A 57,671-nucleotide genomic window follows, 5' to 3' on the forward strand; every position below is an offset into this window, starting at 1 on the left:
GCCGGTATGGCTTGTCTGGGTGAGCCGGGAGTCGGCCAGCAGGACGTGATCTTCACGCCTCATGCGCTGATGCACACCCTTGCGTATCGCAGCACTCTGCTGTCGCTGTGGAGCGGGGCGTGCAGGGTGCTGCTCGACTCCTGGTCCGGCGAGCGGGGTGCAGCGGTACTCGCCGAGACCGGCACCACGATCATGCTCGCGGCGCCGACGTTCATCCAGGACGTGATCGCGGCCCGGGACGGCGAGCCGCAGCTCCTGCCCGCGCTTCACGCGCTCGTCTGCTCCGGCACCACCATCCCGCGACCGCTGGTCCCGCAGGCCCGACGGGTGTTCGGGGTGCCGTTGCTGGCCGGGTGGGGCATGACCGAGACCGGGCTCATCACGCGGACCCGTGAGGACGATCCGCCGGGGTGGGCCGCACACAGTGACGGACGCGGGTGCAAGGGCGTGGAGATCGACCTGCGGTCGGACACCGAGATCACCCGCGACAATCCCGGCCGTGGCTTCGTCCGCGGCGGCGGCGTGTGCCTGGCGACCGTGGGCCGTGACACCGGCAAGGTCGTCATCATCGCCGAGCAGAACGACGGCTGGTACGACACCGGAGACCTCGCCGTGCCCGACGGATGCGGCGGAATCCAATTGATGGGCCGCGCTGCCGACCGGATCAGCGGGGTGTTCATGATCCCGGTCAACGACGTCGAGTCCGCGCTGCTGGGCCATCCCGGCGTCGCGGACGTCGCCCTGGTCGGCTACCCCGCCGACGACGGCGGCGAACTGGCCTGCGCGGTGATCGTCCCGGCGACGTCGCCCCCGGTCACCCTGGATGAGCTGCGTGAGTACCTCGGCGACCAGGGCATGACGCAGTGGTACCTGCCCTCCCGCCTGGCGCTCGTCGAAACACTGCCACGCAACACCAACGGCAAGGTGCGCAAGGAACTGCTCCGACGCCGGCTGCGCGGCGAAGCCGCACTCACGGAATGACCGACGATCGTGAAGCGCCCGTGGTGTGAGCAGGACGGATCGAGGTCGAGAAGTACGACTACCAACCACGCCCGGGCCAATGGCCCGGGCCGGTCCGCTCGCACCGCCGCACGTTCGGGGAGGGCCTCTACGGCTCGCGGGATTGGATTGGACACGTGGCCGGAGGCGTCGCTGATCGACTTTCCGTCAGTGGTGCGGAAACTCGTGACGATTCCCCGCGACAACCTGATCGTATGTGGAGGCGGCATGATTTATATCTGTCCAGCCCGAGCTTGAGTTGCTTGATCCTGATAAGAGAGCTTGGTTTCCATTCCGCTATGCGGCTAGGGTTGCATTGAGGCGGGAGTGACGACATGGAGATCCAGAACTCGGTTGCGGTGGTCACCGGTGCGAACCGGGGGCTCGGCCGACACTTGGCCGCGGAGCTCGTGAAACGCGGAGCGAAGGTCTACGCGGGAGCGCGAGACCCTCATGCGGTCGACCTACCCGGTGTGGTGCCACTGCGGATCCACATCACCGACCCGAAGTCGGTGGCGGCGGCAGCAGCCGCGGCGAGCGACGCGACCCTCCTGATCAACAACGCCGGCATCGACACGCACACGGACCTGCTCGACGGCGACATCGACAAGATCCGTCTGGATATGGAGACGCTCTTCTTCGGCACGCTGCAGATGACGCGCGCCTTCGTGCCGGTGATCGAGGCCAATGGGGGCGGCGGCATGCTCAACGTGCTGTCGGTGCTGTCGTGGGTGCATGTCGCGCCCCACGAGTCGTATGCCGCGGCCAAGGCTGCGAGTTGGGCGATGACCGACGCCGTGCGTCTGCAGCTCGCCCCGAAGGGCATTCAGGTCACCGCGCTGCACGTCGGCTACATGGACACCGACCTGACCGTGGGCATCGACTCCCCGAAGAGTGATCCGGCAGTGGTCGCCGCTCTCGCGCTGGACGGCGTGCAGACGGGCGCCTACGAGGTGCTCGCGGACGACCTCAGCAAGAACGCGCGTGCCGGACTCTCGGCAGACCTCACGGTCCTGTACCCGCAGCTCACCGCGCCGCAGGCCTGATCCTGCAGGTGTGCCCCTACCGCAGGCCCTGGGCACGCCCGGCCCGGCCACGGTGTCGGTTCGGTCAACCGGGTCGACCCGCCTAGGGGCGTTGCTCGAGGCCTCGGCAACCATGTAGCGGGCGGCGATCTCGATCGGCTCGGGCGGCCGCCGCGTGGCCCGCACGGTCAGCTCGAGCGGGGCGGGCGAGCGTCTTGAGCGCCGGGTGCAGCCCGCCTTCGGCGAGGATCGGCGGGTGGATGCTGCGCGTGAGCTCGCGGAGCTCGTCCAGCGCGCTGGTCGCCTCAGCGATCAGCGCGTCGAGCTGCGCCGTCAGCTCGCCGGCCTCGGGCGGCACCGCCTGCGTCGCGCGCAGCCAGGTGCCACAGCTGCTCCTGCCCTATCCGATCGCTATCCGATCGCCGACCCGCACCCGGCTCCACAGGCTGACCGGCGAAATCAAGATCGAGTGCGCGCGGCAGGCGTCCGTCGGACGACGCGAGGAGCGATGCCTCAGGAGGCACCTTTCCGCCGGTAGACGCTGCGCGCCGACTCCGGCGCCGACGTCAGGGACACCACGGTGGGCTTCGCGTCGGATGCCGCCCCATGGGGCCTGAGCGACTCGGAATCCGGTTGGACGTCGTCACAGATCGTCGGGCTGTCTTGTCCTGGTTTCGTGGCCGCCGCGATGCGGGGCGGCTCGGATGCAGCAGATCACCGGCGAAGGGGCATCGCAGGACATGAAGTTCGCAGCAGGAACGGCGCCCGCATCGCCCCCACCCACCACACCGACTGGCTGAAGTAGATGCACCTGATTCACGGGCACCGGCACGAAATGACTGGAAGCAGGAAGTGAGCAATGCGAACTGCAGTAGCGGATCTGTCCGTCCCGGATCTCGCCGGGAAGCTGGCCGTTGTCACCGGCGCCAGCGACGGCGTCGGGCTGGCCCTCGCCGAGCGCCTGGCGCAAGCCGGCGCCGAACTCGTTCTGCCGGTGCGGAACGTCCGTAAGGGCGCCGCTGCCGTGGAGCGCATCCGCGGCGCCGTGTCCGATGCCGTGGTCACGCTGCGCGATCTCGACCTGGCGTCCCTCGACTCGGTTGCCACGCTCGCGCGGATCCTTCTCGACGCCGGCCGTCCGATCCAGATCCTCGTCAACAACGCCGGGGTGATGGCTCCGCCGACGCGGCTGACCACGGCGGACGGTCTGGAGCTGCAGTTCGGTACGAACCACATCGGGCACGTCGCGCTGACCTCGCTGCTGTTGCCGCTCCTGCAGGCCGGCCGAGCGCGTGTCACCACGGTGTCGAGCAGCGCCGCCCGATTCGGACGATTGGAGTGGGACGACCTGCAGGCCGAGCGGCGTTACTCGCCGGTGCGCGCGTACAACGCCTCGAAGCTGGCGAACCTGTTGTTCGGGCTCGAGCTGGACCGACGCAGCAGGATCGACGGCTGGGGGATCACGAGCAACGTCGCGCACCCCGGCACGACCCTGACGAACCTCTACGCCTCAGGGCCCAACCTGGGCCGCAGGCGCCCGTCGCCGCAGACGGCGATCATGGCCCGACTTGCGCGGTGGGGTGTCTTCGTCCAGGAGGTGCAGGCGGGCGTGCAGCCGATTCTGTACGCGGCGACCAGCCCGGAGGCCGCCGGAGGCCGCCTCTACGGGCCCGACGGCCTCGGCCAATTCACCGGTGGCCCGACCGAGCTGCCGATCTACCGGTCCGCCCGCAAGCCCGACGACGCGGTTCGGCTTTGGCAGCTCTCCGAGCAGCTGGCGAACGTGAGATTCGCGGCCAAGCCCGCTGAATGACGGAGGTGTGACCGAGCCATGAACCCGGCTCGTGGGCCGGCTGTGCCCGGGCTAGCAGGGCACCGATACCCGCGCGTCCTGCGGCAACGCGTCATACAGTTCCTTCCGCGAACTGACGCGGAGCTTCATGAACACTTTGCCCAGGTGCCATTCGACGGTGCGCGGGCTGATGAACAGTTGCGCGCCGATCTGCGCGTTCGTCCTGCCGAGGGCGGCGAGCCGGGCGATCTCGGTCTCCTGAGCTGTGAGCTCCTCACGAGTGTCGGGAGCACGTGTCCGCGCCGTTTCGCCGGTGGCGGCCAGCTCGCGGCGAGCCCGCTCGCCGAATCCCTCGGCTCCCATCGAGGTGAACTGGTTGTGGGCGGTGCGCAGGTGCCTGCGTGCGTCGATTCGACGCCCCTCGCGGCGGAGCCATTCCCCGTACAGCAGGTGGGTGCGGGCGAGCTCCACCTTCACCCGGGTGCGGCCGAGGTGGTCGATCGCCTGGCGATAGAGCTCGTCGGCGTCGCCGGCACCCAGCAGCGCACGTGACCGTGATTCCACGCCGAGCGACCAGTCCGTGCGGGCGGCGCCGGTCGTCTCCGAGAGACGTTCGAAGGCGTCAGCCGCGACCCGGTTGTCGCCGGTGCGAACGGCGGCTTCGATCAGCTCGACCAGACCCCAGTTCGCCGGGACGAACTCCAGCGGGTACTCACTGGCGCTACGCGCTGAGGCCAGCGCTTCCTCATGGCGGCCCAGCCCGTTGAGCAGGACTGCCGAGGCCCAGTGCGCGTTCATCGCCCCATTGCCCTCACCGCGCTGGAGGACCTCCTTCAACGTGGCGTCGATCAGCTCGCGGGCCGAGGTTTCGCGCCCCCGCAAGGCGGCGTACACGGTTGCGCCGTATGGCGCGATGGTGCCTCCGGTCGCCTCCCGAACCGCGCGCATCTCCTCGATGAGAGCGGCGGCGGTCGCCAGCTTGCCGTCGAAGAGGAGGGCGACGATCTGCGAGCTGAGCGCGAGGGGGAGCTCGCTTAGTGCCCCGGTGTCCCGGGTGACGCGCACGTGCCGGGCGGACAGCACGTTCCAGCCCTCGTCGTCCCACAGGTTGGCGGCGGCACTCGCCGCGATCCAGAGCAGGCGAGGCTCGTCGTCAGCGGAGATGTCCTCAGAGAGGAAGGCCTGGACCGCGCGTTGTCGGAGTGGGACGGCCGCGGCGTACCCCTCGGTGAACAGTGCGGCGAGGCCGTCAAGGATCAAGTCGCGTTTGTCGTGCCGGTGTGCGGGGGCCTGCCGCACCGCCCGGGCGATCTCCCGGAGCCCTGGATCGCCGGTGAGACGACCCACGAAGATCGCGGCCGAGAAGGCGTCGAGGTAGGTCTCGTGAGCGAGTGCCACATCGAGGCCTTCGAGGCGCGCTGCGGCCGACAGCAGCAGCTGAGGCGCCTCGTCGGTGCGTTCCGCCGCGAACGCGATCTGGGCGCGCAGCAGTGCGATCCTCGCGCGCAGGAGATCGTCGAGTGGCCCGAACTCCGCCGTGAGGACGAGTTCCGACGCCGGACCGAACTCGCCGGCCTGGAGTTTGGCCTGCGCTGCGGCGAGTGCCCGCGTCACCCGACGGGCCGGGTCGGGTGTCAGCGTCGCCGCCCGTTCACGAAAGGCTGCCGCGGCCGCGAGCCCGCCTCGGGCGCGTGCACGATCGGCCGATCGGTCGAGCTCGGCCGCGATCTCCTCGTCGGGTCCGGGGCTCGCCTGCGCGCGGTGCCACGCCCGGCGATCGGGATCGAGGCCGGGGGCTGCGGCCAGCGCGGCGTGCACATCCTGCAGCTCACCCACGGCCGCGGCGCGGAACACCGCCGACCGCAGCAAGGGATGGCGGAACCGGACCCGTGAACCGATGTCGATCAATCCGGCGGCCTCGGCCGGCGTCGCCGCGTCCGAGGCGAGGCCGAGTCGTGTGGCCGCCTCTCGCAACAAGATCACGTCGCCGAGGGGCTCGACCGCGGCGAGGAGAAGAAGTCGTCGGGTTTCGACCGGAAGGGGGTGAAGCTGCCGAAGGAACTCTTGTTCCACGCGGCTGGCCAGCGGCATCGCGCTCGGCAGCTCGAATCCGAACGCCAGCTGTGCAGGCGTTCGCCCACGGGGAAGCTCCAGCAAGGCCAGCGGGTTTCCGCGCGCCTCGGCGACGATCCCGTTGAGCACTGCCGGGTCCAGCGGGCTGCGCAGCGCCGCCTGCAGCACGGCGCGGGCATCGACGTCGTTCAGGCCCCGGACGCGCAGTTCCGGCAACTGCCGCAGCGCCTGGTCGTCGCCACTCTCACGCGTCGCGAAGACGAGGGCCACCGACTCCGCCAGCAGGCGGCGAGCGACGAATGCGAGCGTCTGCGCCGAAGCCTGATCGAGCCATTGGGCGTCGTCGACGAGGCAGACGAGCGGGCGTTCCTCGGCGGCGTCCGACAGCAGGCTGAGTACGGCGAGCCCGATGAAGAACCGGTCGGGTGCGTTCCCCTCCAGGAGACCGAACACCATGCTGAGTGCGTCACGTTGCGGTGGGGGAAGCCGATCGAGGCGATCCAGGAACGGCGCACACAACTGATGGAGCCCGGCGAACGCGAGCTCCATCTCCGATTCGACGCCCGTCACCCGCGAGACGCGACACCCCGACGCATGTCTGGCCATGTGGTCCAGAAGTGCCGTCTTGCCGATGCCGGCGTCGCCTCGGAGCACGAGAACCTGGCTCCGACCCATGCGGATCTCTGCGAGCATCCGTTCTAGCTGGTCACAGTCGCGGCGACGGCCGTACAGGCCCTGACGGCCGAGCTCACCGCTGTGCATGGGCACCGCTCTGCTCGTGCGTGGTCGCGACGTCGGGCACGGTGGTCACTCGGGCGAGTGGCTGGACCTGAGCGTCGGCGGCGGACCGGTCGTCGTCGGTCGGCCTGGTCCGGCTGGGTACGGGCATTGCGGTGATACGCCCGTCGTCCACGCCGAGCTCGGCTTCGGCCGTCTCCTCGCTGCGGCCGTCCCGGACCAGCCCGCTGGTCAGCACGACCACCATGAGCACCCTCTGTTCTTGTCGTGTCGTCCTGCGGTCAGCCCATGTACGGCTGATCACGTTAACGCGCCTCCTCGAGCAGCTCCATCGTCAGGTGGCCGGTGCCAGACGCCTGCGGGGGTCGGTCTGCGTACCGGACGCAGTGGGAGGCGAGAAGGTCGGCGCGGTGCTGGTGGCCGGTACCGGGCGGCACGCTCTATCCGCACGTCGTGCCGGCGAAATGCGTGAACGGCAGCTGCGCAAGTAGACCGAATGGGGACACCCGTTGCGCAGACGTCAGACATGATCAAGGTCCGTGCGTGCGAGATGGCGACATGCGTGGCGTTCCTGGCGTGATATGTGCGTTCCTCGCCCGTTCATCGGCTAGCATGTGTGCAGATAGCTGGGACGATCACGCAGATGTCGACGGCGCGCCCGCCTCCGGTTGTGGATTCATACGAGTAATGCTGCCGATGTAGCCCGGGAGTGTTCTACGAGACCGCGGAGCAGATACGAACAGAGTCATGTCGATGTGTCGACGGCACAAGTCGACTGTCGACCTTGTTCGGATCAGGTCGTTCCCTCACTCGCTCCCGGGCAAGCGAGCCCGCTCGCGCCATTGATCGGCCGGTTGATCACTCGGCGACGAATCACGTCTGCGCGATCGTTGCTCGGGTTCAGCGATCTCTCCGTATTGCAGATGGCCCGCGCCACCCGTTTCGGCTCGGCCGCGAACGTCCGGCGTGCGTTGGTGCTCGGTCCGGGGGCCGGCCCCCGCGGCACTGTGCTCGCAACCGGCATGGGCAACCGAGCATGTGAAGCCCCGTGCTGCGGCAGGCCTCGCGCATCCGATGTCCTGGCTGGGGCGATGTGAAGCTCATCCGAGCAGGTGATCCAGCCCAGTTTTCAGAAAGCCCTACTCAACGGGCTGATTCCTAATGGAAAGGATGTATTTGATGCCAGCTGCCAAACCACCGATTCTGGTGACCGGAGCGACCGGGCGCGTGGGCGGCACCGGCCGCCACGTCGCCGCCGAACTGCTCAGTCGGGGGCTGCCCGTCAGAGCCGTTGTTCGTCGGTTCGACGAGCGATCCGAAGAATTGCGTGGCATGGGAATCGAGGTCGTGATCGGCGACTTCGCCGACTACGCCAGCATCCTCGCAGCGCTGGACGGAGTCGAGGCCGCCTACTTCTCATACCCCGTTGGTGCGGGAATCGCCGAAGCCGCCGGTTTTTTTGCGGCCGCAGGGCGTCAGCAGGGCCTGCAGCGAGTCGTTGATCTGTCCTTGGACGCGGCCTTCCCGGACAGTCCCAGCCCACAGGGACGTGCCCAATGGGTAGCCGAACGGATCTTCGAGTGGGCAGGATTCGACGGCACCCATCTGAGGGTCGCGGCCTTCTTCATGGAGAACCTGATCTCCCTGCACGGGCAGCAGATCCGCGAGCTCGGCCAGATCCGAAATTCCTTTGGGGATTTCGAACCCTCCTGGATCGCCGCGTCGGACGTCGGCGCGATGGGCGCAGCACTCCTGGCTGATCCAGGATTGGTCGCCGACCGCACCACCACGGTCGGCGCGGCAGAGCGTGCCAGTCACGCCGCCATCGCCGAGACGGTCAGTAAGGCCACCGGCCGTTCCGTCCACTACCAGCCCATCGCCCCGGAGGAATGGCGCGAGCTGATCGCGAACACCTCGGCCGCAGGCCAGGCCAACCTCACGGCCGCCGCGCACCTGTCCGCACAGAGCATCACGCTGCGCCAGCACAGCACCCACCTGGTGACGGACGACATCCAGCGGCTGACCGGGCGTCCCGCCATCACGCTCAAAGACTTCGTCGAGCGAAATCGTCAGGATTTCATGACCGATCGGGATGTCGAAAAATAGAGGATTTGAACCCATGGCAACGAGAAACCTCGACGAATACGATCCGCTTGAAGATTTCCAACCGCGCAAGATCACGCTGAACGAAACGACCAAGATGGTCCATGTGTCGGGCACCGGGCCGGCGGTGATCGTGATGCCGGAGGTGCCCGGCATCAGCCCACATGTTGCGCGCTTTGCTCGCTGGGTGCGAGAGGCGGGCTTCACCGTCTACATGCCCTCCCTCTACGGGCGCGATGGCGAACCGGTGGATCTCGAGGTCGGCAAAGCCACGTTCAAGCGCGTCTGCGCGAGTGCCGAGTTTCGCGCCTTCGGCGCCGGCGCGTCGGCGCCGGTGACCCAGTGGCTTCGAGCGCTGGCCAGGCTCGCCCACGAGGAGTGCGGCGGGCCCGGTGTGGGTGCGATCGGCATGTGCTTCTCGGGCAACTTCGCGCTCAGCATGATGCTCGAACCGTCGATGCTTGCACCCGTTCTGTCTCAGCCTGCGCTTCCGCTGGACGACGATGCGGGCCTGCAAATCGCTCCCGAAGAACTGGGGATCGTCAAACAACGCCTCGACGGGGAAGACCTTACGGTGCTGGCCTATCGCTTTGCAGGTGATCGCTTCTGCAAATTGCAGCGATTTGCGGCCTATCGGGAAGCGCTTGGTGATCGCTTCGACGGACGCGTCCTTCCCGACAGTGCCGCCAATCCGGATATACCGGAGTTCTTCCGGGAAGTGGTTCAAACTCCCCACAACGTCGTAACGGTGCGCCTCATCGACGAGGAGGGTCAGCCGACCCGCAAGGCACGCGACGAGATCCTCCAGTTCTTCGCTCACCGGCTCGCTTCATAGGACGAAGAAGACCGACTGGTGCCGCGCATGTAGCGGGCCCGACAGCCGCCGTGGCGGTGTCGCGGCGGCCGGCGACCGACCACGCAACGTGGTCGACTACCAGCGGTAGTGTGCTCCGTTGGAGTTTTCCAGCAGTCCGATATGTGTTCTGTAGTTGAGAATGCTGAAGAGCAGGAAGAACGCCCCCGACAGTGTCCAGGACCACCGCATGACGAATCGGGCGGCAATCAGCTCGCTTCTCGGTGTGGCGAGACAGCCGGCCGCCGCCAGAAGATAAGACACGCCGAACGCGGGGTTCTCCCAGCCGGGAAATCTGCTCGTGAGTGGTTCACCCGCCGGCGCATCGCCGACGAGATTGTAGGAGAATATCGCTGAAGCAATCGAGATCAGCATCAAGCCGATTGTGAAGACGATCCACAGCGCCGGCCGGATGCGTACGATCGTTGCGCGCTCGAAGGGGGTGTCGCCTCGATGCAGCAGGGAAGCGGCGCCGACGAGGGCCAGAAACCCCAGCATCACCGACGGTTCGAAGAACGCGATGTTGATCGGCGGCTTGACCGTGAGTGGCCAAGTCAGAGCACCTACGACACTCAGCACGGTGAGCGGTCCACCGGTGATCAGAAGTGCGATCGAGTGCCCGGGGAACACGACGTGCGGATACCGGCGAACAGCGTCCGCGACGGTCAGGAGCACCAACCCGGCGCAGACGCCCACGAGCGTGTTGTAGATCGTCATCAACCCGTCCCTGAAGAGTAGAAGCGGTGGCAAGCGTTCGTCATGTCACGCGACAACTGCCGTGTGTGGACTCTGGGAGGTGCAGTCGTGGATGTCGGACCTGCCTTCGGATGACGATTACGTAGCAGTATGGAGATACGTGCGTTGAGGTGGTTTTCCCCGAACGGGGCGCGCGTCACCTGTGTCGGAGATATGCGACTTCGTGTCGGGGAACTGGCGTCTGATTCCCGAATTTCGCCGGGAAGAGCCGACCAAGCTTGCAGGCCTCGGCGTCGACTATTACACTAGACTGAGCAGAGATGCCGAATCACCCCTTGGAATCGTTTGACGGACAACTCTCGTTCTCTGTGAGTCCTAGTGCACGCGTTCCTGTCGCCGATTTTCGCGCGATATCTGCTCGTGAGCGTAATGCGGTGCGGTGGGTCCTGCTCAGTGAGCAAGCGTCGTGCGCTCGACCTCCCGGTCGGCTGTAGGAGAGCTGGGAGTCCTGCCGGCCGGGCCGCCCTCCGATCCCGGGTATGTGGGATACGTCACCGCATTGGGGGAGAGCCATCCTGCGAGCACTCTCAGATAGGAGATAGCGATATGAACGGCGATGGCTGTTTCGCTTGCTCGCTCGACGGGGTCTGTCATGACGATGACCAGTGATCCCGACGCAGAGTTCGACGCCTCAGCGCCGAAGGTGCTGATCGAGGAGGACCTCGACCGGGGCCGTTTCCGGGTACACCGTTCCACGATGACCTCGCCCGCGGTCCTGTCCGCCGAGCGCGAGCGGGTGTTCGGTCGTTGTTGGCTCTACCTGGGGCACGAGTCGGAGATCCGCGAGCCGGGCGACTACGTGCGGCGCAGCGTGGGTGGGCGGCCGGTGTTCGTGGTGCGCTCGGCGAGAAGCGGGGAGATCCACGCTTTCCACAACACCTGCACGCACCGAGGCGCGGTGGTCTGCCGGCGGGAGCGGGGCAACTCGAAGGTGTTCCAGTGCTTCTACCACGCCTGGTCCTTCGACACGGACGGGAAGCTGGTCGGGGTACCGGACCGGGAGGCCTACAGCGGCGGCCTCGACTTCGACACGCTCGGGCTGGCGCACGTCGCACGGCTCGAGAGCTACCGGGGATTTCTGTTCCTCTGCTACGACCCCGACGCCGTCGATCTGCGCACATACCTCGGTGAGGCCGCCGACTACCTCGACCTGATCATCGACGCGGCCGTCGACGGGGTCGAGATCATCACCGGCACGCACGAGTACGGCATGGACGCCAACTGGAAGCTGCTGGTGGAGAACAGCATCGACGGCTACCACGCGGTCCCCGTGCACGACACCTACTTCAAGTATCTCGCCGAGCTCGGCAGCGAGCCTCGGCTCACCGACGCCGGCCGTTCCCGCGACCTTGGCAACGGTCACGCCGTGATGGAGGCCGAGGCACCCTGGGGACGTGCGATCGCCCGCTGGGAGCCGGTCTTCGGAGACGACACGAAGAGCACGATCGAGCAGATCAGCAACGACCTGACGCAGCGCTACGGCGCGGAGCGCGCCCACCGGATGACACAGACCAACCGGAATCTGCTCATCTATCCGAACCTGATCGTCAACGACATCATGGCGGTCACCGTGCGGACGTTCATGCCGGCGGCCCCTGACCGCACCGAGATCACGGCGTGGCAGCTGGCCCCGATCAACGAGACCCCCGAACTGCGCCGGCGCCGCCTCGACAGCTTCCTCACCTTCCTGGGACCGGGAGGGTTCGCGACACCGGACGACATCGAGGCCCTCGAGTCGTGCCAGCAGGGCTTCTCCAGCGGCGGCGTGGAATGGAACGACGTCTCCCGCGGAATGCACCGCAGATCGGTGCTGACCGACGAGGAACAGATGAGAGCGTTCTGGCGGCGATGGAGCGTCCAGGTCGAGCGCGGCGAGATCCCGGCGGGTGCACGATGAGCCCGCTCGTGATCTCGCCCGACGAGGCGCCCGCGGTGGCGTCGCTCGCCGAAACAACCCGTGCCGACGTCGAGGACCTCCTGGTACTGGAGGCGGAGCTGCTCGACGACTGGGCCCTCGACGAGTGGGCGGCCCTCTACACCCCCGACGCGCGCTACGTCGTGCCCGCCACCGACGACCGCGACGGCGACCCGGACAGCAACCTGATGCTGATCGATGACGACGGGCTGCGGCTGCGCTCGCGGGTGGAGCGGCTCAAGAGCCGCAAAGCCCACCGCGAATACCCCCACTCCAACACCCGCCACCTGGTCAGCAACATCCGGATGCGCGCGGTGGAGGGTGACGAGCTCCTGGTCACCGCAGCGTTCGCCGTGTTCCGCTACCGCAACCGGCAGGCCGTGCACTACGTCGGCCGCTACCGCTACCGCCTCGTCGTCGCCGGGGGCCGGTTGATGATCCGCCACAAGCGCGTGGAGCTCGACCTCACGGCCCTCCGGCCCGCCAACGACGTGGCGATCATCCTCTGACCCGGAAGCGGGTTATCGCTGTAGTGCCACCGCGGCGAAGGGCGCTGACCGTTGAGGAGCCCTCCTCAGCGCGCGCCGGGCTCCGGCTCGGGCGAACCTGCGGGCCGCGCGGTGTTGGTGAGTGCCACTCCGGTGAGGATCAGTACACCACCGAGGACCTCCACGGCGGTTGGTACCTGGCCGAGCAACAGCCACGACGCCACGGCGGACGTCACCACTTCCAGCAACCCCACGAGGGAACCGCGCGTAGCACCGATCCGAGCGACCGCGGCCACCCCCGCGATGTAGGGGATCACCGAGGACACGACCACGAGCAGCGTTGCGGCGACCGGCCACCCGACGTCGACGCCGCCCAGCAGTACGCCCGTCACGGACGTGTCGATCACCACCCGGAGCAGCCCGGCGGCCCCGAGCAGGCCGACCACGACCGTGCCTATCGTCATACCGACGCCGGCAAGCACCAGCGGCGGGGTCTGGCTCCCCGGACGGTCGGCCACCAAGAAATAGGCCGCCTGGCACACGGCGGAGGCGAGACCCCACACGATCCCTTCCCAACGGAGCCCGGCGCCGTTCCAGACCTGCACCACCAGCACCAGGCCGATCAGCGCCACCGCCGTGCCCAGCACCGTGCGGCGGCCCGGTGGCTGCCGCCGCACCACCCACACCCACGCGATCACGAGAATCGAACCGAGATACTGCAGGAGCAGCGCGATCGTCACAGGCAGGTAGACAAGGGCGTTGAAGAAGGTCACCTGCACACCGGCCGCGGCGAGCAGCCCGTACACGGCGAGGGCCCCGCCGTCGGCGCGGATCGCCGCCACCACGCCGGGGCGGACGAACGCCAGAATCCCGAGCAGGACGACGGCTCCTCCGCCGAGGCGGACGAACACCGCACCGCTGGCCGACCAGCCCGCGTCGGTCAGTGCCTTCCCCAAAGAACCCGAGAGACCGAACCCGACGGCCGAGACCATCGCGAGAGCGAGGCCCGACCGCTCATGGACACGCATCATCCCTCTCTCCTCGCCGAGATCACGGCAATTCGGAGATCACGCGGCTCAGGCCGTCGTGATCGAGGGACCGGGACGACAGCCGATTCCCGAGTAGGGCCGAAGTCACCATCGCTGCCACGCCGAGCAACGTGAGCGCCGCGGCGCGACCATGTCGCTGCCCGATCCGCCATCGTTCACCACGACGACCGCGATGCGGTGGCGCCCACCGCGGCCGATGCGATGTCGGCGGACAGGCGGCGCTCCACGGTCGACGGGATCGTCGCCGTCCGTTCGCCGTGTCCGCAATGTGCGCTACTGCCCAGCTGCCCGCCGGTCCAACGGCAACCGCGCAACACGATCAAACCCGACGGCGCAGGCGTCTGCGCTGGTATCGCTCAGTATCGGCGTGAATTCCACAAGGGCCGGATCGCGTTCTTCGTCGGAGTGCGCTGACGGGTGACCAGGGTTACGCCGCAGGCGGCGACTGCAATTCCGACAAGCATTCCTGTGCTCACCGGTTCGCCCAGCAGCGGGACGGCGATGAGAGCGGTGACCGGCGGCACCAGGAACAGGTAGCTGGTGGCCGCGCCACCGCTTCGCCGTCGTAGCAGGGCGAAGAGCAGGCCGAAGCCCCCCAGCGAGCAGACGATCGCGAGCCAGAGAACGGTGATGATCTCGCCGGTGCCGGAAGGTGGTTCGAAGCCGCCGTTGACGGTGGCGGCGATGGTCGTCGTGACGAGGGCGGCGAACATCTGAATGGTCAAGCCGCAGCGCACGTCGACCGGTGGCCCGTAGTGCTTCTGGTAGAGCGTTCCGGCAATCATGCCGACCAGCCCGACCAGCACCGCGAGGATCGCGAGCGTCGTGACACCGCCGCCCAGCTGCGACTGCACCGCCGCTGCGACCCCGACTACGCCGAGCAGTAGTCCGACCCACTGACCTCGGCTCATCCGCTCGTTGAACGCGCAGGTGCCGACCAGGGCGATCACCAGCGGGCTGGTGCCGACCAGCAACGCAGACAGGCCGGCGGGTGCGCCAATGCTCATGCCGACGTACACCCCGCCGAACTGCACTGTCTGCAGCAGGATCCCGATGATCATCAGGTGCAGCCACTGTCGAGGTCGGCGGGGCCAGCGCGCCCGGCTGACCAGCGTGACGACCAGCGCCACCAGGGTGGCGGCCGCGAACCGCCACCACAGCAGCGTGAACGGCGGCAACGAGTTGGTTCCGATGTCGCCGACCAGGTAGCCGCTGCTCCAGATCAGGATGAAGGAAACGGGCAGCCCCACTGCGGCGGGGCGGGTCAGCGTCCGCCCGGCCTGGGTTGGCCGGGACGGCGGTAAGGAGCCTTGCGGTGGTGCGGTGCAGGTGTGTTCCACGAAATGCTCCTCCTGTCTCGAGCTCCCTGTGATCCGATTTTCGCGTGGACGTTCCCCGGCCGTGAGCAGAGCGGGGACCGTGCTGTTCTGAAGCCGGTCGGAAATGAAGTCGGGCCGTCCACGGCTCCAGCGCGCACGCCGGAATCGGCTTGGCCCGAGTGTCACGCGCGATCAGCGCCTCCGGAAGGCACGATGCAACGCACCGGGTGTGCAAAACTGCACAGGACGGCGATGTGGAGGAGGAGCCGCTGCGGACCGACGATCTGATCGTGCTGCTGGAGATCGCCCGGTGCGGCTCCTTCCTGAAGGCTGGTGCGGCGCTCGGGCTGGACCATTCGACGGTGTCCCGGCGGGTCGCCGCACTGGAGCGGGAGCTGAAGTCGCCGCTGGTCCACCGGGGAGTGAAGGGCTGCACGCTCAGCGCGATGGGCCAGCGGCTGTTGAAGTCGTGCGAGCAGGTCGAGTCGGCGGTGCACGAGGTCCGCCTGCTCAGCGGGCTGCCCGGGCCCGGTCCGGGTGAGCTGACTGGGCTGATCCGCATCGCCGCCGGTGAGGCGCTCGGCACCTTCGTCGTCACGCCGGTGATGGCCCGGCTCCACCGGGAGAACCCCGGCTTGCAGATCGAGATCATCACGCAGACCCGGCCGAGCCCGTACGGGGTGGGCGCCGACATCGAGATCGGCGTCGGCGACCCGTTGCGCACCCGGGCCGGCGCCGAGGCACTCACCGAGTACCGGCTCGGCCTCTACGCCTCGCGGGAGTACCTGCAGGCGCGGGGCACACCCCGCACGACGTCGGAGCTGGCCGAGCATCCGTTGATCTACTACATCGAGGGGTTGCTGCGGGTGGAGGATCTCGACGTGCTCGACCGCTTCGGCACCGACAGCCACGCGGCCTTCGGCTCGACCAGCGTTCACGCCCAGCTGCAGGCCACTGTGCACGGCGCCGGCATCGGACTGCTGCCGGCATTCGTCGCCGAGCGGGACCGCTCGCTGGTCCGTGTGCTGTTCGACGAGGTGGCGGTCGTTCCCACCTACCACGCCTGCCTGGCCGCGGGGCGGCTGCGCCGACCGGCGGCGGCCGCGGTCATGGCGGCCATCCGCGCCGAGGTGCGCTCCCGCCAGGCCGAGCTGCTGCCGCGCCGCTGAAGCAACACCCGCCGGCACGGACGCGACGACGTTCGCCTAGCGCGCGGGCTGCAGAAACCAACGGGATCGAGCGATCCATCAGGTTCGTCGACGGCAAACGCGGGCACACCAGATGCGCGGCAAGAACAGCTCCGTCCGGAGCGACCCGCAGCATCGAGTGAGGAGATCTCCATGACGACGTCACGATCGCGTGGATCGGCCGGCACCCGTGCCGGAGCCGAGAGTTCCGGTGCCGAAGCGATTCGCGACTTCGTCGAGGACGTGCGCGAACTGCTCGAATACGAGCTGCGCAACGCCCAGGAGGAGCTGGCCGGCAAGTTCCGCGTGGCGTCCGAGGGGGCGCTGGTGCTCGGTGTCGCCGTCGTGCTCGGTGGGATGGCTGCCGGCGCTTCCACTGTGGTGATCCTGCGCACGCTGGAGAAGGTTTTCCCTCCGACGCTGGCAGCCACGGTCGCGGCGGTCATTTTCGCCATCGCGGCCGGCGTGCTCGCCACGATGGGGCTCGCAGCTGTCCGACGTGCGTTGCCGCTCGTTCCGGAGCGGGCACTCGACGAGCTGCGTGAGGAGGTTCGTGATGTGTTGCCGGTGTGACCACTGAGATCGCGTCCGGAACAGCTCGGCACACCCCACCTCGGGGCCACTGGCGTGACGCTGTGACCCTGTTCCTCTCACCCTAACCAGCTCTGGAGAGATCCGCTCCGGCCGGCCGTCGTCAGGCCTTGACCAGGCAGAATGGATGGCCGACCGGGTCCACGAACACGCGGAACGAGTGCGGCCTCGGCTGCAGGTCGTGCTTGCGAGCGCCGATCTCCAGCACGGCGCGCTCCCCGGCGTCGAGGTCGGGGACGTCGAAGTCGAAATGGGCGCGCTGCGGGTGATCCTGGCCAGGCCACTCCGGCGGGCGGTACTCGCCCTCCTCGATCCTCTGGAACGCGAGCGTGGCGCCGGCGCCTCCCGCGTCCAGCTGGGCCCAGTGGGCGTGCTTCTGCGGTGTGACCGGCCATCCGGTGATCCGGCTGTAGAACTCGGCGAGCGCGCGTGGGTCCGGGCAGTCGAGCGCGGTGAGGCTGTACGTGGCGATCGGCATGGCCCGACGCTAACGGAGGGCAGGTCGGCGAACTTGTCACCGGCGCCGGCCGTCGGCTTCCCAAGAGCTGGGGTGTGCTGTCGCGGGTGTCAGGCCGGATCGTGGCCGCGGAGGCCGTCGAAGACGATCCGGACGAGCCGTCGGCCTTGTTCCTCGCCGTCCTTGTCCGGGCCGACGCGCCACAGGAAGCCCATGATCAGCAGGACGTCGGCGGGCTCGAAGCCGGAGAAGGCCCGCCGGATCCTGGGTTGGCGGCCGCGCCCGGCGGCGGACGCCGTCGTGGACTGCGCGCGCAGCCTCCTCGAGCACGAGATCGTCTGATCTGGGCGCGAGCAGGTTGGTGGAGTCGGCGCGACCGCGTCGCAGAGTGGTGTCCCGTCAGTAGGGTCGTTGCCCATGCGGGACATGACGTCCGCCGCAAGCTTGCGGCGCCTACCTTCACTTGCCGGGCCGTTGCCGATGTTCGATCCGGACGCCGCGCCGTCCGATCCGGATCTGCTGTTCGCGGAGTGGTTGGCGGAAGCGGTCGATGCGGGAGTCGTCGAGCCGCACGCGATGACGCTGTCGACCGTGGATCCGTCGGGTCGGCCGACAGCACGCGTGCTGATCCTGAAATACCTCGACGCGGGGGAGTGGGCGTTTGCCTCGGGCTCGGAAAGCCGTAAGGGCAAGGAGTTGGCGAACACGCCGTGGGCGGCACTGACGTTCTACTGGCCGTCGCTCGGTCGGCAGGTCCGGATTCGTGGCCTCGTGAGTGTGGCGGATGCCGAGGACAGCGCGGCGGACTTCATGGCCCGTTCGGCGGGGGCGCGAGGCGTCGGGCTGCTGGGCAACCAGAGCGAGCCGGTGGCGAGCCTGGCCGAACGCGACAGCGCACTCGACGTGTCCACCGAACTCGCCATCGCCGAGCCGGCACACGTGGCTCCGGGGTGGACGGTGTACCGCCTGGAGGCGGACGAGGTGGAGTTCTGGCAGGGCGAGGAGCGCCGCAGGCACGTCCGGCTCGTCTACACCCGCACCGGCGAAGGATGGCGGCGCGATCTCCTCTGGCCGTAGCCGACCCCGGGATATTTCTCCCGCTACGGCATGTGCTTTGTGCGGGGGCGCTAACTCAGTGGGGTGGCTGCCGGGGGCGGGCCCCCAGGCGGTCGAATAGTTCCTGCACGCGCCGCTGCCGTTCCGCGTGGGTGGCAGCTGATTCACCCGGCGCCGGCTGCACCAGCCCGGCCACCTGGTTGCGCAGCTCGTCGCGCTCCTGCGACGTGCCATAGCGCGGTGGCTTGTCCCACTCGACCTCATAGTGGGTGTGCAGGTCGTCGCTGCTCGGTGGGATGGAGAATGCGACGTGTTGGCCGACACGTGGGGCGACGTGCCGCGGCACGCTCGTGATGGTCGAGACCGTGAACGGCTCCCGCCCACCGGTGTGGATCTCCAGGTCGAGCGCGACCATGCCGGCGGCACGGCGCCCCACCCTGGTGATCACCGCCCACTGCTCGCCGGTGGCGGCCGCATGCTGAACGAACCTGCGGACGAACCTCCAGTGCTCACGCAGGCCCACTCCGGCACTCCAGTTTCCGTCGGATCGTGTGATCTCGGGGCGCGGTCGCCCGCCAGAATCAGACTAACGGCATGATTCGGCGAAGCGCGACAGTGAGCCGATCTCAGCGGGATCGTCACCCATGCCGCCGAGCAGGTCGAACTGGCCGCGCTCCTCGTGGCGTTCGAGGCCGGAGGCTCAGGCCCGCTCGAAGGTGAGGTCGAAGTCCTTGCGCCATGTCGTGCCCGCGTCTTCGGAAGCCTCCCAGCGGCCGACGATCCGGTCCTGTTCGACGTCGGCGATGAAACGCTGGTGAAAGTCCGGGTCCTCGCGGGCCATGGTCCAGTGCCCACCATCGAAGGTCATGGCGTACTGGCGGCAGACGCCGCGGTCGTCGTGATAGAGGGCGACGAACCGGTCGTTCGGGTCACTGCGTCCGAGGACGAGGCTCATCTCGGAATGCGCATGGCGTCCTCCGCCGAGTTCAGACCGCACGACCAGGAACGACTCCCCGAGCCACTCGATCGTGGTCGTACCCGGCACCGTGGTACCTGGCGGTTCGAGGAACCATGCGTCCGACAACGTGGTCGTCCATCGGCCGACGAGCCCATCGAGCTTCTCGAGTTCGGTGTTGCGCACCGTTCCTCCGATCTGTCCGACCCGCGCGACCCTAGCCCGGCCATGGGGTCCGCAGCTAGAACAACGGCCACCCCGTAGCAGCCGCCGATCATTCCGGGTCGCGCATCAGCGTCCGAGGCTATGGGCAGCCTCGGAGAGGATCTCGGTGACGACTTCCGGCCGGGTGATCAGTGGTGCGTGGTCAACCTTGTGGGTACGGGTGCGAGCGTTGCTGCGCTCGGCCATGAACTTTTGGGTGTCGGGGTTGATCATTCGGTCTTCATCGGCGATGAGGAACCACGTGGGTACGTCCTTCCACCGAGGTCTTGGGACCGGCTCCTGAATGCAGGCGACGGCGATGGGGCGCTGGACCGCGGCCAGTACGGCATGTTCTCGGGCGGTTGCGTGCTGTGCGAATGCCGCAGCAAAGGCGTTGGTGGGGAGCCAGATCCAGCCGTCGCTGTCGGGCTTGAGCTCTGGCGCCTGCGGGTGCGGGGGGTCGCGGTAGAAAACGTCGGCGACGGTTTCGCCCTCGTCGGGGGCCAATGCGGCGACGTAGACCAGGGCCTGAACGCGCGGGTGACTTGTAGCGCCGATGACACCGCCCGCGTAAGCGTGGCCGGCAAGAACGACAGGCCCTTCGGTTCGGTCGATGGCTCGCGTGACCGCGTCCACGTCGTCGTCGAGCGAGGTCAACGGGATGGGTGCGGCGGTGACGGTGACTCCGGACTTCTGTAGATCATAAACAACTCGACCCCAGCTTGATCCGTCTGCCCACGCTCCGTGGACGAGAACGACAGTGAGAATATCCGGGCTGTTCGAAATTGGATTCATGCCCTGAATGCTGGCACTCCGCCAAACGTGGGTCAACGCTCTCGCTAGAGACGAGCACACCCGTCTGTCGAAACGTCCTTGAGGTACAGCCGGCTCGGCTTGTTGGCCTCCATCACGCCAGACCGGCGATCAGGCCGAGTCCGAACTTCCGGAGGAACCGCCTCGACCGGTTGCCATGATTATTGGCCTCCAATTCGTCTTGTTCGGCCACTATTCTCGCGGTGGGAATGGGATGATTCGAACATAAGGTTGATAGATTCGCGAGCGGTGTTGGTGGCGAGGCCGAAGCGTGCCAGATGAAGAAGACACTCCACCGTGACTAGGGTGACTAGTGGGAGGGCTCCTGGTGGAGGATCCCTTCCCTGATGACCAGGGGTGCCCGCCGCTCCTGCTGCCACACCGCTGTCTTCGGGCTCGCGGGAGCGCCGCCGCGGGGGGCTCCGCTGCACCGAGGGCTCGCCAGCCTGAGGGTCGGGCGCGTGGGCCGGGTGCTCGTGCGCAGGGCCCTGGGCCAGGGATGAAGCTGCTCCGAGTGTTGTTGAAAGGGGATCGGGTCGCACGACGTTGTGCACCGCAGGTTGTTGAACGCAATGCTCAGCCGAACGGTCACGGCCGCCTCGATGCTCAGCGCTTAGAACTAGCTCGGCACTGAGCGAGATGTCACCGGTCTTGTCGGATCCGCTACCCGGGACGGGCTAGGCCTGACCCCCGATGATGAGATCTGCCGCCCGTTCGGCGACAGCGATCACAGACGGGTTGGTGTTGGCCGACGGAACCGAAGGCATCACGGAGGCGTCGGCAATCCGGAGGTTGTCCACGCCACGTACCTTGAGGTCCGGATCGACGACGGCCATCGCATCCGTGCCGATCTTGCAGGAGCCCACGACGTGGGTATAACTGGTCGCGGTACTCCTGATGTAGGCGCGGTATTCGGAATCGGTCCCGATCTGCGGGCCGGGAAACAGTTCTTCTCCGCGCATCGGGGCGAGCGCCTCGGCGGATCCGATCTCCTGGGCGACCTGAAGCCCGCAGATCATGCGGTCGAGATCGCTGGGATCAGCCAGGAGGTTGGGGTTGACGAGCGGCGGCTGGTCCGGGTCGGGGCCCGCCAGGCGTATCCAGCCGCGACTGGCGGGGGTGAGCAGTCCGAAGACCACGGAATATCCGGTTTCCGGCACGGTCTCCCAGCGCGGGCGTACCGGGAAGTCCGTGAACAGGATGTGCAGGTCCGGCTCGACCGACGCATCACTACGGAGCATGACGTGCGGCTTGCGCGCCATCTCGGGTACATGCACCGGCACCGTGGTGGTGTAGGCGACTTGCGACTTCACGTGGTCATGGAAGTTCTCGCCGACGCCGGGAAGGTCCACTTTTACGTCCACGCCGACGGACCGCAGGTGGTCTCCGGGGCCGATGCCCGAAAGCAGGAGCAACGTGGGGGTGGGGATCGCACCGGCCGCGAGGATGGTTTCCCGGTCCGCGCCCGCTACGAACAGTTCGTTGCCGACCCGATACTCGACGCCACGGCAGGTGGTGCTCTCCAGGAGGAGCCGCCGGACGTGTGCATCTGCGCGGACGGTCAGGTTCTCACGGTTCGCGACCCGGGTCAGATAGGCATCTGCAGTGCTCAGGCGCTTCCCGCCGAGAACATTGTTCTCGTGGAACGACACTCCTTCCCCGGACTCGGCGTTGCAGTCCTCGACGAACGGGTGACCGGACTCGATGGCTGCCTCGAAGCACGCTTCCCAGAGTGGCCCGGTGGTCGACGGCGGTGCGACGTCTATGGGGCCCTCCGTCCCTCGATAGGCCGGATCGCGACCGGGAGCTCGCTCGCTGCGCTTGAAGTACGGCAGGAGAGCGTCGTAGTTCCACCCTGTGGCGCCGCCGGCGTCCCAGGCGTCGAAGCTGGACCGGTTACCGCGGATGAACATCGTGCCGTTGATACCGCTGGACCCGCCCAGCACCTTTCCTTGCGGCACGCGAAGGACCGCACCGTTCAACGCCGGCTGCGGCACGGTTTCGAAATCCCAGTCGACCGACGAGCCCAACAGTTGCCACCACAGGGTGGGGTCCTCCATATCCGGCACGGGTTCGATGGGACCGGCTTCCAGCAGCAAGACCCTCGTATCCGGATTCGCTGAGAGTCGCGCGGCGAGTACACAGCCCGCCGAACCCCCGCCGACCACGATGTAATCGAATGTTTCCACGCGAGATCCTCTGCTCGAGTCTGTGCATCACGGATCGTGCGCTCTCGACCGTAGATTCGTGGCGATTGTTTCACCACCATCACTTTGCAGATGGTGAGCATTGATCGAATCGATACTCGGAGGCACGCTTGAGTGGTCAGAATGCTCGTAACCGACAGTTTTGTGTCACCAGGGTCGCTGGGCGGTTCCGAGGCCCTCAGCGGCCGGTTAGGCCGACTGCATCCCCTTCGTGATCGGTGGACACGTGAAGGAACGACCTCACCGGCCTGATCGTCGCCCGCGTCGTCTCCGGTCTGGGAATCGGCTTGCTGACGACGGCGGCAACCGCCCACCTGCTCGAGTTTCATCCTTGCGCGGCCTGGTGAGAGCCGGGTGCGCGCCGACATCGTGTCGACCGCGGCGAACTTCGGTGGTTTCGCCTTCGGCTCGCCGCTGTTCACGCCGTACATCACGTTTCTCGTGCTGCTGATCATTGCCGCCGTCGTCACCTCGTTCGTCCCCGAGACGCTCGTGCGGCAGACCACAGCCGACGCGACGCTCGCAGGTGAGGCGCTGGCCGGCCTCCTCCTGCTCGGGTTCCTCGGGCTGGCGTTGGCGCCGGTCGGGATCGGTGTCGTCACCTTGGTGCTGCCGTTGACCACCGCGCTGGTGACTTTTCGGCGGCCCTGGTTGCGGTCGTCCTGATCGGCGGAGTCGTGCTCGGAACCCGGCCGGGTGGTCCGCGAGGTGGGTCGTCGATCTCGACGCGCAGTTGAGGAGCTGTGGCCGCTCTGCCGGCGCTACGACTTCCCGCCGGTCTCTTGAGCTGAAGTCAGGTTCAACTCGTACCGTCGCCCAATGACCGATGAACGGAGTCGAACGTGATCGAAGGGCTGGACCGGTACGGCGTCTCGTTGTCCGTGACCGACGATCTGGGGGCGAAGGCCGTCGCAGCCGAGAGGCTGGGGTACTCGGCGATCTGGGTGGCCGGCGGGCAGTTGGCGACGTTGGACCCGCTGCTGGAGATCCTGCGTGCGACCACGCGGGTCGCGGTGGTTCCGGGGATCATCTCGCTCGACGTGCATGGGCCCGGGGAGATCGCAGAGCTCTATGCGGAGGCGGAAGGGATCGCGCCGGGCCGCCTCGTGGTCGGGCTCGGCGGTCCTCAACGCATGCGCGTCGGGGCCGTCGCGGCGGTGGAACGTGCCGCGGACGAGTTCGACGCCGGCACGGCGGTGCCGCGAGATCGCAGGCTGTTGGCTGCGCTCGGACCGCGCAAGCTGGACTTGGCCCGGGACCGATTCGGCGGCGCCGTCACGCTCCTCGTGAACCCCGGCTATACCGCGTGGGCCCGTGCGCGCGTCGGCAGAAGGGCGACCCTCGTCGTCGACCAGATGGTCGTCCTCGACGACGACCCGCAGTCGGCTCGCACCGCCGCACGGGAGCCGCTCGGCTTTCTGTCCACGGTGGGTGGCTACGCGTCCGCGTTTTCGCGGATGGGGTTCGACGACCGCGACATTCACGAGTTGAGCGACAGGCTCGTCGACGATGTGGTCGCCTGGGGCGACGTCGACCCGGTCGTGGCACGGCTGGGCGAGCAGACGGCGGCGGGGGCTGACCACGTGGTGATCGGCTCCGTTGTGACTGCGGGCGGGCTGGACGAACTCGAGATCGCGGAGCGGCTGGCGCCGAGCCTCCGCCTGTGAGGGGCCTCGAGCCCGCGCATCGGGCAGCGACCGGGTGCAGCGGTCCGGCTTGGTCCGATGAGTTCGTCGTGCCGCCACGGTCTATACCGGTGTACCTCGAGCCGTGACGATGACGTGATCAGTTGGGGAGCTCATGACCAGCAATGCATTACCACCGGTCGTCGACGCCGACACCTGGCAGCGCCAACTCGACGTGCTGCGCGCCCGGGAGAAGGCCGCAACCCGAGAGCTCGACGCGATCGCCGCGCAGCGCCGCCGCATGCCGATGGTCGAGATGCCGGACTACACCCTGGAGGGCGAGGAGGGGCCGGTCCGGCTGGCGGAGATCTTCGGCGCGGCGTCGCAGCTGATCGTCTACAACCACATGTGGTTCCCGGATGAGAAGTGGCAGTGCCCGGGCTGCACCGGGTTCACCTCGCAGTTCACCCGGTTGGACATCTTGAACAACTTCGACGCCCGGTTCGTCATCGTCACCCAAGGGCCGATCGACGAGGCGCTCGCTTACAAGAGGCTGGTCGGGAACACCATGACCTGGTATTCGACGGCGAACAGTGCATTCGGCACCGATGTCGGCGCACCGCCCGGCGGCGGTTTCGCTGTCAACGTGTTCCTCCGCGACGGCGATACTGTTTATCGCACCTGGCACACCAACGGCCGCGGCACCGAACAGCTCAGCCACAGCTTCGCGTTGATCGATGTGTTGCCGTACGGACGGCAGGAGGAGTGGCAGGACTCCCCCGAGGGCTGGCCGCAGGGTCCCACCTACAGCCGGTGGGCCGCGTCCGAAGACATCGCCGCGTCCTATGGCCCGTCGGACACACGGAACACGATCACGTCGTAAGTCAGGTGTCGACCTCGTCGCCGGTGTTCTGCTCGCACAGGATCGGGGGGTGGGCGACGCGGTCGACCCACTCCGCGAGGAGCGCGGCCACCGAGGTCACGGTCTCGTCGGTGACGGTTTCGTGGACGGCGAAGAAGGCCAGCAAACCTTGCGCGTCCGGAGTGTCGCGATCGCATCCGGCGCACAGCCCGACGCTGCGGGTCCCGTCGACCCGGGAGCCATCAGCGAGTGTCAGCGGATGCGATGTGCGCGCGACGAGCATCAAGGGCTTGTCGCAGCGGTGGCAGCAGCGCCCGCCGGCAACGTCGACCTCGATCTCGAGTGACACTAGGACGCGACCGCGATCCCGGGGATGTGTTTGAGCTCCCCCAGCAGCGCGGAGGAGACCGTCACCGAGAATCCGTCGATCGCCAGCGGTGTCTCCCGGTTCCGGTAGCACAGCACCAGCGTGAGGGGAGTGCTGCCTGCGTGTGCGACGAGTGCCGACTTCAGCTCTGACACCACCGAGTGGTCCAGTTTCAACGCGTCGGCCTTGAGCACCAGTGGCGGCTCTCCCATGCCGGCCTGCGCGGCGGCCACGTCGAGGGTGATGATCCCTGAGGCGAAGATCGACATGCGCTGCTCGTCGCGGATGTTCACCCGCCCCTTGACCGCGACGGCCGAGTCGGCGACGAGGTCCTCGTGCATCGCCAGGTACGACTTCGGGAAGAACAGCACTTCGATGGCGGCGTCGAGGTCTTCGATCGTGACGATCGCCCAGGGCTCGCCCTTCTTGTTCACCCGGCGATCGACGGAGACGATCATGCCGGCGATGGCGACCTCGCCTTCCTTGGGCGGGTCGTCGAGGATCGCGGCGATGGGCCGGGGGGCGTGCTTGCGCAGGATCCGTTCGGTGCCGTCGAGGGGATGCGCGGAGACGTAGAGCCCGAGCATCTCGCGCTCGTAGGCGAGCATCTGCTTTCGCGGCCACTCTTCGTCGTCGATCTTCAGGTGTGCGAGTGGTGAGTGCTCGGCGGGTGCCGGTTCGTCACCCATGCCACCGAAGAGGTCGAACTGGCCGCGCTCCTCGTGGCGTTTGAGGTTGGTGACGGCGTCGACGGCATCTTCGTGGACCATGAGCAGCGACTTGCGGGGCTGGCCGAACGAGTCGAACGCGCCTGCTTTGATCAGCGACTCGATGGTGCGCTTGTTGCAGCAGACGAGGCTGACCTTCTCGAGGAAATCGGTGAAGGAGGTGAACCGGCCCTTGTTCTTGCGGGTCTCGATGATGGCTTCGACGACGTTGGCGCCGACGTTGCGGACCGCTCCGAGGCCGAAGCGGATGTCGCCTCCGACTGCGGAGAACCACAGGTCGGAGTCGTTGACGTCCGGGGGGAGGACCTTGATGCCCATCCGGCGGCACTCGGCGAGGTAGACGGCCGACTTGTCCTTGTTGTCGCCGATCGACGTCAGCTGGGCGGCCATGAACTCGACCGGGTAGTTGGCCTTCAGATAGGCCGTCCAGTACGCGACCAGGCCGTATCCGGCGGTGTGGGACTTGTTGAAGGCGTATCCGGCGAAGGGCAGCATGACGTCCCAGAGCGTCTGGCACGCCTCCTCCGAGAAGCCCTTGCCGGTCATGCCGGCGCGGAACCCCTCGAACTCCTTCTCGATGATCTCCTTCTTCTTCTTGCCCATCGCGCGGCGCAGCAGGTCGGCCTGGCCGAGGCTGTACCCGGCGAGCTGCTGGGCGATGGCCATCACCTGCTCCTGGTAGACCAGCAGGTGATAGGTCTCGCCGAGGATCGGGTCGAGCGCGTCCTGGAGGTCCGGGTGGATCGGAGTGATCTTCTGCCGGCCGTTCGAGCGCTCCGCGTAGTCCATGTGCGCGTTCGCGGCCATCGGGCCCGGCCGGTACAGCGCGAGCGCCGCGGCGATGTCACCGAAGTGCGTGGGTGCCATGGCCTTGAGCAGCGTGCGCATCCCACCGCCGTCGAGCTGGAACACCCCGAGCGTGTCGCCGCGGGAGAGGAGCTCGTAGGTCTTCTTGTCGTCCAGCTTGAGTGTCGGCAAGTCGATCTCGGTGCTGTGGTTCGCGGCGACCGCTTTCACCGCGTCGTCGACGACGGTGAGGGTGCGCAGCCCGAGGAAGTCCATCTTCAGCAGGCCGATGTCCTCACACGATGGGAAGTCCCATCCGGTGATGACCGATCCGTCGTCGCGCTTCCACAGCGGGATGACATCCAGCAGCGGCTCCGAGGAGAGGATCACCGCGCAGGCGTGCACCCCGGCGTTGCGGACCAGGCCTTCCAGCCCGCGCGCTGTGCCCATGATCCTGCCGACCTCGGGGTCGGTCTCGGAGAGGGTTCGGACCTCCGCGGCTTCGGCGTAACGCTCGTGGCTCGGGTCGAAGATGCCGGACAGCGGGATGTCCTTCGCCGCGATCGGCGGCGGCAGTGCCTTCGAGATCCGGTCGGCGATGGCGAAACCAGGTTGCCCGTGCAGAACTCGGGCGGAGTCCTTGAGCGCGGCCTTGGTCTTGATCGTGCCGAAGGTGATGACCTGGGCGACGTTCTCCTCGCCCCACTTGTCGACGGTGTAGCGCATCACCTCGCCGCGCCGACGTTCGTCGAAGTCCAGGTCGATGTCCGGCGGGCTGACCCGCTCCGGGTTGAGGAACCGCTCGAAGATGAGCTTGTGCTCGATCGGGTCCAGGTCGGTGATGTGCAGGATGTAGGCGACCAGCGAGCCGGTGGCCGAGCCGCGGCCCGGCCCCACGGCGATCTTCTGCGACTTGGCCCAGCGAACCAGGTCGCCGACCACCAGGAAGTAGCCCGGGAACCCCATCTTCGAGATCACGCGCAGTTCGATCTCGATACGTTCCTTGTATTCCGCGGTCAACCCGTCAGGGAATCGCGACGGCGTGTACTTCTCGACGTCCGCGCGCAGCAGATCGTCTTCCGTCTCGCCGGGCTGAAGGGGGAATCTCGGCATCCGGTCGATCTCGGCGTAGACCTCGGCGTACGATTCGACCCGCTCAGCGATCAGCAGCGTACTGTCGGCCGCGCCAGGGACTTCTTTGTCCCAGTATTCGCGCATGTCCGCCGCGCTCTTGAGATAGTAGCCGTCGCCGTCGAACTTGAATCGATTCGGATCGTCGAGGGTCTTTCCTGACTGCACGCACAGAAGAGCGGAATGCGCTTCGGCCTGATCCTGCGTCACGTAATGCGAGTCGTTCGTGGCGAGCGGCGGCAGGTTGAGCTTCTTCGCGACCCCGAGGAGACCCTCACGAACGGAGCGCTCGATCGGGAGGCCGTGGTCCATGAGCTCGAGGAAGAAGTTCTCGGCCCCGAAGATGTCGCGGTAGTCGCTCGCCGCCTGTAGCGCCGCTTCCTCCTGGCCGAGACGCAGCCTCGTCTGCACCTCCCCGGATGGGCAGCCCGTGGTCGCGATGATCCCCTCGGCGTGTTCCGCGACGAGGTCGCGGTCCATGCGCGGCTTGCGGTAGTAACCCTCGAACGAAGCAAGGCTGGACAGCCTGAACAGGTTCCGCAGACCCGTGGCGTTGCGAGCCAGCATCGTCATGTGCGTGTACGCGCCCGCGCCCGAGACGTCGCCACCCTCGCCGAACTCGTCGGAACCGCGCTGCGACGCCTGACCCCAGAATATGGGTTTCTTGATGTGGCGACTGGCCGGTGCGAGATACGCCTCGATACCGATGATCGGCTTGACGCTGCTCTTCGTGGCGCGGCGATAGAATTCCGCGGACCCGTACATGTTTCCATGATCGGTCATTGCCACCGCTGGCATGCCGAGCCGCTCGGCCTCGCCGAACAGCGCATTTACCTTCGCTGCGCCGTCGAGCATCGAGTACTCGGTGTGCACATGCAGATGAACAAATGAATCCGCCACAGGCCCCATCTCTCCCTCGCGCTGCCGGACAGTTCTACCAGGCCTTCACCCCCGGGCTGCCCAGGTCCCGGCGCGCGTCGCCGCAACCACCTGTGCTGCGGCGCTCGCCGGTGGGCCGGGGATCACGAGAGGCTGACCGGGTGGGCCGGGTGCTCACGGCCGCGTGGGCCGAGGAACCGCTGATGGACCGCCCTCGGCAGGCCTGTCGGCCCCTGGCTCAGCACAGCCGGTCGAGGGCCGCTGCGAGATCGCCCGACGGCGACGGCGCTGCGGACAGCTCGTGACGGCGGGCCTCGCCGGGCGTTCTGGTCGCCTCGTGGCGGCGGCCACCCGGTGGGACACGGGACGGCGGGCGCACGTATCGCCAGGAAAGTGTGCGCGCAGCCGTTGGGGCGGGCGGCCGGTGATGGCGGACGCTCGGAACGGATCCGCGGTGGACTCGACGAGGAGGACCCGATGCTCTGGAGATCTCGTGCGTTGAGGACGTGTGCCGTGCTCGCGGCCGCGGTCGTCCTGGCCGCCTGCGGGGCGGTCGGTGCCAACCAGGGCGGCGAGGACAGTCGGCCTCCGCTGCAGGCCATGCGCCCCTACGGCGGCGACCCGGCCACCGAGGGGGAGCCCCGCCGCGGCGGCACCCTGGTCATCGGCAACGACCGCGAAGTCGTGAGCTTCGACCCGACCGTGCAGAACGGCAACGCGGTGGCGATGGCTGTGTACGACCTGCTGTTGCGGCTGACACCCGAGGGCAAGGTCGAGCCGTACCTCGCCAAGTCGATGGAGACCACCGACGACGGGCGCACCTGGGTGATGGGCTTGCGCGAGGGGGTGCTGTTCTCCGACGGGACGCCGTTGGACGCCAACGCGGTGATCGTCAACACCCAGCGCCACATCGACGCGCCCGCCTCGCCCGCGGCCGTGTACGCGAAGCAGATCACCGCGATGAGGGCTCTCGATCCGCTCACCGTCGAGTTCACGCTGGCGGCGCCGCTCGGTGACTTCCCGGTGGTGTTCACCGGGTCGATCTTCGCCGGGACGCTGGGAATGATCATCTCGCCGGCCGCGCTCGCGCAGTACGGCGGCGACATCGGCAACCACCCGGTCGGGGCCGGCCCGTTCAAGGTCACGAGCTGGCAGCGGGACAACCGGATGGAGCTCACCCGCAACGAGCACTACTGGCAGCCGGGGTTGCCGCGCCTGGACGGGCTGGAGTTCCGGCCGCTGTCGGACACCGAGACCCGTTACGCCTCGATGGTCAACGGGGACGTGGACCTGATCTACGGCGGCTACAACACCGAGCTGGTCCGGGCCTACGTCGACCCGAAGTTCACCGTCTACTACGGGCCGGGAAGCGCGGGGTTCTTCTTCACCTTCAACTTCGCCCGCACGCCGTTCGACGACCGGCGCATGCGGGAGGCGGCCGTGCGCGCGATCGACCTACGGGCCCTGGCCGCGAGCCAGTACGGCAACCAACTGGTCGGTTCGGACAGCCTCTTCGAGGCCCGCAGCCCGTATCACACCGAGGCCGCGTCGGACCTGTGGCCGCAGTACGACCCGGAGCAGGCTCGCCGGCTGGTCCAGGAGTACGTGGCGGACGGCGGCAGTCCGCACATCACGTTCACGACCAGCCGCAGCGAGGTCTCGCTCGGCGAGTTCGTGCAGGCGCAGCTCTCTGCCGTCGGGATGCAGGTCGACGTGGAGTTCTTCGACCTGGCCGAGTTCACGTCCCGGGTGCTGCAGGGCGGTGACTTCCAGCTGATCAGCAACCTCGCTCCGGTGGACTACCCGTTCCCGGCCATCGCGCGCCTGCTGGGAACGAACGGCGCGATCAACTTCGGGAAGTACTCCAACCCGGAGGTGGACCGGCTGCTCGCCGAGGCTGCGTCCACTCTCGACGCCGGCGTGAAGACGAAGGCGTACCAGGAGGTCGAGCGGCTGGTCAACGAGGACATCGGGCTGCTGTTCCTCAGCCGCAGCTACGCGTCGACGATCACGAAACCGGAGGTGAAGGGCATCGACCGGACCATCGGTCGCGACATCTTCTTCGCCACGACGTGGCTGGACCGGTGAACGCAATTACTCCCTGGTTGTAGCCGCGGCGCTCGCAGGACCCCTCACCCTGCGAGCGCCGCGGCAGCGGAGAGGCGCGACATGCTGATCCTGGGTGCCGGTGAGCTGCCGGGATCAGGCCCAGCTTCGCAAGGACGAGTTGCTTTTTTGTCATTACTTGGGATCGGTCATAGAGGTTTGCGCATCGAATCCAGGCTTCGTTCGAATCATACATCCATCGCTGCGCATGTCACTCCGGTGGCTCTGGGTTGGACGTTTTCTCGGCGGCATGGACTTTTCCTCTTCGAGGGTTGCAGAAACAGTCCGGCGCAGTGGCCCGGTGTCGAATACGAGCGCGGCTTCGGGTCTGCCCGGCCAGTGGCTGCCCTGGGAGCTGAATGAGATGACCCCTGAGGGTTATTGCCGACTGGCGCGGACGCCCCGACGCTCGTAACGAGGGGTGCATCGAGGTCTTCGTACGGACCCTGGGGGAAGGGGCTGATGGTCGTGGAAGCTCGAACCGGGGGATACCGGACGGACGGGCCCGAGTATCACCAGTGTCGAGTACGACGACGATCGGCTTGGTCATCGCGGCCGTGACGAGGAGGGTGGTCAGCGCTTCCGGGAGGTGGAACGCGGTGCGTCGGACGTGGGGTCCGAACGGAGTGCAAATGGCGGTCTGTAGTTGTCACGATCTACACCAGTCGGAATGTGGATAATTGCTCAGTCCAATGTTGCGGGTTAGCCTCGAGCCCGTGCAGATTCGCGAGTTCTCCGGTGAGGAGTTCGAAGACGTCCTCGGTGAGTTCTTCATACCGGTGATCGTCCGGAGCGATCCCGATTTTCACGGGCGGGTGGCGTTGCAGGAGCTGGACAAGGGCCTGAAACTCTCGCTGACGCGGTGGGGGCCGGCGTCTGCGGTTCGGACCGAACAGATGGCAGCGAGCTCGTCGGAAGAAAGCCGGATGATCTTCGCCGTACAGGCTGCCGGCCGGAGCCACATACTCCAGCGCAACCGTTTCGCCGATCTGGCGATGGGCTCGGCGGTTCTGACCGAGGCACGTAGCGCCTACAAATGGGCCTCGCAGACCGAGAACCGGCAGCTCACCGTGAGTTTCTCCCGCGAACTGCTGCCGCTGCGTACCGCCGAGATCACCGAGGCTTGTGCGCGCATCATGGACCCCGCAACCCCGGCCATGCAGATGTTCGGTGCCTACCTCGGTCGGTTGTTCGGGATCGCCGACCGCCTCAGCGCGGCGCAGCGGCTGGACGCAGGGAAGGCCGCCATCGACCTGCTCGCCATGGCGCTGCGGGACGTCGTCCCCTCGGTTCCGGCCTGCGACGGCTCCGCGGAGGTGCTGCTGGAGATGATGCGCAGGCACGTCCGCGAGCACCTGGCCGACCCGCACCTGCACGTCGAGGAACTGGCGCGGCGCCACCACGTCTCGGTCAGTCACGTCTACACCCTGTTCGAACGAATCGGATCCACGCCCGCTTCGTATCTGCGCGAGCAACGGCTGCTCGCGGCACAGGCGATGCTGTCCGACCCGCGGTATGCCTGGCTCGCGACGCCGGACATCGCAGCTGCGGTGGGGTTCCGTGACCGCAGGACGTTCGAGCGGGCGTTCCGGCGGCAGTACGGGATGACGCCCGGCAACTGGCGCCGTGAGCATCGCCATTCCGGTTCTGCTTCCGCAGCCCTCGAGGAGGAAATGTCCACCCGCTGACGTGAAAACGCCGCCCCGAGATGCCCCGGTGCGGTAGATCGGGTGACTCGGTCAGGAAGACGTTTCCTCGCCGACCAGCACGCGCCTCGCCCCGCTCAGCCGGCCCTGGGCGACCGCGAGCAGCGCACCGACGAGTGTGATCAGCGCACCGATGGCCTGGATCACGGTGAAGGACTCGCCGAGGAACAGGATGGAAGAGATCGTTCCGAAAACGGGCACCGCGAACATGCTGATCGTGGCGGTGACCGGACTGACCGAACGGAGCCCGCGGTAGTAGAAGAGGTACGCGACCGCCGTCGGCCCTATCGCGAGAAAGACAACGTTGGCCCAGGTGGTCACCCTCACCGAGGACCAGTCCGTATGGGGCACCGACGGGATCGCGACCAGCATCAGAGCCAGCGCTCCGATCCCGGTGGCATAGGTCGTCGCTCGTAACGGCTCCAGACCCCTCAGCACCTGCTTCGAGGCGATGCTGTACGCCGCCCAGCATCCCGCGGCGAACAGGTAGATGAGATCGCCCACCAAGCGCGACCCGGTCAGTCCGTTGCCGGTGCCGCCGATGCCGACGAAGAACACCACCGCCCCGGTGATGCCAAGGGCGAGACCCACCACCCGGACGGCAGATGCCGCCTCTCGGCCCGTCACCAGGAAGACGAGGGTGGTCAGCACGGGGCTCAGCACCGGCACGATGATGCTCCCGTCGATCGCGGGGGCGAGAGAAAGACCCCAGAAAAAGAAGAAATTGTAGGCAAAGACGCCGATCAGGCCGACCAGGCCTGCCCGCGTCAGATCCCGCCATGAGAATGCCGTCGAGCCGGGCCTCAGACAGAGAACGAGCACGAGGATGACGGCGCCGCCGCCGAACCGCAGCGCCGCGGCCACGTCGTGCGGCAGCTGCCCGACCACAACCTTGGAGGTGGTGAACGCGACCCCGAACAGGGCCATGGTGATAAACAGGTAAAGGTAGGGGGCAACGCCGGCGCGCTGCCCGTCATCAGGTCGACCGGGCATGATTGCAGTTCCACTTGTCGTCGGGTCCAGAGGGCGTGCGCGCCGCGGGATCAGTCCGGTCAGAAGGCACGCCCTTGAGCGTCCGCCCCGTGCCGGCCCTGGCTTCGATGTCTGCCCGGAGACCACTGTCGCAGACAGCACTCTGCCCAACAATGCAGTTACCCCCATTCAAGGGTAGCGGCGATGTCGCCGGTCGCCTCATAGTCCTCGTCGACGAAACTGAGGAAATACGGAGTGGAGGCTTCAGTCGGTGATTGCTGATTCTGAAGTCGAGACCGAGATCGTGGTGCGGAAGGCCCGCGACCGGGACGGTGAGTCGGTTGGCAGATTCCTGGTCGGGCTGTCCTCGGCCAACCGCTACCAGCGGTTCTTGTCGAGCGGAATCAGTTATGTGAGCCCGGCCCTGATCCGGGAGATGGTCACCGTTACGCCCAGCCAACTCGCACTGCTCGCGCTGGACGGGGACACCGTCGTCGGGCACGTCATGGCCGTCCGTTCCGGTGAACGCGCCGTCGACCTGGGGATCGTCGTTGCCGAGGCCTACCAGCACCGGGGCATCGGCCGGCGGTTGGTGCGCGAACTCGCCGACACCATTGCTGCTTTCGGCGTCACCGAGGTGCGTTGCGACGTGCTCAGCGAGAACTACTTCGTGCTGGGCTGGCTGCGGCGATCGCTGTCGGACATCCGGTGTGAGCGCAGCGGTGAGACGACGACCGTGCACGGCAGCCTCCCCGTGCACGCCGGCTGACCACGACAGCCACTGCCTGGGGCAATACGACTCGGAAGGATGGATCATGGATCGCACGCGGACGCACGGCTGGGCGGACCCGGTGGAACTGGCGACGGCTGCGCAGAATACGGACGGGCTCGTCTTCTCCCGCCAACTAGCTTCTGGTGAGCAGGGGCCGACACCGATCTTCGCCACCCTCGGCTACGCGCTCACCGAGGTCGATCACGGACATGCGGTGTACGTGGGCGTGCCCGCGGAACACCTGTACAACCCGATCGGTTTCGTGCACGGCGGATTCGCCGCCACGATGCTCGAGAGCGCAGCCGGCAGCGCCGTGCACTCCACGGTGCCCGCTGGTACCGGCTACACCACCCTTGACCTCTCGGTGCACTACCTGCGGCCGATCACCGCGGACACCGGCCCGATCCGGGCCATCGGCACCCTCATCAACCGCGGACGTCGCACCGCCCTGGCCCAGGCCGAGCTGCGGGATCCGGCGGATCGACTGCTCGCGCACGCGACCAGCTCCTGCATGATCTTCCCACCCGACGCATGACCGGACGGCGCAGGACGACCGCACGACGATCGCTGCGGCAGCAAACGTTGTCGTGCACAGCCGGGAGAGCTTTTCGATGATCAGTAGGAGACGATTCACCCAGGCCTTCGCCGCGACGCTGGCAGCCACATCGCTGGCCGGCTGTTCATCGCAACAGGCTGCCCTGTCGCCCGCCCCGCCTCCCACGAACGACCTCAGGTCGGGTTCCGGGAAGAACACCTCGCTCAGCCCTGTCAAACAGATCCGGGCAGGTGTCCTCAGCATCGGATACGTCGAGTTCGGACCGGCCACCGGTCCGGCGGTGGTGCTGCTCCACGGCTGGCCCTACGACCCCCACAGTTACGTGGATGTCGGCCCGTTGCTCGAGGCGGCCGGATACCGGGTCGTCATCCCGTATCTGCGCGGATTCGGTCCGACGACCTTCCTCTCGAAGGACACGGTCCGGAACGCGCAACAATCGGCGGTGGCCCTCGACGTCATCGCGCTGATGGACGCCCTCGAAATCGACAAAGCGATCCTCGGTGGATTCGATTGGGGCGTGCGGACGGCGGGCATCATCGGGGCCCTGTGGCCGGAACGGGCCAAGGCACTCGTCGCGGTGAGCGGTTACGGGATCAACGACCTCAAGGCGAACCTGCAACCGCTGGGCCCGGCAGCCGAATACGGCTGGTGGTACCAGTACTACTTCGCCACGCAACGCGGCGTCCTCGGCTACGGCCAGAACCGCCACGATTTCAACAAGCTCATCTGGAAGATCGTGTCACCCAACTGGAACTTCGACGACGCCACCTACGAGCGCACAGCGGCGTCTTTCAGTAACCCGGACCACGTCGACATCGTCATCCACAACTACCGCTGGCGGATGAGCCTCGCCCCTGGCGAACCGCAGTACGACGTCTACGAGGAGAAGCTCGCCATGGCTCCGGCCATCGCCGTGCCGACGATCACCATCGGCAGTGATTTCGACGGTGCGACTGCGGACGGGAACGCCTACCGTGACAAGTTCACGGGACGGTACGAGCACCGAATCTTCACGGGCATCGGGCACAACGTCCCGCAAGAGGCGCCGCAGGCCTTCGCGCAGGCCGTCATCGACGTCGACCACTTCTGACGGGACCCGTTCCGAGCGGCCTGGAACGTACTGTCCCGGTCGCTCATTACGTGAAATCCCCCGACCCGAGGCAGGAAGACACTCGGGTCGGGGGATTTCTTCGTGGGGAGCGGCGGGGCTCGGTGTGGGCGTTGCTCGTCCGGTCGGTCAGGCCTTGGCCTGGCGCAGCAGGCGACGGGATCTGAAGTTCATGCCGGTGGTCGCCGAGGCGATGTCGCCGGCGATGAGCGCGGCAGCGGCCGTGTCGAGGGCTGCCATCACATGGGTGTAGAGCGCGGAGCCGAGACTGATCCGCTTGACCCCGGCCTGCTGTAGCTCGGCCACGGACAGCGTCTTGTCCGCGGGAGAGACCACGACATTGACCGGCTTGGGGGCCACCGCCCTGACGATTGCTTGCACTGCTGCGAGGTCAGGGGGACGGGGGGCGTACAGCACGTCTGCCCCGGCTTCGGCGAAGGCTGTCAGGCGTCGGATGCTGTCATCCAGGTCGGGACGTCCCTGGATGAAGTTGTCGGTTCGGCCGGTGACAACGATGCGGCCATTGGCCGCGGTGACGGCGTGTCGGATCCGGTCCACCGCCTCGTCGAACGGCCGGATCGGTTCCTGGGGGTCGCCCGTGGTGTCCTCGATGCCGATTCCGGCCAGCCCGGCATCGATGGCAGCCTCGACCGTGGCGGCCACGTCGTGACTGGTCTGCCCGTAGCCGTCCTCGAAGTCACCGTTGATGGGCAGACCGGTGAGTCGTCCGAGGAGCTTCGCGTGTTCGAGATGCTCCTCCCGACTGACCGCGTGACACCCGTCGAGACGTCCCAACGTGGCAGCGAGGGCGGCCGATGACGTGCCGATCGCCTCGAAGCCTGCGTCGGCCAGCAGCAGGGCGGAGAGCCCGTCCCAGGCGTTCGGCATGACGAGGCCCTCGGCACGGGTGTGCAGGGCGAGAAAATGCTCGTAGGTTTCGGAGCCACGCATGACGGCTTCCCTAAGCTCGGTGTCGTTCAGGATTGGTGTGTCTCGGTTCGATAATTGACGATTATGCGGCCGTCGACGGTCTCGGCGCTACCCTTGAATGAGGGTAACTGCATTGATCGGCAGGTGCTGGTTTGCGATAATGGCGTCACGGGTCGGGCGCCGCAGCCGACTCCGGCGCCGGCGCGCGCTGAAGCGCGGCCAAATTCCCCGTGATCTGTGCCGACGGGAATCCCCGTTAGGAGGATCCTTGTCTCTCGACACCGAGCGACTTCCATCTTGGCTGACCTGGCAGCAGCGGCCGTTCCCGGACGCCAACCTGCTCCTCCTGCAGGGGCGGCAACCGGCTCTTGTGGACAGTGGTTTCGTCGGTCATGCGGTGGAGACCGCGGAGTGGGTACGAGCGCACACCGGGCAGCTCCATCTCGTCGTGAACACGCACTGGCATTGCGACCACGTCGGGGGGAACGCGCTGCTGCAGGCAGCCGGTGCCGGGATCGCCGCCAGCGCGCCGGACGCGGTGGCGCTCGCCCGACGTGATCCCGGCTGCTGCCAGATGGAGTACCTCGACCAACCCGTCGCCCCGTACATCGTCGACGAGCCGCTCGACGACGGTCGGGTGCTCCGGCTCGGCGACGCCGATTGGGAGGTCGTCCGCACGCCCGGGCACACCCCCGGCCACCTGGCGCTCTGGCAGCCCGAGGAGCGGCTGCTCGCGGTCGGAGACGCGCTGTCCGACTACGACGTCGGCTGGGTGAACCTGGCCCTCGACGGCCCTGATGCGACGACCACCGCGCTCGCCTCCCTTCAGCACCTGGTCGACCTCGCACCGCGAGTACTGCTGCCTTCACACGGGCCGATTCCGGCTGACACCGGCGCGGCGCTCGCCAACGCGCTACGCCGCGCCCAGCGCCTCGTCGATGATCCCGACGGTGCGGTGTGGTACGGCGCGCGGCGGGTCTTCGCGTACGCCCTGATGATCCGGGGAGGCATCCCGGTCGACACGGTGGAGCCGTACCTCCACTGCCGGGCTTGGCTCACAGACGCGGCGCGGCTGTTGAACAGGTCTCCCGAGGCATTCGCCGCCGAACTGATCGACACAATGCTGCGTGCCGGCTCCATCGTCCAGCGGGACGAACGACTCCACGCCGCAAGTGAGCACACCCCGGTTGCGCCCGAATCACTTCAGGTGCCGCTGCCCAGCGCGTGGCCGGCGGCACAACCGAGGCCGGCGAAACCCGTGCAGCTGTCCTGACTCTCACGGTATTCACGAGACGAATTTCTGCCGGCATCGAGCCCGAAGACAATCATGAGACATCCCTTGGGAGTTTTACTGTGGACGAGTCCGTGCAACGACGGACAGCCTGGATTCGAGTGGCCGCAGCACTGTTCGGTATTGCGTGGGGTGCGAACCACTTCACACCGCTGCTGCTGGTCTACCGATCCGAGCTGAAGCTGCCGGACTCGGCGATCACGGGCATTTTCGGGATCTACGCAGTCGGCCTGGTTCCGGCACTCATCCTCAGCGGGCGAGCCGCTGACCGGTACGGGCGTCGCGCGGTGCTACGGCCGGCCACGCTGGTCTCGGTACTCGCCTCGGTGGTCCTGATGATCGGCCCGGTCTGGTGGCCATTGCTCTATGTCGGCCGACTACTGGCCGGGATGGCCTCCGGAGCGGCGTGCAGCGCGGGCACTGCCTGGGTGTCAGAGCTCTCCGCCCCCGGCCTGGGAGCCCGGCGTTCGGCGGCCGCGCTCTCCCTGGGCTTCGGTGTCGGACCACTTCTGGCGGGTGCCCTCGCCCAGTGGCTCCCGCTGCCGACCGAGGTGTCCTATGTCGTGCACCTCGCTCTCATGGCCGGTGTCATCATCCTGGCCTGGCGCGTGCCGGAGACCGCACCCGCCAGCAGGCGAACCGAGCGCAGTCGGTGGGTTCCGCGTCCTGCCGTCTCGCGTCACTTCCTGCTCGGCGTGGTTCCGTGGGCACCATGGGTCTTCGGGACCGTCGCGATCAGCATCGCCACGCTTCCCGCACTGCTGGCCAACCATTCGGGGGGCCCCATCAGCGCTCCGGTCGCATTCAGCGGTCTGCTCGGTGGGCTGACGCTGCCCCTCGGTGCGCTCGTTCAACCGATCGCGCGGCGGCTCGCTCAGGCCGGCCACCTCCACGCGCCGGTGGCCGGCCTACTCCTCGCGTCACTCGGCCTGGCCGGCGCGGCAGTGGTGGCCTGGCGGCCCGACATACCGCTGATCGTGGCGACGGCAGTAGTCCTCGGCGCGGGCTACGGCGTCTTGATGGTCACCGGCCTGGCCAGGGTTGAACTGCTCGCCGAGCGGCACGAGTTCGCCGGGCTGGTGAGCATCTTCTACGCATTGGCCTATCTCGGGTTCGGGGCGCCCTATCTGGTCGCCGCGCTCGCGGGCGGGGTCGCGTACGCGCGATGGCTCGGGGTCGCGGCATTCGTAGCGTTGGCCACCATTCCGGTCATGATGCTCGGTGGCAGGCCTGTCCGGCGAATCATGGTCCGCAGGAGCGAGCAGCCCGGAGTCTCGTCACGAGAAGCTGGAGAACGTGCGGAGGTGGTTCGGCCCGTCGGCGGACGCGAAGGCTGAGTTCTCGATCAGGCGGCCGTGACGTCCGTCTCGGCGCAGGCGACGGCGAGGCGGTGTACGCCCTCGACGACCTCGTCGGTGCCGGCGGTGTCGGCGAAGCCGAGGCGCAGGTGCGGGGCTGAGGCCTCGGCGGCGAAGTAGGCGCGGCCGGGCGACACAGCAACGCCGGCACGGAGGGACGCGGCCGCAAGGGCAGTCTCGTCGGTGCCGCCGGGGAGGCGGAGCCACAGGTAGTGGCCGCCGGTAGGGGCGCGGACCGAAGCAGCGAGGCCGGGCAACTCGCGGTGGAGCGCGGTGACCATGGCGTCGCGGCGGTCACGGAGGCCGGCAGCGATGGTGCGTAGATGACGTGACCAGGCGGGAGAGCCGACGAGGTCGAGGGTGGCCTCCTGGATCGGGCGGGGCACGAAGAAGCTGCCGACAACCTGGATCGCGCGCAGGCGTTCCATCACCGGGCCGCGAGCGACCATCGCGGCGATGCGGAAGCTCGGTGAGGTGGGTTTCGTCAGTGAGCTGACGTGGACGACGGTGCCGTAGGGATCGTCGGCGACCAGGGGTGGTGGGAGTGGGCCGCCGTGACCGACGCGGCGCGCGAAGTCGTCCTCGATGACGAAGGCGTTTGCGGCGTGCGCGATCTCGATGACCTGGCGGCGGCGGTCGTGGGCGAGGACGGCGCCGGTCGGGTTGTGGAAGAGCGGTTGGCAGTAGAAGACCCGGGCGTTGGTGGCGGCGAGGGCGTCGTGCAGGAGGTCGAGGCGCACGCCGTCGTCGTCCATGGGTACCGGCACGAGGCGCAGCCCCGCGGCTCGGGCGGCGGCCAGCACTCCCGGGTAGGTAGGTGACTCCACGAGCACCGGTGAGCCCGGCGGGGTGAGGGCGTGCAGTGCGGTGGTCAGCGCGGTCTGGCCACCCGCCGTGATGAGCACTTCGGCGGGGGTGATGCCACCGCCGACTTCGCGAGCGAACCAGGCGCGCAGCGCGGTCAGGCCTTCCAGCGGGGGCCGCTGCCAGGCGCCGGGGCGGCGGGCGGCCCGAGCGAACGCAGCGCCGATGGCCTGTTCGGGTTGGAGCGAGGGGTGCAGGTAGGCGCCGTTGAAGGCGATGACGTTCGGAGGCGGGACCGCGAGATTGGTGCTGATGCCGGTGGCGTCGACGATCCGCGATGCGGGCTCGCCTGCTCGCTGGTCTTCGGCGGTGAGTGCGACCTGCTGCCAGGACGTGTCGACGGTTCTGATCTCTTCCGTGCTGTGGTGCGCGCGGTAGGCGCCGGCGCCCGGTCGGGTGGTCACCAGTCCCTCGGCGACAAGCGTGGCCAACGCCTGCGAGACGGTGACCGGGCTGACCCCGAAGCGTTCAACGAGAGCCCGGCTCGACGGCAGCTTCTGTCCTGGCAAGTAGCGCTGAAGCTCACTTCGCAGAGAATCGGCGACGTTTCGCGAGCTGCTACCGTTGGACATGAGGTGCGATAGTAGCGCTACTGCGATGCCGTCGGTAGCGGTCGGCGGCGCGGTCCTGCCGTCTGTGATCGATGCGATCGGCTCGACTCCGATGGTCAGGCTGGACCGTCTCACGGCCGGTGTGGAGGGGACGGTTCTGGCCAAGCTGGAATACCTCAATCCCGGCGGGTCCAAGAAGGATCGAGTAGCCAAGTGGATCGTGCAGGACGCCGAGCGGGCCGGCCTGCTTCGGCCCGGTCAGCCCGTGGTCGAACTCACCAGCGGAAACACCGGAGCGGGACTCGCGATCGCCTGCGCGGTCACCGGCCATCCGTTCGTGGCGGTGCTGTCGAAGGGCAACTCTGCCGAGCGGGTGCGAATGATCGCCGCGCTGGGGGCCGAGGTCGTTCTCGTGGACCAGTTGCCGGATTCCGTCCCCGGCCGTGTATCGGGAGGCGACCTCGAACTGGTCGAACAGGAGGCCCGAAGAATCGCCGACGACCGTGGCGCGTTCCGCTCCGACCAGTTCGAGAACCGCAGCAATGTGGACGCCCACTACAGAGGCACGGGACCGGAGATCTGGGAACAGACGGGTGGCAGGATCGATGCCTTCCTCGACTTCGTCGGGACCGGCGGGTGCCTGGCGGGCGTGACACGCGCTCTCAAGGAACGCGCGCCGTCCATCACGTGTCTCGCCGTCGAGCCGGAGGGCGCCGCGGCTCTTGCCGGGAAAGCCGCTTCCCAGCCCAACCACCCGATCCAGGGCGGTGGTTTCGCCCGGTCCGACCTCACGCACCTGCGTGATGTTTGCCTTGACGGGTACGTGCAGGTCACCGGTGATGACGCACGATCGACCGCTCGCCTGCTCGCCATGCGTGAAGGCATCTTCGCCGGCTTCTCCGCGGGTGCCAATGTCGCCGCGGCCCTGAGCCTGCTGCGAAACGACTTGTCCGGCGCCACCATCGCGCTGGTCATTCCCGACTCCGGCCTGAAGTACCTGTCCACGGACCTGTGGGAGTAGCGACGAGACCGCCCAGTGGCGGGAATTTCACATGCGATGGGAGGAGTAGATGGATAATGGCTTCGCGGCCCAGCAGTTGATCGCCGAACTGCTACCCGAGCGGCTGGAGCGGCTGCGGAAGGTGACCGGTGTACCGGTCGTCCTCGGTGGCGCCACCCGCCACGGAGCCGATGGTGTACAGCTTGTCCTCGATCGCCTCATGGGCACTTTCGGGGACTCGTTGCGCGGACTCGTCGTGAAACCAGGAAAGGGCCTCGGGGGATGCGTGTTGCGCCGTCGCGCCCCTTTGCGCGTGAATGACTACGCCACCACGATGGCGATCACCCACGAGTACGACCAGGTAGTGCAGGCCGAACGGCTGACGTCCGTCTTCGCCGTGCCCGTGCTGCTCCGGGGTGAGGTCCGCAGCGTTCTGTACGGGGCCGTGCGCGAAAGCCGGCCCATCGACGACCGGACCGTTCGGAGTGCCGTCGTGGTGGCCGACCAACTGCAGCGTGACGTGGAGAACCGGCTCCGTCGCAATCCCGGCGAAACCGCTCAACGGGCCCGCGGCGCGCTCGCCGAGCTCGCCGCTGTCATTCGCGACACGAGCGATCCCGAGCTGCGGGCACGGTTGGTTCGGATCCATCGGGATTTTTCTGGTCGATCAACGCGTATCGGGGCGAAGCCGATTCTGGCGCCTCGGGAGATCGATGTGCTCCGGTTGGCGGAAGTGGGCGCGAGTAATCTGGAAATCGCAGCCCGGCTCGGGCTCAGCCTGGAGACGGTCAAGGCCTACCTTCGGTCGGCCATGCGCAAGTTGGCGGTCCACAACCGGACGGCCGCCGCACACCAGGCGCGGTTGAATGGAATTCTGTAAGTCGTCTCTCGGCCAACTCGGTCACAAGGAGAGCCCTTTCGTGGCAGACAGCACGTTTGAAACCGACTACCTGGTCATCGGGGGCGGCGCGACCGCCATGGCGTTCGTCGACACGCTGCTGGATGAGACCGACCACCGGATCGTGATGGTCGACCGCCATGACCATCCCGGTGGCCACTGGAACGACGCATACCCCTTCGTCCGCCTTCACCAGCCTTCGGCCTACTACGGTGTCGGCTCACGGGAGCTCGGCCGCGGTGTGAAGTACCTGAGCGGCCCGAACGCGGGCGGCTACGAACTGGCTTCGAAAGCCGAGATTCTCGATTACTACGACCAGGTCATGCGGCAGCGGTTCCTGGCCTCGGGTCGTGTGACATGGCTGCCGATGAGCGAATATCGGCGAGGGCTGCGCGGCAGCCATCACGTGACGTCGTTGGTCGGTGAGTCACGGGCCGAGGTTGTGGTGACGAAGAAGTTGGTCGACGCGACGCAGGTGCGGACCGAGGTTCCGGCGACGCACGGACCGCGGTACAGCGTGATGTCCCAGGTCCAGCTCATACCGGTCAACAGGTTGCCGGAAGTGCGCAGGCGGCATCCCTGCTACACGGTGGTCGGCGCGGGCAAGACCGGGATGGATGCATGCCTGTGGCTGTTGGCGAACGGGGTCGAGCCGGAGCGCGTCCGCTGGATCAGGACGCGTGATCCCTGGGTCCTGGACCGCGCTCACGTGCAGCCGTTCGCCGAGAACTTCGAGTTCACGATGCAGGGGAGCATCGATGGTTTCCGCGCGATCGTAGAAGCGACGTCGCCTGCGAACCTGTTCGAGCTGTTGGAGTCGTACGGCATTCTGATGCGGTTCGATCCCGACGTCGAACCGCGTGTCTTCCGCGCCGCCGTCCTCTCGCGGGGCGAGCTCGAGCAGCTGCGGCGTATCACGGATGTCGTTCGACTCGGGTACGTCTCCACGATCGAGACGAACCGCGTCGTCCTCGACAACGGAATCGTCGAAGCAGATCCCGACACGCTCTACATCGACTGCAGCGCGGCGGCCCTCCACCAGCCGCCGCCAGGTGCTGCGGTGTTCGAGCCGGGTGTCATCAACCTTCTGCCGACGCGGCGAGTCCAACCGGTTTTCAGCGCAGCTCTCACCGCCTTCATCGAAAGTCGGTTCGACGATGATGACGAGAAGAACGAGATGTGCCGGGTCGTGCCGTACCCGGAAGTCCCGCTCGACTGGCTCGTGATGTGGCAGCCCACTCTGGCGAACGCGGCTCAGTGGGCGCAGCGCCCTGATGTGAGGCGCTGGATCTCCCGGAGCCGGCTCAACGCGAGCGCCGCCGCTGAGCGCGGGCTCGATCCCGCCGACCCCCGTCGCCGTCAGCTGCGTGACCTCTTCCGCGAGAGTGCGGCCGAGGCTGCGGCAAGGATCCCGCACCTGCTCGAGGAGCTGGACGGCACCGAGCACACCCGGCTGCACCGGACGTCGTGAGCGAGACGGAGACTCCAACGGTGACCGACACCGTCCTTCAGTTGCTGCGTGACCGCAAGCAAGGTGGAAGTACTCCCGGACATCGCAGCGACGACGCGCGCCTGGTGCTACTGGTCGAAGGCGGAAGCTCTCGTGGCGCCTACTCGAGCGGCATGGCGATCGCTATCGAACAACTCGGGCTGCTACCGATGTTCGATGCCGTCTACGGAAGCTCCGCGGGAGCGCTGAACGCAGCGTGGCTGCTGTGCGGTCGCGCCGAAAGCAGCATGCACGCGTGGTGGGACCCGACCATCATGCGGACGACCATCGACCCGAGGCGCGCACTGCGCCGGCAGCCGGTCGTGGACACGCGTTTCCTCGTCCACACCGTGTACACCGAGATCATGCCGATGGGGTTCCGGGAGATCCTCGACAGCACCGTCGAGTTCCACCCGATCGCCACGGATGCCCTCACCGGCCAGGCCATCGATCTGCACGAGAAGATCCATGACCAGCCCAGCTTGCAGGCCGCACTCCGCGCGTCGACCGCAATGCCACTACTCGCAGGCGAACCGATCGAGATCGACGGGCGACCGTACGTCGACGCCGGGGTGAGCGAGGCGGTCCCCGTACGGACGGCGATCTCTCAGAAGGCCACGCACATCGTTGCGCTCCGCACTCGACGTATGGACGAGACCGTGTCAGCTCCGTCCCGCGGCGAACGGCTGGTGTTGTCGCGATGGTTCGCCCGGCGCGCACCAGGTGCCCTCGAGACATGGCTGCGCCGCGAGGCCATGAGAGCGGAGGAAGAGCGGCTTCTGGCGTCGCACCCCGCGACTTTGCAGATCCGCCCCCCGATCGGCAGCGTGCGGATCGGCCGTACCGAGCGACGCCCGCGCCTGCTTCGCGCAGCTGTCGAAACAGGTCTGCAGGCGGCATTGAACGAACTGGCGGGCTGCATCGAAGAGCCGGTTTGTCCCACGCCTCGACCCAGCCACGGAGGCCGGCGTTGAGGGCGTGACGACTTGCCACTCGCGGTTCATTGCCACTAGTAGAGGATGCTGTGCTGGTCGAGCCACGGGCGCGGGTTGATCTTCGTGCCGCGTGGTGTGACGACCTCGATGTGCAGGTGCGGCCCGGTCGCCTGACCGCGGTTGCCGACCTCGGCGATCTCCTGCCCGGCGGACACTCTCTGGCCGACCCTCACCAGTGAGCGGTTGATGTGCCCGTAGACCGTGATCGTGCCGTCCGCGTGCCGAACCCGTACCCAGAGGCCGAAGCCGCGAGCGGGACCGGAGCTGATCACGGTGCCCGCAAGCGGGACGTGGATCGGGGTGCCGATCGGGGCGGCGATGTCGAGCCCCTCGTGGAACGATCCCCAGCGGCCCCCGAATCCGGATGTGACCCGTCCGGTGACCATGTGGAGTGCGCCCCGGGCAGATGCCCGGGGCTTCGCCTTGGCGGCCTCCGCGGGGCGCGTGTCAACGATCTTGCTCGCGAAGCTGACCGCCGATCTGGGCATGAGTAGCGCGACTGGAGGCGCAGGTAGCTCGACGGGGGTCGGGGTGGCCACCGGGACTGCGGGTGCGGCGGCTGGTGCTGTCGCGTGGGTGGTTGAGCCGTTGAAGGCCGGCAGGACGCCGACGAGGGCGGCCGCTGCGGTGGCGGTGGCCGTGACGGCGACGCGGATGGTCAGAGCGGGGATGTGCAGGGGCACGGATACGGTTCCTCGGGGTGAGCACCGTCCGACGTACGGCCGTCGAAGGGGGAGCCGGCGGCGCCAAGCGAGTGCGCTCGGCCGTCGCTGTCCCGGCCGTGCCGCGTCCCGCCCGTCAGTCGGTGGCCCTGCGCCCGCCGCTCCGGGTGAGCAGCGATGTCAGCAGGGCCGTCCGAGACGCTACGAAGGCGTTTCATCGAATTGGCATGACGTATCTCTCAATGCGGTAAGGAATTCAGTGACGATGATGACGTGCTTTTCCACTCGATAGGAGGAGTGCTGGCCATGTCGATCTTCTGCTGGAAGTCGACAATTGCGTAGTTCGTCCTCGGTCTACTTCGAGCTGGAGGGCCATTGGCGTTGGCCGGTGATCCGAAAGAGTGAAAATATATTGCGGGGCGAAAAGAAGTGATCGCGTGAAAAGGTTGCGCCGGCGAATGAAAAGAAGGGCACAGTAGTCGGCGTCGGCGGCCCGCCCACGTGCTGCGTTGCATCGGCAAGCGGCTCGAAGGCACCGGCGATGGGCGGTGCCCAGCTCATGGCCCTGGTGCCGGACGCTCTGGAAGCTCGGCAGCGCTGCGACCGCTCGCGCCGACGCCACCGTGGCCGCCTTCCACGGGAGCCGGCACCACGGCACACTTCGCTGTGGACCCGCTAGTGGCCGGCGAAGGAGGTGCGCGGGCCACGACGGGAATGGGCACCGATGGCGTCGACCACACATCGAGATGCACTTCGTCGAGCTGTCCGGGCGGGGCTTGCCTTCGGGCCGGTCCTGCAGGATCGGGGCCGCCTGCTGCGGGTCGCGCTCGGAATTTGCCTCGCCACTGCCTTCGGCCTCGTTCTCGGCGATGAGCTAGCCGAGACGCTGCTGTGCGTGGGGGCGTTCTTCGGTGGGGTGGGTTCGTTGATTCCCCATCAGCGACACAGGTTCGTCGTTGCGTGGGCGAGCGCGGCGATGTTCACGATCGCGGCGTCTGTCGGGGCGGCCCTTCATGCCGTGTGGCCCGCCGTCTACGTCGTTCTGTTCGCCGGCATGTTCGCATCCGGCCTGCTACGAGCGGTGAGCGTCGGCCTCGGTGTGCGACTGCTCTTCGCGAGCTTCGTCATGCTGATCGTGGCGGAGACGGTGCCGGCGGTTGCGACGGCGGGCGAGGCGGTGGGCTGGCTCGGACTGGGCGCGGCGATCAGCGCCGCCTGCCAGTTCCTGCCGCCCTACGGTCCCCGCCACGGCACTCAGCGCCTCGCCGTGTCCGGCCTGTACGACGCCTTGGCGCTGGGTGCCCAGGAGAAGGCGGGCGGGATCGACCGGCGGCGGTCGTACGCCGCCCCGATCCGGGCCGCGTGGCGTGCTGTCTCGCTCGTGCCCGCACGCAGGCAGGCACATGTCGCCGACCTGCTCGGCCTGCTGACCGAAGGCGAGCGAATTGCCGGTGAGCTTCATGCCCTTCCCGCCGGCGAACAGGTGCTTCGGGCGTCGGCCGAGCAGCTGCGGGTCGTCGCCACGGCGGTCCGCACGGCTCAGCCACCGACCGGGCCGGGGCCACCGCCGGGCTCCGGGCCGCTCGGGGAGTCGGTCGTGGTGGCACGGCGCCTGGCGTCAGGATCACCGGTCGATTCCGCACGAGCCGAGCACACGGGCGTCCTGGTCGACCTGCGCGTCTCGTTCGCACGAACGATCGCGACCGTTCGTGCGCAGCTCCGCTGGGAGAGCCCCGTGTTCCGGCACGCGATGCGGCTGGCGGTCGCCGCGACTCTTGCCGAGTGGGTGGGCCGGGCAGCCTGGGACTGGGGCGGGATCGGCATCGCCGGGCACGGCTTCTGGATGTGTCTGACGGCCGCGCTCGTGCTCTTCCCCGACTACGCGGAGACGGTCGGCCGAGGCGTGGCACGCACCGCGGGAACCCTTGTCGGCGCGCTGGTGGGTTGGGCGCTCGCGCAGGTGCCCACGAGCCCGCTCGTCCGCGCGGTCATCCTGTGTGGGCTGCTCGCCGGCTACCTCGTCTTTCGCGGAAGCGGTCAGCTGTGGCTCATCATGTGGATCGCGGCCTGGGTCTCCTACCTGCTGGGTGGCGGCTCGGCTTTCACCAGGGTGGTCGACACGGTGGGCGGAGCCGTGATCGCGCTGGTGGTTTTCCTGGTGTGGCCGACCTGGCATCGGGACCGGCTACCGGCCGCCTTCGCCACGTGGGCACGGGAACAGGGCAGCGTGCTCGCGACGACGGTCACGGCGTGGGTCGCGCCGGGGAGCGCCGACGACGCGTACCTCGCCGAGCAGCGACGGGCGACGCGTGACGCGCGGCTGGAGTTCGCCGAGACCGCCGAGCACGCACTCCACGAGCCGACGCGCCATCACGTCGCATTCGACGACGAACCGCTCGGGGAGCTGCTGGGTCTGATTCATGACGTGAGCCGGCACTCCTCGACGCTCGCAGCTCTGGCTCCACACGACGAGGCCGAGGCGTGCCCGGCGGCAGCCGTCTACGTCGCCTACTTCGACGATGTGATGCGTTCCGTCGCCACCACGGCAGAGACCGGCGTGCTCCCCGCCGGCCAGGTCACCGCACCCGGGCCGAGGGGTTGCGGCGACGCGCTGGCCGACACCGTCCGAGCGACCGAGGCGCTGGCCGCCGCGGTGCGGAGGGCACACGGAGTTGTGGAGCCGTAGAGCTGTGAGGCGGTACCGCTGACATCAGTACGGCTCCGGAGTTCGGACTGGTTCCTAGGCTTCCGACAACCCCGACATCGCCGGTGAGCGGATCGCGTCAGTGAGCTCTTCGAACGCGGGCAGCGCCGCCAGCAGGATCTCCGACGTCGAGGGCGGCAACAGCTCGATGACTGCGAGGAGTTCCCTCGTGCGTTGCTCCCGGATGCGTTGGCTCTTGGCTTTGCCTGCGGGCGTGGCGCACGCGATAACTGCGCGCTGGTCGCGTTCGTCGACCACACGCTCGATGAGTCCGAGCTCATCCAGCCTGCCGATGACACGTGACAGCATGGTCGGATTGAGCCCCTCGACCCGGGCGAGTGCCGACAGCCGAATCCGGCGCCGGGCAGCGACGACCCCCAGCACGGATGCCTGTGCCGGCGTGAGGTCCTCGCTCGATGCGGACTGGTTCATCGCCCGCGCGAGCCTCCCGATCATGCGGCGCATCCGGGCTGCCGCCTCCGCGTCGAAGGTCGCCCGCTCAGCGACGTCCGCTGACTCATCTGTTCCTGCCTCGCCCATCGCAGCCATCCAATCAGGCCCCGGCCCGGGCGCCTCCACCGTCCGTCGACCCTGTCCCATTGCTTGCCGGCAGGCAATGGTATGCCTATGCCTATGCGCAGTGGCCTATCCCCCGGAACCACGACGAGCGAGAGCGCGACCGACGACCGCTACAAGTGGGTCGCCCTGACCAACACGACCGTCGGCGTGCTGCTCGCGACCATCGACTCCTCGATCATGCTGATCGCGATGCCCGACATCTTCCGCGGCATCCAGCTCGACCCGCTGCTGCCGGAGAACAGCTTCTACCTCCTGTGGATGATCCTTGGCTACCTGGTCACGAGCAGCGTGCTCGTGGTCAGCGTCGGCCGGCTCGGCGACCTGTTCGGCCGGGTCCGGATGTACAACCTCGGCTTCGCGATCTACACGTTCGCGTCCCTGATGCTCACGATCACCTGGATGAGCGGAGACGCAGGCGCGATCTGGCTGCTGGTCTGGCGGATCGTCCAGGGCGTCGGCGGGGCGTTTCTGGTCGGCAACTCGGGTGCGATCCTCACCGACGCTTTCCCCGCCGATCAACGAGGCCTGGCGTTGGGGATCAACAACGTCGCGGGGATCAGCGGGACCTTCATCGGTCTCGTGCTCGGCGGACTACTCGCCCCGGTCAGCTGGGGGCTGGTGTTCCTGATCTCCGTGCCGGCAGGACTCTTCGGTGCGATCTGGTCCTACATGCGACTCCGCGATATCAGCACCCGCTCCCGCGAGCCGATCGACTGGCTGGGCAACATCTCCTTCGCCGTCGGACTCGTGCTGGTGATGATCGGCATCACCAGCGGCATCCAGCCCTACGGGGGCCACACGATGGGCTGGACGAGCCCTGTCGTGATCGGCTCACTCGGCGCAGGAGTCGTGCTACTGCTCGCCTTCGCAGTGATCGAGACGCGGGTCCGCTTCCCGATGTTCCGGCTCCCGCTGTTCCGGATCAGGGCATTCACCTTCGGCACACTGTCGACCTTCCTGTCCGCGCTCGGGCGGGGAGGCCTGATGTTCATGCTGATCATCTGGTTGCAGGGGATCTGGCTGCCCCTGCACGGCTACTCGTTCGAGGAGACGCCGCTCTGGGCCGGGATCTACATGCTCCCGCTGACGGTCGGCTTCCTCGTGGCGGGTCCGCTGTCCGGTGCGCTCTCCGACCGGTTCGGCGCCCGCCCGTTCTCCACCGGGGGGATGCTCGGTGCCGCGCTCACCTTCGTCCTTCTCGAGCTGCTCCCGATCGACTTCCCGTACTGGGCCTTCGCAGGAATCCTCCTGCTCAACGGGCTGTCGATGGGCTGCTTCGCCTCGCCGAACAGGGCTGCGGTGATGAACAGCCTGCCGATCGGCGACCGGGGTGCCGGGGGCGGGATGAACTCGACCTTCCAGAACTCCGCACAGGTGTTCTCGATCGGGATCTTCTTCACCCTCATGATCAGTGGGCTGGCCGCCGCCCTGCCCTCGGCCCTGACCACCGGCCTTGAAGCACACCACGTACCGGCTGACGCAACTGCCGCTATCGCGGCCAGCCCGCCGGTCTCGGTGCTCTTCGCCGCGTTCCTCGGCTACAACCCCATCGAGCACCTCCTCGGACCAGCAGTCATCGCGCAGGTTCCACCCGCCGATACGGCAGTGCTCACCGGCAACGCGTTCTTCCCGAGCCTGATCGCCGGACCCTTCGAGGCCGGACTCCACATCGCGTTCGGTTTTGCCATCGCGGTGTGCCTGATCGCCGCGGCCGCGAGCCTGTCGCGGGGGACACGGTATGTGGCGGTCGAACTGGCGACCAGGACCGCAGCGGCTGAGCAGGCGCCCAGTCGCTGATCCGGCCTCGAGAAGGTAGCGGTTGATCCCACGTCGGCGAGCGTCCCGTATCGGCGATCGCCGGTACGGGACGGTGGAAGTACATGGTCGCCCTCGGTCGGCCCGTGGTGTCGGAGTTGTGCGGTCCGTCGTCCCCCGGTGGGGTTGATCCGGGGTTTCGATCGAATGACTGCGGCGAGCACGGGAGATCGTCTGCGTAGAGTCCGTCCACGACCTGATCGTCGTATCTGGATCGATCGCCGGGCGTGCACTGCCTGTGTGCCCCTGAACTTCGAAAGACGGTCTTCGACGCGTGGGCGTCGATTCGTGGCTGGGGCAGACATGGTGAGTGGCGTGCTGCTGGGCCTGCCCGCGACCGCGTCCGCACAAACCCTCGTGCCAACTGCGGCAACCCCAGCACGGTGTCCGGCTGTTCCTAGGGCAAGGCACCAGCGGAGGTGCGGCACCTTGCCGTCGTGGGGTGTTGGCAGGCAACATCAGGGCGCTCAGTGGTAGTCCGGCGGCGTCGCAGAGCAGGCAGCACGTGTTGCTCTGCGCGCCGTGGCCGGTGAGGTTGCGACCGGTCAGGTCCCCTTTTTCGCCGGCACCACGACGGGTGTCGATGCAGCCGCGCGACCGGTCCAACGGCTGGGCCTCGGGTAGCTCCTCGAGCACGGTGCGGTGCGGCTGAGCCCACACCTGGCGTGGCCGTTCGCCTGCTGCACGTTCTGGCCACCTCGGCTCGGCCGGCCCCGCAATGCCTGAACGATGTTCGTTCCCCGGACTCGCGTCTCCGTTATGCTCGTCATGAAGCCGCGATATCATTCAGATTTCGGGGGAGTTGTCGTGGAAAATCCCGCAATGTCCGAGAAATTCTTCGATGCGGTTCGGAGTGAGCTCGGTGCCGACAGCGTCGACACGAGCGATGACGCCATCGCCCGCTACGGGTTCAACCGCCTGCCCGGCGGTGACCGCGCGCCGGCGGGCGTGATCTGGCCGAGTTCGGTCGAGGACGTCCAGGTGGTGGTGCGACTTGCCGGGCAACATGGCGTGGGTCTGTGGCCGACCAGTACCGGACAGAACATCGGACTCGGTGAGTACAGCCCGGTCCGTGACGCTCAGGTCGTGCTCGATCTGGGGCGGCGGATGAACAAGGTCCTCGAGGTCAACGAGAAGCTGGGTTACGCCGTCATCCAGCCCGGTGTCACGTTTCGCCGGCTGCGGGCGGAGATGGCTGAGCGGGGCGACAAGCTGATGATCAGTGGTACGTCGGGTCCGCCGGATGGTGGGGTGCTGGGCAATGCGCTGGACCGCGGCGCCGGCTACACCCCGTATTTCGATCACTTCGGCATGCTCAGCGGGCTCGAGGTGGTGCTTCCGGACGGCGATATCCTGCACACCGGCGACGGGACGTTTGCCGGGGCGAAGACGCGTTATATCAACAAGTCCGGCTTCGGCCCGATGCTGGAGGGTCTGTTCTCCCAGTCGAACTACGGAATCGTGACGAGCGCTGCGATCTGGCTGCTGCCGCGGCCGCCGGCCATCTGCGCGTGGGCCTTCAGCTTCCCGGACGACGGAGACCTGCCGGAGATCATCGACATCGTCCGCGGGCTGAAGGCAACGAATTTCGTGCCCACTCTGATCAAGGTCACGAGCGGCGCCTACGGGTTCGCCACCGAGGCGACCTATCCCGGCTACGAACCCGGCGTCGGAGCACTGAGCGACACCGCGCGGCGCGAGCTCGAGCGTGAGCACGGCACAGGTGCGTGGACGGTGAGCGGCGCGTTCTACGGCCCGAGCGCCGATGCCCTCGAGCCGATGGTGCGCCGGGTGCGGGACATGTTCGAGGCCACGGGAAAGGCGACGTACATCTCGCACGAGGAGATCGTTCACAACCCTGTCCTCAAGATCCACCTCGACACGTTCAGTGGCGAGCCCACAGAGTCCGAACTCGGCTTGCTCGACTGGCGGCCCGGCGGCGGGGCGACGTGGTTGCTCCCCGCGACGCCGATGGACGGCGAGATCGCGCAGCAGCACCAGGAGCTTTCCCGGCGGATCCTGACCGAGCACGGCTTCGAGTACCTGGTCGAGTTCGTGTGCGGGCCGCGTGCCGCGCGTGCGCTGCACATCATCGTCTACAACCGGGCCGACGACGCAGAGCGCAGCCGGATGCGCGATTGCTACGCCGCGCTGGTCGAGGCTTACGACCGGATCGGATACCCGATCAGCAGAACACCCACCGACTATCAGGAGCAGGCGATGGATCGGCTGCCGGAACTGAAGAAGTTCACCGGCCTGCTCAAGGGGGCGTTGGACCCGCAGGGGGTCATCGCGCCCGGAAAGTACGGGATCGCCTGATGCCCCGGTTTCCTCGCCGAGTACGAATAGTGACACCCGGCTCATCCGACAGACGAGAGATCCACTGCCCTACACGGCAGGGACGGACGAGAAATTTCACAGGGCGCAATATCCCCGTTGAACGGTGAATGAACCCGGCTGACCATAACGGTGCCGCACCGGCGATCAGGTCAGGTCTACATCGAGGATGTGTCATTTATGAAGTTCTCTCTTTTCTACCCGGTCTCGCTCGGAGCCCCGAACACAGTGCCGCTCGGATCAGGCCTTCTCGGCCTGCACCGCGGCTTGTACGGACAGGCTGTCGATGAACTGCGCCGGCAGGCGGTCTGTGCCGACGAGACCGGATGGACGTCGCTGATGATGGCCGAGCACCATTTCGAGGTCGAGGGTTATCACGTCACCCCGAACCCCTTGTTGCTCAACGTGCACCTCGCAGCCCACACGAAGCGCCTTCGGCACGGGCAGATGGGGCTCGTGCTCCCCAACTGGAACCCGCTTCGGCTCGCCGAGGACATCGCCGTGGCCGACCATCTGACCGGAGGGCGGTTGGACGTGGGCCTGAGCCGCGGCTACCAGTCGCGCTCGGTCGGCGTGCTCGGCCAGCACGTGGGGGTGTCGTCCGCGGGCGCGGAGGCCGCGGACGTGCGCAACCGCCGTGTCTTCGAAGAGTGGTTCGAGATCATGCAGCGCTCGTGGAGCGAGGATCTGTGGTCCTACGAGGGCGAGTTCATCCAGGTGCCGCCGGCCGGTCTCAGGTGGACGAACGCGGTGTCGAAGAAGCTGGACGCGGGCATCGTCGAGGGCGAGGTCGCGAAGATTGCGACGGTTCCGAAGCCCGTGCAGCTGCCGCACCCGCCCGTGTTCACCACCGTCAGCAGAAGTCCGGAGAGCATCGAGTGGTCGGCGAAGGTCGGCAGCTCGATCGTCACGCTCGCCACCGGTGAAGGAACCATCAGCGGTATTTTCCAGTCCTACGTCGACTCTGCGGCGAGGTACGGCCGTTCGGTGAAGTTCGGCGAGTACCGGCCGGAGGGCGGTGTTGCTCTGTGTCGCATGCTCGCCGTCGCCGAGACCCACGAGGAGGCATGGGAAAGCGCCCGCCAGAATCTCGCCTTCGTAGGTGACTGGCTGGGTGAGTTCGGCTTCTGGGAGGCGTGGCGTCTGCCCGGCCAGGAAGGCCCGGTGCCCCGCACGCTGGAGCAGCTGGTCGCGGCGGGCATGGTGCTGGTCGGAACGCCCGACGAGGTCGGCGAGCAGATCCAGCGGCTCCGTGACACCTTCGATCTCGAGTACCTGGTGTTCGTCGCCTGCGCCGGCTCGGTCGAGCACCGGCGGATGATCGACACCATTCAGCTCTTCGGCGAGAACGTGATTCCGAAGTTCCGGCCGATCCCGGCGGCCGCCTAGGAGTGCGAGATGCCGACTCCAGGACTGGCGCGAGACGGTCATTCTGGCGAAACCGACATGAAGTCGGTGCGCCGGGCATTCGCCGCGCTCGATGTCCTGGTCGAGTCGGCACCACGGGCGGTGCGAGTCGCCGACCTGGCCGGATATCTCGGAGTCAGTGCGGCCACCGCGTCACGGGTCTTGGCGACGCTGGCTGAGCAGGGGTATGCGACCCGGACGGTCGATCGCCGGTACACGATCGGTGTGCGGTCGCTGCCGCTGGCGACGAACTGGATGCGCATGCTGCGTGACGCGGCAATGGAACCGGCGATCAGGGTCGCCGACCAGACCGGCGAGATCGTCGTCGTCAGCCAGCTGCTCGGGGCCGAGCAGGTACCGGTCCTGTGGCACCTGCCTCGGCACCGGGAGACCATGAGCGCCACGGATATCGCTCAGGTGGTGAGCCCGTATCCGTTGTGGGCGACGGCCAGCGGGAGAGCGCTCCTCGGCAGCCTGCCTCCCGCGCAGCGTCGCAGGCTGCTGCCCCAGGAAGCGATTCCCACTCTGACCGAACTGACGCCGACGAGCTCCACCGCGATCAAGACCGCGATCAGGACGGGTCTGAAGTACGGAGCGCATGTCGAGGAAGGCGAAGTGCACCCGGGAATATGGTGCTGCTCCGTCGCGCTGGAGCCGACCCAGGCCGACGAACGGCTCGCCATCGCTGCAATATGCCTCGGCGAGCCCAGTGCTTCGCAGCTGCGTCGAATCCATCGGGTGCTTCGACGGGAGGCGTTCAACACGATCGTCGCCTTACCGACGCGGGGGGAGTGTCGTCGGCTCGCGCATTGATGAGACTTCGAGTGGAGCGGCACGGGAGTCGCCCTGTGCGCAGCCCGGCCTGATGACCCCGCACTGCGCACAGCCGTGGACACCGTTGATGACGGAGCGCAGTGAGCGAGTAGCCCGTTCGGCCGGGATTCGGGCTAGCCCGGCCCACCAGTTGGCCGGTTGGCAGAGCAGCGTGCGACGAACGGTCGATTGGATGCGACGTTCGGTCGGTTGACTGATTACATACTGTTGCTTTGCAGACACCGGGTGATTCTTCGCTGGCTACCTCGGTCACTTACCGTGATGTTACTGTAACGAGGCGAACCCGGGCGGTTGACCGTGGCAGGAGCTCCGGCAGAGGGCCAGGGCCGCCTCCTTCCCATCGGCAGGTGGGGGACGCCACCGAAGCGGTCGATGAGCGCCGCATCGCGTCGGTACGAACGCTGGGTACGGGAGTCCTACGGCGGCGGGCCGCCGAACCTCGAGTACGTCGTCCGGCACCCCGACGGCAAGGACATCTGGTTCGACGGCGTCGACATGGACATCTTGCTTGAGGCCAAAGGGCACTACGCCTGCTTCGTCGATCAGAAGAGCGAGGATTGGCATGCCTGGTACCGATGGTCAGCAGGGTCCGGCCTCCGGGCACTGATCGGCCAGGCGCGGCGTCAGATGGAGGCCGCCCGTGGCCTGCCGGTGCGCTGGCTCTGCGCCGAGTCGGTGGTGGCGGACCTACTGGGGGACGAGTTCCGAGCGTCACCTGCGCTGTCCGGTAGGGTCTCCGCAGAGTTCGCGCCCATGCCCGGCTGGGATCCGTAGCAATGGGCGTGGCTCGTTCGAAAGGATTCGGGTGCGCACCCCCGACGGAGGAACCGCGGTGGCCGCCGACGACTGGACCGTGCAGGTGCTCACCCGGTATCCACCGGGTCGCGCCGCCGCGTGGGCCGTCACGGCGCGTGCCATCGAGGGCGTGATGGACGCTGTGGAGAGCGCGCAGCGGCCCGCTGTCGGCACGGCGGCTCTGCGCTGGTCGGACGGCGACCGCGAGTGGACGCCCCCGCTGCTGGAGCTGGTGCTGTCGCGGCGCGAGCGACACGATGACGGCGACCTGGTTTCGGGTGCATCGTCGGTCGGTGACCTGCGCGGCGAGCTGCCAGGGGGTCGCCCGGCCGTCACGCTGAGCTGGGAGCTCGGTGGGCATGCAGCGGTCGGCTCGGTGCGGGCCCGGTTCGACGGTGGCATCTGCGGTCCGCTTCAGGACCGCTCGCCACAGTGGCTTGCAGAGCTGCTGTGCAGCGTCGCAGATCCGCTCGAGGCTGATCGCGGACAGATCACCACGCGCGCCTTGTCGAGAGCGTTGGGTAGGGCAGGGGCCTCTCTGGACGTCGGGGCGCTCACGTTGGTCCCGACCGGTCTGCCGCACGGCGTTGCGATCCCCGACGGGTTCCACGCCATTCCCGGCCAGCACCGGTACGCCGGAGGTGTTGTGGTCGCCGCCGATCTGCACGCCGTCGCTTTCTCACCGGAAGTCGTCGTTGCAGGTCTCCTCGAGATCGATCGGGCAATGGATTCGGGCCGGCAGGGTGAGGCGACCCGGCGCTGAGCGTCCGACGGCAACACGGGGTCGGTGCTTGGTGGTCGGGACCGAGATCGGTGGCGCTGGTGGGGCTCTCCGCCCTCCGCAGGCCTACCACGGGCCGTCAGATCGGTAAATTCCGTGGCTGTCCACTATGTCCCGACGACGCCGGTTCCTACGCTGGTGCCGTGATCGTGACGGGCAGGCCGCACGTCGCGAGGCGGCCGACATCCGGCCCTCATTCCCGG

51 protein-coding genes are annotated in these 57,671 nt (G+C 67.5%); 33 read left to right on the forward strand and 18 right to left on the reverse strand.

Annotation, left to right across the window (positions count from 1 at the left end; all coding sequences use genetic code 11):
- Nucleotides 1–981 (forward strand): AMP-binding protein (locus tag ABD743_RS35670; RefSeq protein WP_344727733.1); only part of this gene is annotated, 981 nt, incomplete at its 5' end.
- Nucleotides 982–1,334: 353 nt separating this feature from the next.
- The gene (locus ABD743_RS35675; RefSeq protein ID WP_344727735.1) at nt 1,335–2,045 is read left to right on the forward strand and encodes an SDR family oxidoreductase; all 711 of its coding nucleotides are present in this window, start codon (nt 1,335–1,337) and stop codon (nt 2,043–2,045) included.
- Between the two features lie 82 nt (nt 2,046–2,127).
- Here ABD743_RS35675 and ABD743_RS35680 read toward each other — a convergent pair whose 3' ends face one another.
- A complete protein-coding gene (locus ABD743_RS35680) occupies nt 2,128–2,382 on the reverse strand; it encodes a sensor histidine kinase (RefSeq protein ID WP_344727736.1) in 255 nt (84 codons plus the stop codon).
- A gap of 501 nt (nt 2,383–2,883) precedes the next feature.
- Here ABD743_RS35680 and ABD743_RS35685 point away from each other — a divergent pair.
- Complete coding sequence (locus ABD743_RS35685) at nt 2,884–3,837, forward strand: SDR family oxidoreductase (RefSeq protein WP_344727737.1); 954 nt, start codon at nt 2,884–2,886, stop codon at nt 3,835–3,837.
- A 51-nt stretch (nt 3,838–3,888) separates the two neighbouring features.
- On the opposite strand, the gene ABD743_RS35690 is transcribed toward ABD743_RS35685, so the two are convergent.
- Both ABD743_RS35690 and ABD743_RS35695 read right to left on the reverse strand, forming a co-directional pair.
- On the reverse strand, nt 3,889–6,651 hold the full coding sequence (locus tag ABD743_RS35690; RefSeq protein WP_344727814.1) for a helix-turn-helix transcriptional regulator: 2,763 nt from the start codon (nt 6,649–6,651) through the stop codon (nt 3,889–3,891).
- Entirely contained in the window at nt 6,638–6,931 is a 294-nt protein-coding gene (locus tag ABD743_RS35695) for a hypothetical protein (RefSeq protein WP_344727739.1), read from the reverse strand. Before ABD743_RS35695 ends, ABD743_RS35690 begins: the two co-directional genes overlap by 14 nt.
- 875 nt (nt 6,932–7,806) lie before the next feature.
- Here ABD743_RS35695 and ABD743_RS35700 point away from each other — a divergent pair.
- Complete coding sequence (locus ABD743_RS35700; protein ID WP_344727740.1) at nt 7,807–8,733, forward strand: NmrA family NAD(P)-binding protein; 927 nt, start codon at nt 7,807–7,809, stop codon at nt 8,731–8,733.
- Nucleotides 8,734–8,746: 13 nt separating this feature from the next.
- Complete coding sequence (locus tag ABD743_RS35705; protein WP_344727741.1) at nt 8,747–9,565, forward strand: dienelactone hydrolase family protein; 819 nt, start codon at nt 8,747–8,749, stop codon at nt 9,563–9,565.
- A 96-nt stretch (nt 9,566–9,661) separates the two neighbouring features.
- Here ABD743_RS35705 and ABD743_RS35710 read toward each other — a convergent pair whose 3' ends face one another.
- Nucleotides 9,662–10,300: a DUF981 family protein gene (locus ABD743_RS35710; protein WP_344727743.1), complete on the reverse strand. Its 639-nt coding sequence runs from the start codon at nt 10,298–10,300 to the stop codon at nt 9,662–9,664.
- A 631-nt stretch (nt 10,301–10,931) separates the two neighbouring features.
- On the opposite strand from ABD743_RS35710, the gene ABD743_RS35715 reads away from it, so the two are divergent.
- Together ABD743_RS35715 and ABD743_RS35720 are read left to right on the forward strand one after the other, a co-directional pair.
- Nucleotides 10,932–12,236 (forward strand): aromatic ring-hydroxylating oxygenase subunit alpha, encoded by a 1,305-nt coding sequence (locus tag ABD743_RS35715; RefSeq protein ID WP_344727744.1) that lies wholly within the window; start codon nt 10,932–10,934, stop codon nt 12,234–12,236.
- Entirely contained in the window at nt 12,233–12,763 is a 531-nt protein-coding gene (locus tag ABD743_RS35720) for an aromatic-ring-hydroxylating dioxygenase subunit beta (protein WP_344727745.1), read from the forward strand. The genes ABD743_RS35715 and ABD743_RS35720 overlap by 4 nt, the downstream gene beginning before the upstream one ends.
- A gap of 65 nt (nt 12,764–12,828) precedes the next feature.
- Here ABD743_RS35720 and ABD743_RS35725 read toward each other — a convergent pair whose 3' ends face one another.
- Nucleotides 12,829–13,773, reverse strand: a complete 945-nt coding sequence (locus ABD743_RS35725; RefSeq protein ID WP_344727746.1) for an EamA family transporter — start codon at nt 13,771–13,773, stop codon at nt 12,829–12,831.
- Nucleotides 13,774–14,147: 374 nt separating this feature from the next.
- Nucleotides 14,148–15,131: a DMT family transporter gene (locus ABD743_RS35730; RefSeq protein WP_344727748.1), complete on the reverse strand. Its 984-nt coding sequence runs from the start codon at nt 15,129–15,131 to the stop codon at nt 14,148–14,150.
- Between the two features lie 233 nt (nt 15,132–15,364).
- Between ABD743_RS35730 and ABD743_RS35735 the strand changes: the two genes are divergently transcribed.
- Both ABD743_RS35735 and ABD743_RS35740 read left to right on the forward strand, forming a co-directional pair.
- Complete coding sequence (locus tag ABD743_RS35735) at nt 15,365–16,279, forward strand: LysR family transcriptional regulator (RefSeq protein ID WP_344727749.1); 915 nt, start codon at nt 15,365–15,367, stop codon at nt 16,277–16,279.
- A 171-nt stretch (nt 16,280–16,450) separates the two neighbouring features.
- Entirely contained in the window at nt 16,451–16,870 is a 420-nt protein-coding gene (locus ABD743_RS35740; RefSeq protein ID WP_344727750.1) for a phage holin family protein, read from the forward strand.
- 121 nt (nt 16,871–16,991) lie between these two features.
- On the opposite strand, the gene ABD743_RS35745 is transcribed toward ABD743_RS35740, so the two are convergent.
- A complete protein-coding gene (locus tag ABD743_RS35745; RefSeq protein ID WP_344727752.1) occupies nt 16,992–17,366 on the reverse strand; it encodes a VOC family protein in 375 nt (124 codons plus the stop codon).
- 192 nt (nt 17,367–17,558) lie between these two features.
- Here ABD743_RS35745 and ABD743_RS35750 point away from each other — a divergent pair, with 192 nt between their 5' ends.
- Together ABD743_RS35750 and ABD743_RS35755 are read left to right on the forward strand one after the other, a co-directional pair.
- The gene (locus tag ABD743_RS35750; RefSeq protein WP_344727753.1) at nt 17,559–17,687 is read left to right on the forward strand and encodes a hypothetical protein; all 129 of its coding nucleotides are present in this window, start codon (nt 17,559–17,561) and stop codon (nt 17,685–17,687) included.
- A 75-nt stretch (nt 17,688–17,762) separates the two neighbouring features.
- Nucleotides 17,763–18,422: a pyridoxine/pyridoxamine 5'-phosphate oxidase gene (locus ABD743_RS35755; protein ID WP_344727754.1), complete on the forward strand. Its 660-nt coding sequence runs from the start codon at nt 17,763–17,765 to the stop codon at nt 18,420–18,422.
- A 55-nt stretch (nt 18,423–18,477) separates the two neighbouring features.
- Here the strand turns inward: ABD743_RS35755 and ABD743_RS35760 are convergent, their stop codons facing one another.
- The 3 genes from ABD743_RS35760 to ABD743_RS35770 form a co-directional block, all read right to left on the reverse strand.
- Complete coding sequence (locus tag ABD743_RS35760) at nt 18,478–18,924, reverse strand: hypothetical protein (protein WP_344727756.1); 447 nt, start codon at nt 18,922–18,924, stop codon at nt 18,478–18,480.
- A 177-nt stretch (nt 18,925–19,101) separates the two neighbouring features.
- Complete coding sequence (locus ABD743_RS35765) at nt 19,102–19,542, reverse strand: hypothetical protein (protein WP_344727757.1); 441 nt, start codon at nt 19,540–19,542, stop codon at nt 19,102–19,104.
- Between the two features lie 105 nt (nt 19,543–19,647).
- Nucleotides 19,648–20,355, reverse strand: coding sequence for an alpha/beta fold hydrolase (locus ABD743_RS35770; RefSeq protein ID WP_344727758.1), 708 nt, complete (start codon nt 20,353–20,355; stop codon nt 19,648–19,650).
- A gap of 365 nt (nt 20,356–20,720) precedes the next feature.
- Here ABD743_RS35770 and ABD743_RS35775 point away from each other — a divergent pair, with 365 nt between their 5' ends.
- Nucleotides 20,721–20,876, forward strand: a complete 156-nt coding sequence (locus ABD743_RS35775) for a hypothetical protein (protein WP_344727759.1) — start codon at nt 20,721–20,723, stop codon at nt 20,874–20,876.
- 174 nt (nt 20,877–21,050) lie between these two features.
- Here ABD743_RS35775 and ABD743_RS35780 read toward each other — a convergent pair whose 3' ends face one another.
- Complete coding sequence (locus ABD743_RS35780; protein ID WP_344727760.1) at nt 21,051–22,562, reverse strand: GMC family oxidoreductase; 1,512 nt, start codon at nt 22,560–22,562, stop codon at nt 21,051–21,053.
- 372 nt (nt 22,563–22,934) lie between these two features.
- Between ABD743_RS35780 and ABD743_RS35785 the strand changes: the two genes are divergently transcribed.
- The 3 genes from ABD743_RS35785 to ABD743_RS35795 all read left to right on the forward strand — a co-directional run bounded on the left by ABD743_RS35785 (nt 22,935) and on the right by ABD743_RS35795 (nt 25,088).
- Nucleotides 22,935–23,246 carry a hypothetical protein gene (locus ABD743_RS35785; protein WP_344727761.1) on the forward strand — a complete coding sequence of 104 codons (312 nt, stop codon included), beginning with the start codon at nt 22,935–22,937 and terminating at the stop codon, nt 23,244–23,246.
- A 176-nt stretch (nt 23,247–23,422) separates the two neighbouring features.
- A complete protein-coding gene (locus tag ABD743_RS35790; protein ID WP_344727762.1) occupies nt 23,423–24,247 on the forward strand; it encodes a TIGR03620 family F420-dependent LLM class oxidoreductase in 825 nt (274 codons plus the stop codon).
- A 133-nt stretch (nt 24,248–24,380) separates the two neighbouring features.
- The gene (locus ABD743_RS35795) at nt 24,381–25,088 is read left to right on the forward strand and encodes a DUF899 domain-containing protein (protein ID WP_344727763.1); all 708 of its coding nucleotides are present in this window, start codon (nt 24,381–24,383) and stop codon (nt 25,086–25,088) included.
- 1 nt (nt 25,089) lies between these two features.
- On the opposite strand, the gene ABD743_RS35800 is transcribed toward ABD743_RS35795, so the two are convergent.
- Nucleotides 25,090–25,416 carry a DUF6300 family protein gene (locus ABD743_RS35800; RefSeq protein ID WP_344727764.1) on the reverse strand — a complete coding sequence of 109 codons (327 nt, stop codon included), beginning with the start codon at nt 25,414–25,416 and terminating at the stop codon, nt 25,090–25,092.
- Nucleotides 25,416–28,979, reverse strand: coding sequence for a DNA polymerase III subunit alpha (dnaE, locus tag ABD743_RS35805; RefSeq protein WP_344727765.1), 3,564 nt, complete (start codon nt 28,977–28,979; stop codon nt 25,416–25,418). The genes ABD743_RS35800 and dnaE overlap by 1 nt, the downstream gene beginning before the upstream one ends.
- 456 nt (nt 28,980–29,435) lie before the next feature.
- Between dnaE and ABD743_RS35810 the strand changes: the two genes are divergently transcribed.
- Together ABD743_RS35810 and ABD743_RS35815 are read left to right on the forward strand one after the other, a co-directional pair.
- Nucleotides 29,436–31,046, forward strand: a complete 1,611-nt coding sequence (locus ABD743_RS35810; protein WP_344727766.1) for an ABC transporter substrate-binding protein — start codon at nt 29,436–29,438, stop codon at nt 31,044–31,046.
- Between the two features lie 734 nt (nt 31,047–31,780).
- A complete protein-coding gene (locus tag ABD743_RS35815; RefSeq protein WP_344727767.1) occupies nt 31,781–32,752 on the forward strand; it encodes a helix-turn-helix domain-containing protein in 972 nt (323 codons plus the stop codon).
- Nucleotides 32,753–32,803: 51 nt separating this feature from the next.
- On the opposite strand, the gene ABD743_RS35820 is transcribed toward ABD743_RS35815, so the two are convergent.
- Entirely contained in the window at nt 32,804–33,889 is a 1,086-nt protein-coding gene (locus ABD743_RS35820) for a DMT family transporter (RefSeq protein ID WP_344727768.1), read from the reverse strand.
- Nucleotides 33,890–34,013: 124 nt separating this feature from the next.
- Here ABD743_RS35820 and ABD743_RS35825 point away from each other — a divergent pair, with 124 nt between their 5' ends.
- From ABD743_RS35825 to ABD743_RS35835, 3 genes are all read left to right on the forward strand, one after another.
- Nucleotides 34,014–34,511 (forward strand): GNAT family N-acetyltransferase, encoded by a 498-nt coding sequence (locus ABD743_RS35825; RefSeq protein WP_344727770.1) that lies wholly within the window; start codon nt 34,014–34,016, stop codon nt 34,509–34,511.
- A gap of 46 nt (nt 34,512–34,557) precedes the next feature.
- Nucleotides 34,558–35,049 carry a PaaI family thioesterase gene (locus ABD743_RS35830; RefSeq protein WP_344727771.1) on the forward strand — a complete coding sequence of 164 codons (492 nt, stop codon included), beginning with the start codon at nt 34,558–34,560 and terminating at the stop codon, nt 35,047–35,049.
- A 76-nt stretch (nt 35,050–35,125) separates the two neighbouring features.
- A complete protein-coding gene (locus ABD743_RS35835; RefSeq protein ID WP_344727772.1) occupies nt 35,126–36,160 on the forward strand; it encodes an alpha/beta fold hydrolase in 1,035 nt (344 codons plus the stop codon).
- Nucleotides 36,161–36,307: 147 nt separating this feature from the next.
- On the opposite strand, the gene ABD743_RS35840 is transcribed toward ABD743_RS35835, so the two are convergent.
- Entirely contained in the window at nt 36,308–37,129 is an 822-nt protein-coding gene (locus ABD743_RS35840; RefSeq protein WP_344727773.1) for an isocitrate lyase/PEP mutase family protein, read from the reverse strand.
- 247 nt (nt 37,130–37,376) lie between these two features.
- Here ABD743_RS35840 and ABD743_RS35845 point away from each other — a divergent pair, with 247 nt between their 5' ends.
- Nucleotides 37,377–38,381 carry an MBL fold metallo-hydrolase gene (locus tag ABD743_RS35845; RefSeq protein ID WP_344727775.1) on the forward strand — a complete coding sequence of 335 codons (1,005 nt, stop codon included), beginning with the start codon at nt 37,377–37,379 and terminating at the stop codon, nt 38,379–38,381.
- A gap of 92 nt (nt 38,382–38,473) precedes the next feature.
- Entirely contained in the window at nt 38,474–39,736 is a 1,263-nt protein-coding gene (locus tag ABD743_RS35850; protein ID WP_344727776.1) for an MFS transporter, read from the forward strand.
- A gap of 8 nt (nt 39,737–39,744) precedes the next feature.
- Here ABD743_RS35850 and ABD743_RS35855 read toward each other — a convergent pair whose 3' ends face one another.
- Nucleotides 39,745–41,193 carry an aminotransferase-like domain-containing protein gene (locus tag ABD743_RS35855; RefSeq protein WP_344727777.1) on the reverse strand — a complete coding sequence of 483 codons (1,449 nt, stop codon included), beginning with the start codon at nt 41,191–41,193 and terminating at the stop codon, nt 39,745–39,747.
- Between ABD743_RS35855 and ABD743_RS35860 the strand changes: the two genes are divergently transcribed.
- From ABD743_RS35860 to ABD743_RS35875, 4 genes are read left to right on the forward strand one after another with little or no spacing between them, the layout of a single operon-like run.
- On the forward strand, nt 41,192–42,193 hold the full coding sequence (locus ABD743_RS35860; RefSeq protein ID WP_344727817.1) for a PLP-dependent cysteine synthase family protein: 1,002 nt from the start codon (nt 41,192–41,194) through the stop codon (nt 42,191–42,193). The two genes, ABD743_RS35855 and ABD743_RS35860, sit on opposite strands and share 2 nt — an antisense overlap.
- 49 nt (nt 42,194–42,242) lie before the next feature.
- Entirely contained in the window at nt 42,243–43,052 is an 810-nt protein-coding gene (locus tag ABD743_RS35865; RefSeq protein ID WP_344727779.1) for a helix-turn-helix transcriptional regulator, read from the forward strand.
- A gap of 40 nt (nt 43,053–43,092) precedes the next feature.
- Nucleotides 43,093–44,541: an NAD(P)-binding protein gene (locus ABD743_RS35870; protein WP_344727780.1), complete on the forward strand. Its 1,449-nt coding sequence runs from the start codon at nt 43,093–43,095 to the stop codon at nt 44,539–44,541.
- Between the two features lie 20 nt (nt 44,542–44,561).
- The gene (locus tag ABD743_RS35875; protein ID WP_344727781.1) at nt 44,562–45,533 is read left to right on the forward strand and encodes a patatin-like phospholipase family protein; all 972 of its coding nucleotides are present in this window, start codon (nt 44,562–44,564) and stop codon (nt 45,531–45,533) included.
- Nucleotides 45,534–45,568: 35 nt separating this feature from the next.
- On the opposite strand, the gene ABD743_RS35880 is transcribed toward ABD743_RS35875, so the two are convergent.
- Nucleotides 45,569–46,237, reverse strand: a complete 669-nt coding sequence (locus ABD743_RS35880; protein ID WP_344727782.1) for a M23 family metallopeptidase — start codon at nt 46,235–46,237, stop codon at nt 45,569–45,571.
- 703 nt (nt 46,238–46,940) lie between these two features.
- Between ABD743_RS35880 and ABD743_RS35885 the strand changes: the two genes are divergently transcribed.
- Nucleotides 46,941–48,902, forward strand: a complete 1,962-nt coding sequence (locus tag ABD743_RS35885) for an FUSC family protein (RefSeq protein WP_344727784.1) — start codon at nt 46,941–46,943, stop codon at nt 48,900–48,902.
- Nucleotides 48,903–48,956: 54 nt separating this feature from the next.
- Here ABD743_RS35885 and ABD743_RS35890 read toward each other — a convergent pair whose 3' ends face one another.
- Entirely contained in the window at nt 48,957–49,499 is a 543-nt protein-coding gene (locus ABD743_RS35890) for a MarR family winged helix-turn-helix transcriptional regulator (RefSeq protein ID WP_344727785.1), read from the reverse strand.
- Nucleotides 49,500–49,547: 48 nt separating this feature from the next.
- On the opposite strand from ABD743_RS35890, the gene ABD743_RS35895 reads away from it, so the two are divergent.
- From ABD743_RS35895 to ABD743_RS35920, 6 genes are all read left to right on the forward strand, one after another.
- Nucleotides 49,548–51,296: an MFS transporter gene (locus tag ABD743_RS35895; protein ID WP_379659390.1), complete on the forward strand. Its 1,749-nt coding sequence runs from the start codon at nt 49,548–49,550 to the stop codon at nt 51,294–51,296.
- An 840-nt stretch (nt 51,297–52,136) separates the two neighbouring features.
- Nucleotides 52,137–53,633 carry an FAD-binding oxidoreductase gene (locus ABD743_RS35900; protein ID WP_344727787.1) on the forward strand — a complete coding sequence of 499 codons (1,497 nt, stop codon included), beginning with the start codon at nt 52,137–52,139 and terminating at the stop codon, nt 53,631–53,633.
- 198 nt (nt 53,634–53,831) lie between these two features.
- The gene (locus tag ABD743_RS35905; RefSeq protein WP_344727788.1) at nt 53,832–55,040 is read left to right on the forward strand and encodes an LLM class flavin-dependent oxidoreductase; all 1,209 of its coding nucleotides are present in this window, start codon (nt 53,832–53,834) and stop codon (nt 55,038–55,040) included.
- 57 nt (nt 55,041–55,097) lie between these two features.
- On the forward strand, nt 55,098–55,871 hold the full coding sequence (locus ABD743_RS35910) for an IclR family transcriptional regulator (protein ID WP_344727789.1): 774 nt from the start codon (nt 55,098–55,100) through the stop codon (nt 55,869–55,871).
- A gap of 393 nt (nt 55,872–56,264) precedes the next feature.
- Nucleotides 56,265–56,666, forward strand: coding sequence for a Tox-REase-5 domain-containing protein (locus tag ABD743_RS35915; RefSeq protein WP_344727791.1), 402 nt, complete (start codon nt 56,265–56,267; stop codon nt 56,664–56,666).
- A gap of 31 nt (nt 56,667–56,697) precedes the next feature.
- Entirely contained in the window at nt 56,698–57,450 is a 753-nt protein-coding gene (locus tag ABD743_RS35920) for a hypothetical protein (RefSeq protein WP_344727792.1), read from the forward strand.
- Nucleotides 57,451–57,671 lie beyond the last annotated feature (221 nt).

It is taken from the genome of Pseudonocardia yunnanensis (assembly GCF_039534065.1).
Lineage (GTDB): Bacteria > Actinomycetota > Actinomycetes > Mycobacteriales > Pseudonocardiaceae > Pseudonocardia > Pseudonocardia yunnanensis.

What these genes read in the sequence shown, in the direction of transcription:
- ABD743_RS35675 (WP_344727735.1), top strand. Translation starts at nt 1,335, where the DNA reads ATGGAGATCCAGAACTCGGTTGCGGTGGTCACCGGTGCGAACCGGGGG.
- ABD743_RS35685 (WP_344727737.1), top strand. Translation starts at nt 2,884, where the DNA reads ATGCGAACTGCAGTAGCGGATCTGTCCGTCCCGGATCTCGCCGGGAAG.
- ABD743_RS35690 (WP_344727814.1), bottom strand. Translation starts at nt 6,651, where the DNA reads ATGCACAGCGGTGAGCTCGGCCGTCAGGGCCTGTACGGCCGTCGCCGC.
- ABD743_RS35700 (WP_344727740.1), top strand. Translation starts at nt 7,807, where the DNA reads ATGCCAGCTGCCAAACCACCGATTCTGGTGACCGGAGCGACCGGGCGC.
- ABD743_RS35705 (WP_344727741.1), top strand. Translation starts at nt 8,747, where the DNA reads ATGGCAACGAGAAACCTCGACGAATACGATCCGCTTGAAGATTTCCAA.
- ABD743_RS35710 (WP_344727743.1), bottom strand. Translation starts at nt 10,300, where the DNA reads ATGACGATCTACAACACGCTCGTGGGCGTCTGCGCCGGGTTGGTGCTC.
- ABD743_RS35715 (WP_344727744.1), top strand. Translation starts at nt 10,932, where the DNA reads ATGACGATGACCAGTGATCCCGACGCAGAGTTCGACGCCTCAGCGCCG.
- ABD743_RS35720 (WP_344727745.1), top strand. Translation starts at nt 12,233, where the DNA reads ATGAGCCCGCTCGTGATCTCGCCCGACGAGGCGCCCGCGGTGGCGTCG.
- ABD743_RS35725 (WP_344727746.1), bottom strand. Translation starts at nt 13,773, where the DNA reads ATGATGCGTGTCCATGAGCGGTCGGGCCTCGCTCTCGCGATGGTCTCG.
- ABD743_RS35740 (WP_344727750.1), top strand. Translation starts at nt 16,451, where the DNA reads ATGACGACGTCACGATCGCGTGGATCGGCCGGCACCCGTGCCGGAGCC.
- ABD743_RS35745 (WP_344727752.1), bottom strand. Translation starts at nt 17,366, where the DNA reads ATGCCGATCGCCACGTACAGCCTCACCGCGCTCGACTGCCCGGACCCA.
- ABD743_RS35750 (WP_344727753.1), top strand. Translation starts at nt 17,559, where the DNA reads ATGATCAGCAGGACGTCGGCGGGCTCGAAGCCGGAGAAGGCCCGCCGG.
- ABD743_RS35755 (WP_344727754.1), top strand. Translation starts at nt 17,763, where the DNA reads ATGCGGGACATGACGTCCGCCGCAAGCTTGCGGCGCCTACCTTCACTT.
- ABD743_RS35770 (WP_344727758.1), bottom strand. Translation starts at nt 20,355, where the DNA reads ATGAATCCAATTTCGAACAGCCCGGATATTCTCACTGTCGTTCTCGTC.
- ABD743_RS35775 (WP_344727759.1), top strand. Translation starts at nt 20,721, where the DNA reads ATGACCAGGGGTGCCCGCCGCTCCTGCTGCCACACCGCTGTCTTCGGG.
- ABD743_RS35795 (WP_344727763.1), top strand. Translation starts at nt 24,381, where the DNA reads ATGACCAGCAATGCATTACCACCGGTCGTCGACGCCGACACCTGGCAG.
- ABD743_RS35810 (WP_344727766.1), top strand. Translation starts at nt 29,436, where the DNA reads ATGCTCTGGAGATCTCGTGCGTTGAGGACGTGTGCCGTGCTCGCGGCC.
- ABD743_RS35830 (WP_344727771.1), top strand. Translation starts at nt 34,558, where the DNA reads ATGGATCGCACGCGGACGCACGGCTGGGCGGACCCGGTGGAACTGGCG.
- ABD743_RS35835 (WP_344727772.1), top strand. Translation starts at nt 35,126, where the DNA reads ATGATCAGTAGGAGACGATTCACCCAGGCCTTCGCCGCGACGCTGGCA.
- ABD743_RS35840 (WP_344727773.1), bottom strand. Translation starts at nt 37,129, where the DNA reads ATGCGTGGCTCCGAAACCTACGAGCATTTTCTCGCCCTGCACACCCGT.
- ABD743_RS35860 (WP_344727817.1), top strand. Translation starts at nt 41,192, where the DNA reads ATGAGGTGCGATAGTAGCGCTACTGCGATGCCGTCGGTAGCGGTCGGC.
- ABD743_RS35855 (WP_344727777.1), bottom strand. Translation starts at nt 41,193, where the DNA reads ATGTCCAACGGTAGCAGCTCGCGAAACGTCGCCGATTCTCTGCGAAGT.
- ABD743_RS35865 (WP_344727779.1), top strand. Translation starts at nt 42,243, where the DNA reads ATGGATAATGGCTTCGCGGCCCAGCAGTTGATCGCCGAACTGCTACCC.
- ABD743_RS35885 (WP_344727784.1), top strand. Translation starts at nt 46,941, where the DNA reads ATGGCGTCGACCACACATCGAGATGCACTTCGTCGAGCTGTCCGGGCG.
- ABD743_RS35895 (WP_379659390.1), top strand. Translation starts at nt 49,548, where the DNA reads ATGCCTATGCGCAGTGGCCTATCCCCCGGAACCACGACGAGCGAGAGC.
- ABD743_RS35900 (WP_344727787.1), top strand. Translation starts at nt 52,137, where the DNA reads ATGTCCGAGAAATTCTTCGATGCGGTTCGGAGTGAGCTCGGTGCCGAC.
- ABD743_RS35905 (WP_344727788.1), top strand. Translation starts at nt 53,832, where the DNA reads ATGAAGTTCTCTCTTTTCTACCCGGTCTCGCTCGGAGCCCCGAACACA.
- ABD743_RS35910 (WP_344727789.1), top strand. Translation starts at nt 55,098, where the DNA reads ATGAAGTCGGTGCGCCGGGCATTCGCCGCGCTCGATGTCCTGGTCGAG.
- ABD743_RS35915 (WP_344727791.1), top strand. Translation starts at nt 56,265, where the DNA reads ATGAGCGCCGCATCGCGTCGGTACGAACGCTGGGTACGGGAGTCCTAC.